Genomic DNA, 46,429 nt, shown 5'->3' on the forward strand with positions numbered 1-46,429 from the left:
TTAACCTCGGCGCCTTTAATCACTACATAAATGTTCCGCTCCTGCAGCAATGGGCAGGGAAATCCATGGATATCAGGGGCATCATCGACCGTGCAGTTAGGCGGTTGGTCGTACCTTTTTTCGGCAATCAGCCTGGGTACAGTATTGCGGTTCGGTTCAGGCGGATGGTGAGGGTCGAGGCGTTCCTTATCGTAGTCGTCCTGCTTTGTGCAGCGGCGCTCCGCCACGAGGTACCCGCCCGCCACTATCTTCACCTCCAGCACACAAAAATGGAGCATGCACAGCAGGCGCCTGAGCCGGTCGTGAGCCTTCAGACGAAACCTGAAAGAATTGCTGTGGGAATCCCTGTGGCGATGACCGTCCTGATCGAAGATCGTGACGGAAAACCTCTTGAAGGACTCGAAGTCTCACATGAGAGGATACTCCACGCCATCGTCATCGGCAAGGATCTTAACGTCTTTGCCCATATCCACCCCGAGGACATTGGCCGCATCACTCGTGAGATGAGGAAGAAGGCGACCTTCCCCCTGAGCTTTACCTTTCCGAAGGCCGGGGAATATCTCATTGGCATAGACTTCGCCGTCGCTGGTCAGACACATAGCAAGAGCTTTTCTCTCAATGTCGCGGGTGAGCCGGCAATGGGAGGGCCTAAGGTCGATTTCTCGAAAACTAAGGATTTTGGAGAGTATCGCGTCACCCTGACGACCCCTGAGAAGGTAAAGGCGGGCGAAGAAACAAGACTTGCATACTTCATTGAAAGGAACGGGGAGGCAGTGAAAGATCTCAATCCTTACCTCGGAGCTGCAATGCACCTTGCTGTTGTACCCACTGACCTCAAGCTCTTTATCCATGCCCACGGGATCACGCCGGGGGAACCTCACCATCACATGGACCATATGGATATGCATGCCCATCCCCCCAAGAGGTTTGGCCCTGAGATCGATGCAGACGTCATCTTTCCCGTCAAGGGTATCTATAAGATATTCAGCCAGGTTGAACACAAGGGAAAGGTCCTCCTCTTCGACTTCATGGTGAACGTGGAGTAGCCGGTTCACGGCTTTGGCCATCAATCCTTGTAGTAGCCCGGTTTATCTGGTAAAATGCTCTGAAAAGACAGGGTAGAGGAGGTCCTATGGATATGAAGAGGAGTGCCTTGCTTGCTGCTGTATTGTGTCTATTTACGGTCTCTGTCGCCAGTGCAACGCATACCGGCGACGGCGGTTCTGATGGGAAGAAGGCGAGATTTACAAAACACTTCAACGAAACGCTTTTCCAGATTTCCGAGAAGGGTGAGTTTAGTGTCGAGGTCCTGCTGGACGACAAGGAATACCCTAAACTCGGCAAGAATGTAATCGGTATTGTGATCCATAACAAGCACGATCAGGATGTAGAAGGCGCCGATATTACGCTTTCCCTTCTCAGCGATGGCCAGGATGTCACAGGGTCACCGTTTGTCAAGGAAAAGGGAGACGGGTTGTACACCGTCGCAGACCTTGATCTCTCCAAGGAGAGGAAAGGGGAACTGAGGGTCAAGATCAGGCAGAAGGAGGTCCAGGATACTGCCGTCTTTGTTCTTCCCTCGGCATTGAAGGAACGTTTTCCTGCAGGCAGATATACTGAATGAAGCGATGGCCGACAAGGGGAGAAAAGAGTCCTGATATTGACAAGAGAGTAATTTTGTACTAAACTTCAGGCAACACATCCGGGAAATGCCTTGTAGTTATTCGCCTTTAAGATAGCCCGGTGAGGCTAAAAAGGCAAAGGAGTCAGCGTGAGCTGCAAACAATACAGCCGTTCACCACACCTTCTCCATGACCTCTGGGGAAGGTTTTTTTATGTCTGATGCCATGGCAAAAGAACTTCTGAACAAGAAAGAGATCGACCGGGCCATAATGAGGATGGCCCATGAGATCATCGAGAAGAATAAAGGTACGGAAAACATTTGCCTCGTGGGGATTCAGCGCGGAGGGGTACACCTTGCTCGGAGGCTTTCCGAGAACATAGGGGAGATTGAGCATGTGAGCATCCCTGTCGGGTCCCTTGATATCTCCTTTTACCGCGATGATCTGAGCATCCGGAAGGAGCACCCCTTTGTCCGGAAGACCGATGTCCCCTGCGACATTACGGGCAAGAAGGTCATCCTCGTTGACGATGTTCTTTTCACCGGGCGGTCGATCAGGGCCGCAATGGATGCGCTCATGGACATTGGGAGGCCCTCCGCCATCCAGCTTGCTGTCCTGATAGACAGGGGCCATCGGGAACTTCCGATAAAGGCTGACTATGTCGGGAAGAATATCCCGACTGCCCTCGATGAAACGGTCAGATTGCACCTGGAAGAGGAAGGCGCGGAGGAACGGGTGATCATCGTCCATTCTTCGGGAACTGAAGGGGAGGCCCATGATAAGTAATCTGAGGTCCAAGGACCTCCTCGGCATAAAGGACCTGAATGCCGAGGAGATACATCTCATCCTCGACACGGCCTCGGGTTTCAGGGATGTTCTTGGAAGGGACATCAAAAAGGTCCCTGCCCTGCGCGGCAAGACCGTGGTGAATCTCTTTTTTGAGCCGTCGACAAGGACAAAGACCTCCTTCGAACTGGCAGAAAAAAGATTGAGCACCGATGTCCTGAACTTCTCCGTGCCGACGAGCAGTGTTGTGAAGGGGGAAACGCTCTATGACACGATAAAAACGATTGAAGCCTATGGAGTGGATTTTGTGGTGATACGTCATTCCTGCAGCGGGACCCCTCACTTCATCGCGAGGAACGTAGACGCGTCGGTTATCAATGCAGGTGATGGCGTGCACGAACATCCTACGCAGGCCCTCCTTGATGCCTTTACGATCAAAGAAAAGAAGGGAGCTTTCCCTGGTCTCGAGGTTGCGATCGTCGGCGATATACTCCATAGCAGGGTGGCGAAGTCGAATATTTCCGCCCTTGCTAAACTCGGAGCAAAGGTGAGACTCATAGCCCCTCCGACGCTCCTGCCGTCCTGCATCCCGGAAGGTGCAGCGGTGTATCACGCTATGGATGAAGGGTTGAAGGGCGTTGATGTTGTGATGATGCTGAGGATCCAGATGGAACGGCAGGGGAAGGGCTTCTTTCCCTCTACCGGTGAATTTTTCAAGCTCTGGGGGTTGACGAGGGAGAGAGTGGCACTTGCCAAGGCTGATGCCATTGTCATGCACCCCGGTCCCATGAACAGGGGTGTTGAGATAGCATCTGATGTTGCCGACTCTCCCCAGTCCGTAATACGCGAGCAGGTTACGAACGGCATTGCCGTGAGAATGGCTGTGATGTATCTCCTCGGTGGGGCGCGGGGGTAGGACCATGAGAGACGACCAAGGCATAACAATCATCATCAGGAATGGTCACATAATCGATCCTTCTCAGGGGATCGACGGTATAGGAGATATCTCTATCGAGAATGGGAAGGTTACAGAAATCAGAATGGGAGCGAATCCTCTGCACTCCCCTCAGCCTCTTCAGAAGGGCGGTAAGGGGGAACCTCATGCGGGTGGCTCGGGAATCCATACGATCGATGCAACGGGTCTCTATGTCTTGCCAGGTCTCGTCGATATGCACACTCATTTGAGGGAGCCGGGCTTTGAACACAAAGAGACGATAAGGACAGGGACGCTGGCTGCGTTGAGAGGCGGATTTACCTCGGTCTGCTGTATGCCCAACACAAAACCGGTGAACGACAATGAGACCGTTACCGAATTTATCCTGCGGAAGACTTACGCCGAGGGGGCATGTTATGTCTATCCCATCGGAGCGATCACGAAAGGTCAGAAAGGCGAGGAGCTTGCGGAGATGGGAATGATGCGGGAGGCAGGATGCGTCGCCTTTTCTGATGATGGCTTTCCGGTCATGAACAGCCTGATCATGAGGAGGGCCCTCGAATACTCAAGGGTCTTTCATGTGCCGATCATCGCCCATAGTGAGGATCTCACCCTTTCCGACGGCGGTGTCATGAACGAGGGAGTGGTCTCTGCGGCCATGGGGTTGAAAGGGATCCCGTCGGCAGCTGAGGAAGTGATGATCTCGCGGGACATCGCTCTGGCTGAATTGACGGGCGGCAGGCTCCATATCGCCCATGTCTCGACAAGGGGCTCTGTGAGGCTCATACGACAGGCAAAGGAGAGAGGCATCCCTGTTACTGCCGAGACATGCCCACACTATTTCAGCCTAACTGAAGAGGCCGTCAGCGGATATGAGACAAAGGCAAAGGTGAACCCCCCTTTAAGGACGAGGCAGGACCTAGATGCTATGAAAGAAGGGCTGAAGGACGGTACCATCGATGTTATCGCAACAGACCACGCACCCCATCACAGGGACGAGAAACTTCTGGAATTCGACAAGGCAACCTCAGGCATATCGGGCCTTGAGACGGCCCTTTCCCTGAGCCTGAGGCTCGTGGAAGAAGGCGTCTTCACCCTTTCTCAGCTTGTCGAGAAAATGGCCTGGAACCCTTCAAAGATCCTGAATATCAGAAAGGGGTCGCTGGCAGCCGGTTCCGATGCGGATATCGTCATCGTCGACAGAAACAAGGGGTTCATTGTCGAGCCTGAGTGGTTCGTCTCAAAGGGCAAGAACTCGCCCTTCGGGGGATGGGTGCTGAAGGGTCTGCCGGTCAAGGTTATCGTCAAAGGAAAGATTTCGGAGGTTTCATGACGAGGGCATTGCTTGTCTTATCGGACGGAACAATTTTTGAGGGACTGAGTTTCGGGGCCGAGGGTGAGGCTATCGGCGAGGTCGTCTTCAACACCTCCATGACGGGATACCAGGAGATCCTTACCGACCCTTCGTACAAAGGCCAGATGGTCGCGATGACCTATTCCCAGATCGGTAATTATGGGATCAATACAGAAGATGTCGAATCTGCCGGCGGCCCCAAAGTGGAAGGGTTCATCGTCAGGGAATGTCCTGATTTCCCGAGCAGCTGGAGGGCGACGCTGTCGCTGAGTCAGTATCTCAGGGACAACGGGGTTGTCGGGATAGAGGGAATCGATACGAGGGCGTTGACGAGGCATCTGAGGAACCATGGTGCGCAGATGGGAATCCTTTCGACTACAGACCCCGATCCTGCGCATCTTTTGTCAAGGGTCAGAAGACATCCGGGGATCTCCGCCCTCGATCTCGTAAAGGAGGTGACGACAAAAGAACAGTATTCATGGACTGAAGGGTGCTGGAGATGGTGCAGCAAAGAGGTGAGGGATTTGGCGTCGGAGATCGGCAACAAGGAAAAAACCGATCATCGGTCCCTGCCCCCTAGACCCTATCGTGTCGTCGTTTATGATTTCGGCATCAAGTTCAACATCCTGAGGAACCTCGTTGAGGCAGGTTTTGACGTGACCGTCGTCCCTGCGGAGACGCCTGCAGAAGAGGTCCTCGAGATGAATCCCGACGGCATAATCCTGAGCAACGGGCCCGGCGACCCTGAAACAGTGACCTATGCGATCGAGAATGCGAGGAGACTCATCGGCAAGAAGCCTATATTCGGCATCTGCCTCGGCCATCAGATACTCGGGCTTGCCATGGGAGGAAGGACGTACAAACTCAAGTTCGGCCATCACGGCGGCAACCATCCTGTTAAGGATTTGTCAACGGCAAGGATCGAGATAACCTCGCAGAACCACAACTATTGCGTGGACATTGCGAGCCTCAGGGGAAAGGCGAAGCTCACTCATAAGAACCTCTATGACGGCACCGAAGAAGGAATGGTGCATGTGGAGTTTCCGCTCTTCTCGGTGCAGCACCATCCCGAGGCAGGGCCGGGGCCGAACGACTCAGCCCATCTCTTCAGAAGGTTCCGGGAGATGATCGGAGGGAAGACATGATGAAAGAGGTCACGTCGGACATCTACCATCTTCTCCATCCGAAGATGGCCTTCTACTTCGGCGGCAGGTCGTAGGATCCGGAATGTCATCGTGACAAACTCCATGACGGGAACAAAAGCATGAGTTACGACCTCATGATAAAGGACGATACTCTCATACTGAGAACGTCTTCCTTCAGGGCAGAGAAGGGGAGCGTCCTTCACAGCGGCATTTATAACCGCGAGCTTGCGTCGAGTCTGGCAGCAGGCGGCGTTCTGATGCTCCTTGGATTTTTTTTTGCCGCGAGCGGTAAAATAACGGTTGTCCATCTTGTGTCAGGGGCCGCGGTATTTGCCGTTCTCTTCCTTGTTTCCAGGAGGTTCCTATTCCGCGAGGTAATTCTTGAGGCCCTTTTTGACAGAGTGAACGACAGGATAGATACCTCGGTGCGGAAGATCGTCGGCAGTGTCAGACAGGTCCATAAGATGTCAGAGCTCTCGGGTATCTGTCTGGACCATGTGACGGTTCAGCCTGAAAATCCCGACGGGATCCGTGTTGTTGAGAAGATCGCCCTGCAGCACGGCACGGTGATCCCGGGGTTTGGAAAGATCAAGGAATTCCATGTGGTGCAGCTCGATTTTTCCGGCGAGCGGGTCAGTATTTTCAGTTCGGGAAAGAAAGAGGAGGCAGAGGCACTCATCGCCAGGTTAAAGGGGTTTGTCAGTGATTCACCGAACAGGGGAGCATGAATGAGTCTCGTCTATGATGAGCTTATTATCGCGACAAAACGGGAGATAGCGGTCTGTGAAGATGCGATAAAGAACGTGAGGAAGACCCTTGCCCACATGGAAGGCAGATATGCGATGGGCACTCCTGCATTTATCGAAAAGATGAAGAACAGTGACATGGGCGGCAATGCCGATTATGAACTCTGGTATTCGAGTTTTCTTGGGTTAGGGCGCTGGGAAGAGAGGTTGGAAGGCCTAAGGGAGATCCTCCGGATGCATTTCGGATCGATGAGGTGAACGTGCCGAAGAGGGATGACATAAAAAAGATACTGTTGATCGGCTCCGGTCCGATTGTCATCGGACAGGCATGCGAGTTTGACTATTCCGGTACCCAGGCGTGCAAGGCGTTGAGGGAAGAGGGCTACAAGGTGGTGCTCGTCAATTCAAACCCGGCGACGATCATGACCGACCCTGAGACGGCAGACGCAGTCTATATCGAGCCTCTCACAGCAGAGATTATGGAACTCATCATAAAGAAGGAGAGGCCTGACGCCCTTCTTCCGACGATGGGAGGACAGACCGCCCTCAATCTCGCCGTCGAACTCGCAGAGACGGGCATTCTCGAGAAATACGACGTGGAACTGATCGGCGCGAAGCTCCATGCCATCAAGAAGGCCGAAGACAGGGAACTCTTCAAGGAGGCGATGGAGAAGATCGGCTTTGAAGTCCCTCGAAGCGCATATATCGCGAGTATGAAGGAAGGGCTAGAGGCCATAGAATCAATCGGTTTCCCCGCTATCCTGAGACCGTCCTTCACCCTTGGAGGCACGGGCGGAGGCATCGCATACAACAGGGAGGAGTACACGGACCTTCTCGAAAAGGGTCTGAAACTCAGCCCTGTCCACCAGATCTTGGTGGAAGAATCGGTACTCGGCTGGAAGGAGTTCGAACTCGAGGTGATGCGCGATACGAGAGACAATGTCGTCATCATCTGTTCCATAGAGAATTTTGATCCCATGGGAGTGCATACGGGAGATTCGATAACCGTCGCTCCTGCACAGACGCTCACCGACAGGGAATATCAGCGGATGCGTGACGCCTCTATCGCCATCATCCGTGAGATCGGCGTTGACACCGGGGGTTCGAACATCCAGTTTGCCCTTAACCCCCGGAATGGGAGGATGATGGTCATCGAGATGAACCCGAGGGTTTCGAGGAGCTCTGCCCTTGCGAGCAAGGCAACGGGCTTCCCCATCGCGAAGATCGCGGCAAAGCTTGCGGTAGGTCTCACGCTTGATGAGATTCCGAATGACATCACGAAGGAGACGCCTGCCTCCTTTGAACCGGCGATCGATTACGTCGTGACGAAGATCCCAAGGTTCACCTTCGAAAAATTCCCTGAGGCAGACCCGACGCTCACAACGCAGATGAAATCGGTGGGAGAGGCCATGTCCATCGGCAGGACCTTCAAGGAGTCCCTCCAGAAGGCGTTGAGAAGCCTTGAGACCGGCAACTACGGGTTGGAGGAAGTGAAGGTCGGCACCGGTGAACTGAAATCAAAGCTCAAGATACCCCATTCCGAAAGGATATGGTATGCTGCACAGGCGCTCAGAAAAGGCATGTCTGTGGATGATGTCCACGGGCTCACGTGGATCGATCCCTGGTTCCTCACGATGATGGAACAGATCATCGGGATGGAAGAAGAGATGAAGAAGGCTGCGTTGTGCAGTCAGGATTCACATCCTTCCCCGTCGTCCCCGGAGGCTGTCAATCCTCAAGTCTTGCGCGGAGCCAAGGAGTATGGCTTCTCCGACCGGCGTATCGCTCAGCTCATGGGACTGACGGAGAAGGATATCAGAAGCCTGAGGAATCAATGGGGGATACGGCCGGTTTATAAAATGGTCGACACCTGTGCCGCAGAGTTCGAGGCATACACGCCCTATCTCTATTCAACGTATGAGAAGGCCTTCTCTCCGGCTGCAGAGCGCAGCATGCAGCGTGCAGGAGCGGATCAGAAATCCGAAATCATGCCTCGTGCGTCTGTCGAGTCCGAGGCAAATCCGACGGACAGGAAAAAGGTCGTCATCCTCGGATCCGGGCCGAACAGGATCGGCCAGGGCATCGAATTTGATTATTGCTGCGTCCATGCTGTCTTCGCCCTGAAATCGTTGAAATACGAGACGATCATGATCAATTGTAACCCCGAGACCGTGAGCACCGATTACGATACGGCTGACAGGCTCTATTTTGAACCCCTCACCATCGAGGACGTGCTGAGCATCGTTGAAACCGAAAAGCCTGAGGGTGTGATCGTCCAGTTCGGAGGACAGACGCCCCTCAAGCTTGCGGTGCCTCTTGAGAGGGAAGGGGTCAGGATCCTCGGCACTTCTCCCGATTCGATTGACAGGGCTGAGGACAGGAAGAGGTTTAAGGAGCTCCTCCACAAGCTCAGACTGAGGCAGCCCGAAAGCGACACCGTGGCATCGCCTGAAGAGGCGGTTGCAGTCGCCCAAAGGATAGGCTATCCTGTCATGGTAAGGCCGTCCTATGTCCTCGGAGGAAGGGCGATGGAGATCGTTTATGATGAACGGTCGCTCAATGACTACATGATGAGGGCGGTGAAGGCCTCGCCTGAGCATCCTGTGCTCGTCGATAAATACCTCGAAGACGCCATCGAGGTTGACGTGGATGCGATATCCGACGGCAGTGACGTTGTGATCGGCGGGGTTATGGAACATATCGAGGAGGCCGGCATCCATTCAGGAGACTCTGCATGCTCGCTGCCTCCTTACTCGCTCGGGACCGATATCGTGGAGGAGATCAAGGCCCAGACAAGGGCCCTTGCGCGGGAATTGAATGTCATTGGACTCATGAACGTACAGTTTGCGGTGAAGGACGGCGACATCTATATCCTCGAAGTGAACCCTCGGGGTTCGAGAACCGTCCCCTTTGTCTCCAAGGCCACGGGAGTTCCCCTGGCAAAGCTCGCTGCAAAGATCATGGGCGGAAAAACGCTGAAGGAACTCGGTTTCACATCGGAAAGAGAGATGAATTATATCGCTGTCAAGGAGGCTGTCTTTCCCTTCGACAGGTTCCATGGTGTCGATACGATCCTCGGACCGGAGATGAAATCGACGGGTGAGGTGATGGGGATAGACGAGAATTTCGGTCTTGCCTATGCAAAGGCCCAGGAGTCCTCGGATAATAAACTTCCGCTCTCCGGCAAGATATTCGTCAGCGTAAAGGACAAGGATAAACCGGGCATATGCCACATCGTCCGGAGGTTCCAGGAGATGGGGTTCGATGTCATTGCGACAAGAGGAACGGCCGAGCATCTCCTGAAGAAAGGTATCGAGGTCGGTATTATCAATAAGGTGACGGAAGGAAGGCCCCACATTGTGGACCTCATAAAGAACAAAGAGATAAGCTTCGTGATCAACACGGTGACCGGCGCACAGGCGCAGAGGGATTCTTTTTCCATACGGCAGAGCTCTCTTCAGCACCACGTCCCTTTTACAACGACCCTGTCCGGCGCCAACGCCGTTGTGAATGCCATCGAAAGGCTGCTCAGGGGAAAGATCACGATAAAATCCCTGAAGGAATACCATACCATGACCGTACCATGCAATCCTCAATGAGTTACAGATTGTCTCTCGTTATCCCTGTATCCTAAGGCATAACCAATAAGAAGAAGGAGGTCCTATGGCATCGATCAAGAGAATCGGAGTTATCACAAGCGGCGGTGATTGCGGCGGACTGAATGCCGTCATCAAGGGCGTGGCCCGCGGCGCGTACGACCTGGGGATCGAGTCGGTCGTCATTCCGAACGGCTACGCAGGATTATACAACCTCGTGGAATTCGAAAATGTCGTTCTCCTCAATGCGGACCGGGTAAGCCGCATCGAGGCGTCCCTCGCCGGCTCGGAGGCTGGACATTCGAGGGTAAAGATCAGCAAGATCGAAGACCCGAACAAGTATGAAAGGATAAAGGAGGGTCTAAAAAAGTTCGGGATCGACGCGCTCATCATCAGCGGCGGCGATGATACCGGAAGCGTTGTCGTCGACCTTGCTTCCCAGGGGATCCCCTGTATCCATGTCCCGAAGACCATGGACCTCGACCTTCAGCCTTACAGCGTTGGAGGCGATTCGGCAATTAACCGGATAGCGGTATTTACGCGGGACCTGAAGACCACTGGTCTGAGCCATAACCGCATCCTCGTGATCGAGGTCTTCGGAAGGTATGTCGGACATACCGCCCTGCGCGGTGGAATAGGCGCTGAGGCAGACTGCATCCTTATCCCTGAGGTGCCCGTGGACTTCGATATTGTCTATGAACACATGAAGGCCACGTACTTTGCCAGGGTGGTGAGGAGCGATGTGAAGGCAGGCACGTACATTATTGTGGTTGCCGAGGGTCTCAAGAATGCAAGCGGTGAGATGCTCTTTGACGAGTCGGCGGGAGTCGATGCCTTTGGCCACAAAAAGCTCGCGGGCGCGGGGAGGTACGTCAGACAGCAGCTCGAAAAGAGGCTGAAGAACGACCCCGAGGTGGTCGAATTCATGAGAAAGACAGGAATGCATGTGCCCGGCATTTATGTAATCCCCGAGGTAAGGGAGGTGACGCCGGGACATCTCGTTCGCTCCGGGGGATCTTCTGCCTACGATGTAAATTTCGGCTATAGGGTAGGGGCTGGAGCAGTCTTCCTCTTGCTCGAGGGGAAAAGCGGCAATACCGTTGTCGATGTTGACGGCCGGAGAATCTACTATATGGCGACAGCAGAGGCGATACGGCGCAGGGAAGTGGATATCGAGGAACTCGCCCTCTTTGAGAGCCTCGGTACCTGCTTCGGAAGAAAACCGGTGAAGTATGATCATGAGATGATCGAGGTGAAGGGGCAGGTGCAGAGGCATCTGTAGTGTCGAGAGAACGGGAGGCTCTTGGGAGGGGAATCTCGGCTTTCCGGTCATTCTCAGGATCCTCGCGAGAGAAAGATGGACCTTGGAAGTGTGACGAAGATTCAAAGATCATATGAATACGTGAATGACTTTCTCTATTTTGTGGTGCGTCCCGTCACCGAGGGAGAAAAGCAGGCATGGGTCTATTGTTCGGGTGTGAACATTTCCCGTTTTTCTCCCATCACGAAAGGGAGGCATGGAATAGGAAATCCTTCCGTGCGGGCGCTTCAGAACGTCAATCACGGTGTCAGGTCTCTGGCACTATCGAAAGGGGCAAGGCCAAGGGCTCTTCGGGGCAATGACTGCGCAGGCATTACCCCTCCGAAGGATACCTGGTATACAGAGCTCCTGCTGATAGAAAATGCGTCAGAGTCATTCCCTCATGAAATGATCGACTACTGCGTCAGAGACCTGCTCACAAGAATTTTCAGGGCCTGCCTCCTCGAACTTAAGCTGCCTGATAAGTTGCTGAAGCCTGATGAACTGCAGGTCTTTCTCGAAGACCTCTGTGTGAAATACGGTTAGGCAAAAAAACACTTCATTCAAAAAGAGGCGAAGATTCTTTGACGACGTCCCTCAATAAGCCAAAACTCGACAACCTCGCCGATGAAATCTGGAAATCTGCCGAGCGCCTGCGCGGCAAATTCAAAGCCTACGAATACCAAAACGTCGTCCTGCCTATAATCGTGATCCGCCGTCTTGAGTGCGTTCTGATTAAATGGCGGGAGGACAAAGCAACCGAAGTCCTCGCCAAGCGGCCAAAGCTAACCGCGAAGGAGCTTGCGAAGCTGGTGAAAGGTCTGGAGACGAGCACGGCGCCGTTTTCAAACAAGACCGATTGGACACTGCGCCGGGTCTACGAGGAAGATCATACGCTGCTTGAAGAGAACTTCCGTGCTTATATCAACGGTTTCTCAAAGAATGTTGACGATATAATCGAGCACTTCAATTATCGGGCCACCATCGGTCAGATGGTGAAGAACAACCGCCTCGCTCCGATCCTCAACCAGTACAAGGAACTGGAACTCGGCCCCGACAAGCTCTCGCCGCTTGAGATGGGCTACATATATGAGGAACTGCTTCGGCGCTTCTCGGAACAGAGTGGCGAGGAGGCCGGAGAGCACTTCACGCCGCGCGAGGTGATCCGTCTTATGGTGGAGCTGCTCGACATCCCGATCCCCGACAGGCACCTCTCCATCTATGATCCAGCCTGCGGGACCGGCGGCATGCTGTCTGTAGCGAAGGAACATCTGCTCGACCGCGCTGCCACTCCAGAAGAAAAGGCGAACATTGAGAAGTTTGTCACAGTTCACGGTCAGGAGATGTCACCGACCAACTACGCTATCTGTCAGGCAGACCCTCTGATCAAGGACGACAAACAGGCTAAGGTGTATCTCGGCAACTCACTTATCCCACACGATCCGCACAGCAAGGAGCCGGGGGACCAGTTGCCCGAATCCAAGTTCCGGTTTGACTTCATGCTATCCAATCCACCCTTCGGCGTGACCTGGGGCGGCAAGGATGGTTACGAAGCCGAAGCGCGCAAGCTGGAGAAGACACGTTACCGGGCCGGGATGCCTCGCGTGAACGACGGTGCGCTGCTTTTTCTGCAGACTATGCTTGCCAAGATGAAGGAGCCGGAAAAGGGCGCAAGCCGCATTGCTATCATCTTTAGCGGCTCGCCGCTTTCAAACGGCGATTGCGGTTCCGGCGAGAGCGAGATCCGCCGCTGGATTCTGGAGAACGACTGGCTCGACGCGATTGTCATGCTCCCCGACCAGCTCTTTTACAACACCGGTATTTTCACTTATGTTTGGCTCCTGCGAAACGACAAGCCAGCCGAACACAAGGGCCGCGTGATGCTGATCGATGCGCGCCAACAGTTTGAGAAGGAGCCGAAGTCATTTGGCAACAAGAGAAACCGTAGCACCGACGCGCACCGCGCCTGGATCGAAGAACGCTACCGCGACGGATGGAAGAATGGATATTCGGATGAAAACGTGAAGCTTTTCCAGCGGGAGGATTTTGCCTATCACAAAGTGAGCGTCGTCTTCTGGCAGTTCGACGAAAACGATCAACCGGCGACAATAACCGAGCCTTATGAAAAGGCCTTCACCGCCGCGAACCTGAAGAAGGAGCAGGAGTTTTACGAAAGCGAATTGACGTTCAGAGTTGCCTTGTCATTTCCGCAAGCAAAGCGCGTCGGGAATCCTTCTGAAAAAGCTAGAGGCATGAAGAAAGATTCCGGACAAGCCGGAATGACAGAATCAAAGACTGAAACAGAAACGAGGACAATCACATTTACTCTCTCGCCTAAGGATAACGCCGCAAAGAAGTTCAAAGAGCTGATGAAAGATTCTCCAGAAATCCTCTCAGTGGAATGGACGCGCCGTCATTACGTGAAGGACGACGAGTACATCCAACACGGCGAAGATATCGAAGCTTTCCTGAAACGTGAGATCGCAAAACCTATCATCCGCTGGCAGGACAGTCCGCAGCTCGGGTATGAAATTCTTCCGAACAAATATTTTTACCGATATCAGCCGCCCACACCAGCGAAGGAATTACTCGAAGAGTTCTGGAGGCTGGAAAAAGAAGCGGAGAAGATGCTGGAGGGATTGGCAGAATGAAAAAAGCCGGGGACAGCACCATATTGACCGCGTCGGAATACCGGCGGTTTATTTCGGATTTAAAGACACGGATCACGGCAGCCCGTATTTCGGCAGCCCGATCCGTGAACCGTGATTTGATCCTGCTCTATTGGGACATTGGACGGGCGATTGTAGAAAAGCAGGAACTGCTTGGATGGGGGGAGTCTGTGATTGAATTGCTTGCCAGGGATTTGCAAGCGGCTTTCCCCGGCGCCAAAGGTTTTTCTTCGCAGAACCTTTGGCGCATGAAACAGTTTTATGTGACACATACATCTGAAGAATTTCTCGCACAAGTTGTGAGAGAGTTGGGGAAGAAGCAATCTGGTGTATTGAAAGGTGAAAAACTCGCACAGGTTGTGCGAGAATTAGCCGCAGCTGTTCCGTGGGGCCATCATGTCTTCCTTTTGGGGCGTATCAAGTCAGCGTCTGAGCTATTCTACTATCTCCGTGCAACCGCGCAATTCGGCTGGTCGCGCAATGTCCTGCTGAACCAGATCAAGGCTGGAGCTTATGAACGCGCGAAGATAGAGAAAAAGACGCACAATTTTCCTGCCGTGCTGCCGGAATATCTGACTGAACAGGCTGACGAGATGCTCAAAAGCTCTTACAATCTCGAATTCCTCGGCATCCGGCGTGAGATAAGAGAGCGGGAACTCGAAGACCGTCTCATAGAACGTCTGAGGGACTTCATCCTTGAACTCGGCTACGGGTTCTGCTTTGTCGGACGACAGCATCGTCTTGCCCTCGGCAACAAGGAGTATTTCATCGACCTGTTGTTCTATCACCGATTTCTCAAGGCGCTGGTGGCCTTTGAGCTGAAAGTCGGCCCCTTCGAGCCTGAGTTTGCCGGAAAGATGGACTTCTACCTGAACCTTCTCAACGACAAGGAGCGCGGCCCTGGTGATAAGCCCTCTATCGGCATTATCCTCTGCGCTGAGAAGGACGACGTGGAGGTGGAATATGCCCTGAAGAGCAAGACAAATCCGATTGGAGTGGCTGCGTATCATTTGCAGTCGAAGCTGCCCGGTGAGCTGAAAGGCAAATTACCGACGGCCAAACAGCTTGCCGGAGTCGTGCGGGCGGAGATGGAGGTACGGAAATGAACGATACCCTCGACTCCTTATTCAAGACGCTTCCACAGAATTGGAGGCAATGTCGTCTGAAATCTGTTGCGAACATTCGTTACGGTCTAGGTCAGTCACCATCTCAGCTCGCATCGGGCGTGGCGATGGTTCGGGCGACAGATGTTGATGCCAGGACGATTCGGACAGAGAATCTTCTCCGCGTTGATCCTGATGAATTGCCGCTGGACAGAAACCCCTACCTCAAGGCAGGCGAAATCATTGTCGTACGCAGCGGTGCATATACGGGAGATTCGGCAATTGTACCTCCAGCCTTGGAAGGTGCGGTAGCTGGATACGATATGGTGGCAACTGTGACACGCGCTCTGCCACAGTTCGTGGCCTATGGACTATTGAGCAAATACGTCTTAGAGGATCAGCTCCGGCTGTTGACCCTTCGTGCAGCTCAGCCACACCTGAACGCTGAGGAACTTGGGAGTATCGTCTTGGCAATCCCTGCAAGTCGCCAAGAGCAAAAGCGCATCGCGGCGTATCTGGACGCGAGTTGCGCGGCGATTGACGCGGCGGTGGCTGCCAAGCAGCGGCAGATCGAGACGCTGGAAGTGTTGCTAAAAACAACGATCGCCTCTGCAGTTACTCAGGGGCTGAGTCGCACTGTCACCCGAAGAGATTCTGGAGTGAATTGGTTTGGCCAAGTTCCTAAACACTGGGGCCGCGAGCATCTTAAACGATTCGCAGCACGCATTCAGACGGGTGCACATCATCTTCAATCGTACGAGCTACTATAGCTTTCTCGAAAATAGTGCATTGTAGTGTGATTGAAATAGGGTTATGAAGATTGATCAAGTTCCAGACCGGCTTATTCTGGAAGCGAATGTGACTATGGAGCGATAAAATTATTGGAACAGATAAGCAGGGAGTCAAGCGCCGCAGAAACATTCAAGATGGAAAAAGGAAAAAAACATGGAGAATGAGACTATACAAGATCAGATTCATGAGATAATGAGTGCCTTGGACTTTTACGACGGGGTCTACGAGCGTGAGGCGGTTGAGAAGGCTGTCGCGCTTAAAGAAGAGCTTACCCCGGGTCTGATAGACCACCTGAAGATGCTGCTGACAGATTATGAAAAGTACGAGGCGGATGATCACTATGCCCATGTTTACGCCATGATATTGCTTGGACATTTCCGGCAGCAGGCGGCTCATGATGTAATCATGGACATCATATCTCTGCCGGAGCATGTTGTAGACAACTTCTTCGGCGATATGATTACCGAGGATTTCCACTGGATAATGTATGCAACCTGCGGAGGCAATCTTGAACGCATTAAGCAACTGGTGCTCGACAGGAACGCCTATGAATATTGCAGGGGCGCTGCAATGCAGGCTCTTGTGCATGCGGTTGTGGACGGCGTGTTTGAACGGGCCGCCGCCCTGGAATTCTTCAGTACTCTTTTTGACGGCGACGAAGCGGAGCCCGGCTCCTATTTCTGGAATGAAGCCGCATCGACAGTCCGCGATCTCTTTCCTTCAGAGCTGATGCCTGTTATCGAAAAAGCTTATGAAAACGGCCTGATCTGGCCCGGATATATATCGCATGATAATTTTCTGAGAACCCTTACCGTCGGCAAAGAAAGAACTCTTAAGGAAGCAAAGACCAAGTTAGATGAGAAACTTTCACAAGAGATTCACTCACGCCTTTCCTGGTGGGCATGTTTCAGCGAAAACGAATCTCCGGCGATTACACGGATGACGAAAGCCGATGCTAAGAGGGCCGAGAAAAAGAAGAAGAACAAGCGGAAGTTGGTCAAGAAGTCCAGGAAGAAGAACAGGCGCTAACTCGTCGAGAAAGTGCTATAATTAAAAAGTGCTATAATTAAATAGATGCTCATCGAACAATAGGGAAAAACTCCTCAACGCAATCATCTATTTTCTCAGCAATACGAAGTATTGCGGCAAGACTAAGCTTTTTAAGCTCCTTTACTACCTCGATTTCATGCACTTCAGGGAAACCGGTAGGTCGGTCACCGGCCTTGATTACTATGCCTGGCAGTTTGGTCCGTTTCCCAAGGCTCTGTCAGATGATATAAGCACTCCTCCGGCTGACCTGAAGGAGAAGATTTCCATTCAGTGCGCACAGGCCGACAATAATAGCTTTACTTGCATGAAGCCGCGCAAGAAATTTGATGATACTTTTTTTACGAAAAGAGAACTAAAAATGCTTGAAAATGTGGCTTTTATGTTTAAGGAAGCCAAGGCCGAAGATATGGTTGAAGCATCGCATCTACCCAGCCATCCGTGGGATAAGACAATACATAGCAAGGGAGAAAAGGCGAAGATAGACTATACTCTCGCACTCGATGACTCGGATGCATCACTGTCTCTCGAAGAAGTGCTCGAAAGGCTGAAAGATAAAGAGGAACTGAAAAAAGCCTTTAATGGATAGAGGCACGATTCTTTATCACAGGGCTTTCGAGTTCAAGGATGGAGAAATCGGCCAAAAGTTATTGATTGTTCTGAATACCCCCCAAAATGATGCGCCCTACCTTTGCTGCAAGACGACCTCGAAAATGAAATATGGCATTGAGAAAGAAGGCTGCCATAGCAGCAAGAATATCTATGTCTTGAATCCGAGTCCGCAGGGTTTCAAGGAAAAGACATGGATCCAGTTTCATGAGATCTACGAGTTCGACAGCCGCCTATTCGGCAAGCTCATTCCGAGGTGAGCTTGATGTAAAGGGAAAACTTCCGGTCAAATTGTTAAGGCCATTGTAAATTGCGTGAAGAAGTCGGAAGATATTTCAAAATTTCATCTGTCGCTATTAAAATGAAAGGGCGGCAGCCTTGAATCCCCCGGATGACGCCGACTTACTGACACCAGCACTTACAGGAGCTTCAGCTCTTCCGCGTATTGTCTGAATAATGCCAGCCCCTTCCTGTGCTCTTCACCGAAATCATACGATAGCCCCTGCCAGTAAGAGACAAGCTCGTCCTCTGAGAGGATGTCCTTTGACGGGAATTCCCTTGCGATTGCCTTCAGGCTCTTCAGTCCTCTCTTCTTCGCAGCATCGAGGTCTTTCCTGAACTGCTCAAAAAGGAGCCGCTTCTTATCGCAGCAATCCTTTCGTGCCATCCAGAGGGCAAAGACCGAAGGAAGCCCCGTCGCTTTATACCAGATGTCCCCGAGATCATTGATATAGAGCCGGGGCCATCTGAGGGCTTCCCGCAATGCATCGTCCCCGATGAGGAGATAAGCGGGATAAGATTCAATTCCCTTTGCGAGGGGCTCATTCGTGGACTTCAGATGGCAGGTGAGGTCATAAAATTTCCTCAGGATGATATCGAGCAGGGCGACAGAAGTCGCTGACTGTGAAGAGGTGAGGATCGTGAAACCATCGAGTGTTTCGATCGGTCTCCTGCTGAAGAGGAGGATGCTGCCGACGGGGCCGAAGGAACTGACCGAATGTCCGTCTATGAGGGTGTAGATCTCCTCGTGCCTCAGATACTCGATGGATGAGGAGGGGCTGATGTCTATCGAGCCCTCTCGTAGGAGCGTGTTGAGATGTGAGGGAACGCCTTCGATGAACTCATAGGCTGAAGCACTGTCAGTCTTTTCGAGTACGGAGAAGAGGGGAAAGAGATTCGCAAAGTCGATTCTTCCTATCCTTAAGTGCTGCTTTGTCAAAGGGGTATCTCCCGATGAAGCTCATTCGGCAATCATTCATTAAGATGCTTCGTCATGAGGACGAGATCGGTCTCATTCCCGTCAAGATCAATGATGAATCCCTTGAGAACAGCCTCACGCTTAAATCCTAGTTTCTCAAAGAGGCTGAAGGCCTCGTGCAACTCTGGCGCCATCTCGATGCTGAGCAGCTCGATCCCCAGCTCTTTTGCGATATCGACGATATCCTGGGCGAGTCTTGTTCCGAGGCCTTTTCCGCGGTAATTGAGATCAGTCGTCAGTCGAATCTCTCCCTGGTGCCTTGTCCAACCAACGGGGCTGAAGTGAAGCGTGGCGTCGCCGACGATCTTCCCATTGTCCGTGGCGATGATCGGAAGGACGTTGTCATAGTCCAGAAGGTATATCCAGTTCTCTATCACCTTAGGGTCTGCAACATCCTCCTTGAGGCACGCCCGTTCTTTGAGGGGCAGATCCTTGAAAAAATCCGCAAGGGCCATCTCATCAGCTTTGCGAAGAGGCCGAAAAGTCACCTCGCTGTTGTCATCGAGAAGGACCTTCTTTGGGTAGGTATTGATCAGTATTTCGACGAGTCTGTCCATGTTCGTCTCCTTAAGGCCGAATGTATTCAGAGAGGGCTCGTCACCGGCGCCTGGCCTCAGTAATACCACCCTCGTTCTACGATCATCGCAAACCCCATGCCGCCGCCGACGCAGAGGGCGGCCAGCCCGACCTTAACATCACGTTTCTCCATCTCATAGAGAAGGGTCGTGAGAATTCGTGATCCGCTGCATCCGATGGGATGTCCCAGGGCTATGGCGCCGCCGTTGACGTTCACCTTGTCGGGATCGATCTGGAGACTATTGACACATGCCAGAGCCTGAGCTGCGAAGGCCTCGTTGAGTTCAGCGAGATCAACCTCTTTTCCCAGTTCTCCCTTTACTTTAGCAACGGCGCCCTGGACGGCAAAAATAGGACCGATACCCATGAGTTCTGGTTCACAGCCCCTGGCATCATAAGAGACGATCTTCGCCAGCGGCTTTATTCCCAGCTTATACGCCTTGTCGGCAGACATGATGACGAGCGCTGCAGCACCGTCATTCACTCCCGAAGAGTTTCCCGCCGTCACCGTCCCCTTCTTGTCAAAAGCCGGTTTCAGCTTGGCGAGTTTTTCGGCTGTTGTCCCAAATTTGGGGTACTCGTCCGTATCAAAGGGTATGGGATCTCCCTTCTTCTGTGGTACCATCACCGGAACGATCTCATCTTTGAACCGGCCTGATGTGATCGCCTTCTCAGCCTTTGCCTGGCTTATTGCTGCGTACTCGTCCTGTGCCTCACGGCTGATGTTGAACTTCTTCGCCACGTTTTCTGCGGTAATGCCCATGTGAGTATCACTGAAAGAGCACCAGAGACCGTCGCGAATCATGATGTCGAGGACCTGGCTATGTCCCATCCTGAGTCCCCACCGGGATTGTGTCAGGACATAGGGGGCCTGGCTCATATTCTCCATGCCGCCTGCCACGACGATATCTGCATCACCGGCCTTGATCTTTTGCGTCGCTGTTATGACAGCCTCCATGCCCGAACCGCAAACGACGTTCACCGTCAAAGCCGGAGTATACTGGGCAACTCCTCCATTGATGGCAGCCTGACGCGCAGGATTCTGGCCTAATCCTGCCTGCAAGACATTCCCCATGACCACAAGATCGACTTTGTCGGTACTGACCCGCGCTCGCCTGAGGGCTTCCCTTATGACGATGCCTCCCAACTCAACAGCAGGCACGTCCTTTAACGTCCCCCCGAAGCTCCCGATAGCTGTCCGAACAGCGCTGGCGATCACCACATTGCGCATAGAGCCTCCTTCACCCTCCGGTCGATGTCTTCGATGCCAATTCTTTGACCATGATCGCAATATCTGCATAGTTCTGATGAATATCCTTGACATAGTTCCTAAGAGTCGCAATACGGTCAAATCCTGATCTTTCGAAAGCCTTGATCACGCCGGCCCTTGCGGTGACGATCCTTGCGACCAGCTTCTTCAGACCGGACTCTGAAGCAATCTGAGAGATCTCATCAAAGAGCAGTCCTCCGAGACCGCGATTCTGAAAGGCCGGATCGATCACGACCCTCACCTCACCGACGTGGCGGCCCCACCCAAAGGTCTGCCGGTGGAGTGTTGAGCCTGCCACGAGTTTCCCGTCATGTTCAGCAATGATCGGCACGGTCTTTTCATAGTTGAGGTCACGCATCCATCCCGCGATGATTTTCCTGTTCGTCACGTCGTTTCTCAGATATCGCCTGGCCTCTTCAGGCAGAGAACTGAAGAACATGTAGACATCATTCTCATCATCCCTCGTCATGGGCCTCAACGTGATGACCGCGCCGTCCTTCAATGTGACTTTCTTGGGGAATCCTTCCAGCATTTCATATCTCCTTCAAAAGAGAATCTCTGCCTCAAAGTCCGTAAGAGAAAAGAGTACCGTCCTTCGGCAGTGCTGCCGTCTTCGGATCATTCATGAGATCGACCGCCTCACGTCCTCTTTTCAGAGAATGTTGGCTCTATGAGGGCGTCTTTGTTTGATTCAAAAATATCAGGAAAAGACCTGTTTGTCAAGGTGACACTTTCATGAATTCTGGTTATTCAGGGTTATCCATGGAAATTCCTGTGACGTGATGCGAGTCAAAGGAGCCCTCCATTTGATTATCTTATAGATTCGATGAAAATTATTAAGTGGCAAAAAAGAAGGGATTGGTGATATGTTGAAATCAAGGAGTGAAGCATTAAGGAGAAGAGATGTTTAGAGTGAAACCAAGAAAGAGGAGGACATCATGAAGACGTTACTATGTAAGGATGTCGGCGTAAATTGCGACTTCGTGGCGCGCGGCAGGACGGATGCCGAGGTCCTGAATAAAGCATCAGAGCATGCGAGAAAGGATCACGGTATCAAGAAGGTCACTAAGGATTACCTTGATTCTTGGCGCAAGAAGATTCACGAAGCGTAGCGCTGATCGCACCAAAGGGAAAAGGCTGAGGAACGGTGTGAAGCGATACACTCCGCTTCATATCAGTTCCTTATCCTTGTTGTCCTCCCCATTCTTCCGACTGCCCTGAAAGTCATCCTCAGGGCGGGAACGCTGCTAACGCAGTTTATCTGAATTCCGCCCTCCCTTCGGTCTTGGTTACTCAATACATGATGTGGTACCCACAAAGTGGGTTACAACAATATTTAGTGCAGTTTTTTCCCTTGACAAGAGCGTTCCTTTCTTATATAGTTTAGTGGTAAATTGTGGTAATAAGTGGAAGGGGAATGATGCCTGCTTTTTCCGGTAAATATTATTACTCGGTGGATGAAAAGGGAAGACTCATGATCCCCGCTCCTTTCAGAGAAATCCTCACTACCCATTACAGCTCAAGATTATACATCATAACGAACGCGGCCTTTGACCGTTGCCTTCATCTCTACCCCTATGAAGAGTGGACAAAACTTGAGGACAAGGTGAGGGCGCTCCCGAAGATGCTTGAAGAAGTCCGTTTCTTCATGCGTCGCGTCGTAGCCTCTGCACAGGAGTGTTCCTTTGACAAGCAGGGGAGACTCCTCATTCCCGCGACCCACAGGGAGGACGCGGGCATAAAGACTGATGTTGCTCTCATCGGCCAGATCGAGAAGATCGAGATATGGGACAGGAGAGAATGGAATGACGCTGTTGACCTGAGCAGGTTCGACCGAAAGACCGTTGAAGAACGCCTGGCGGCTTACGGCATTTAAATGATCGTCCACCTTCCCGTCATGGTGAAGGAAGTCATGGAAGTTCTCAACGTAAATCCTGGGGGGATATATGTTGACGCGACAGTCGGTTTGGGAGGACACGCAGAGAAGATACTCGGTCTCCTGCATGCCGGGGGAAGGATCGTCGGCATTGACAGGGATGAAAGGGCATTGAAGATGGCCCATGAAACACTCCGTGACGAAAGAGTTTTCCTCATGAAGGGGAAGTTCTCAGAGATGGGAAGCCTGGTTAAGGAGACTGGCATCGAAAAGGTTGACGGCGTTCTTTTCGACTTCGGAGTCTCGATGATGCAGTTGAGAGACCCTGACAGGGGTTTCAGTTTCCACTCTGAAGAACGCCTCGATATGAGGATGGACAGAAGCCAAAGGCTGACAGCCGAGGAGATCGTGAATACCTATCCTGAAAAGACCATGGAAAGGATCCTTGAGGTTTACGGTGAGGAGCGGTTTGCAAGAAAGATCGCAAAGGCGATCGTAACCTACAGAATGAAGAAAAGAATCGTCACCTGCGCTGAGCTCGCAGGGATCGTGAGCACGGTTTACCGGAAGAGGGGAAAGATCCATCCCGCAACAAAGGCCTTCCAAGCCCTGCGGATCGCCGTGAACAACGAGATAACCGAGATTATCCACGGACTCGAAGAGTCACTTGACCTGCTGAAACCGGGGGCAAGGCTCTGCACCATTTCCTACCATTCCCTTGAGGACGGGACCGTAAAGAATTTCCTTCGTGATTCCCAGAGGAACGGACTCGTGAGGGTCCTGACAAAAAAACCCTTGAGCCCTTCCTATGACGAGGTGCGTCTCAACCCGTCATCGAGAAGCGCAAAACTGAGAGGAGCCGAGAGACTATGATGTATGTGAGTCGGAAAAGCATGGCATCCTATTTCATCGCCCCGTTGTGCATAGCCCTTCTCTTGTGCGGAGTCTTCGGCATCGTCTGGCTCAGGTCCAGTTTCATATCGATGGAGTACGGAATCAGCGAACTCGAAAAGGTGAGACTAGAAAAACTCAGGGAGACAAAGATGCTCATGGCTGAAAAGGCGGCCCTCCTCTCGATGCAGAAAGTTGAAAAGACGGCTGTGGCGACTCTCGGTCTTGTCTTTCCGAACAGGACGAAGGTCGTCGCTGTGAAGGAGAAGAGTTCAGGCCCTTTAAAGGCCTCTTATGAAGTAACACAATACGGAGCAAACAGTATCAGGAGCACTGAAACAGAGGGTACGAGCGGGGGGGCGCTCTGAGAAAAAGGTCCGTTATCCTCAACACGGCGATATCGTTCTGCTTTTGCATCGTAATCCTGCGTCTCGCTGACATCATGTTGTTCAATCATGACCGGTTCGATCAAAAGGCCAAAGAGCAGCAACTGAAGAAAGAGGATATCCTGGTAAGGCGTGGGATTATCTATGACAGGCGGGGCAGGGAAATAGCCGTCAATCTGGAACTGGAATCCCTGTACTGCGACCCCCTCGAGATCGATTCGCCCGAAGAGAGTGCCCGGAAAGTATCGGCGATTACTGGTAAACCACGGAATGTCATCCTCGACAAGCTCTCCTCGGACAAGCGCTTTGTCCTGGTCGAACGGAAGCTCGACCCCGGCATAGCGAGGAAGATCAAGGATTCGAAGATCAAGGGGATCGATTTTGTCTCTGACGCCAAGAGGTTCTATCCGAAGGGTTCCCTTGCCTCCCATATCCTTGGATTTGTGGATATCGACAACAACGGGATTGAGGGGGTTGAGCTCAAGTACAACGCGTACCTCAGAGGCAACGGGGGGAAGGTCGTTCTCGAGAGAGATGCGAGCGGCAGGACATTGTCTCAGGGTGTTGACATGGAGTCTAAAGGGAACAATCTGGTGCTGACGATCGATGAGGGCCTTCAATATATGGTCGAGACGGAACTCGACAGCGCGCTGAAACAATGGAGGGCCGCTGCTGCAACTGCCATCATGATGGACCCCTTTTCTGGGGAGATTCTCGCCCTCGCAAACAACCCTTCCTATAACCCCAACCTGACTTCCGAAAGCAGGAGCTCAGAGAGGAGAAACAGGGCGATAACGGACTGCTACGAGCCCGGTTCCACATTCAAGATCATCGTCGGTACTGCCGCCATTGAAGAGAAGCTTGTTGCCCTTGATTCTCCCTTTGACTGCAGCAGGGGGTCCGTCGAGATCGGCGGAAGGACGATCCATGACGCCCACAGACACGGTCTCCTCACCTTTAAGGAGGTGATACAGAAGTCTTCCAACGTAGGATCGGTAATGATCGGCATGAGGCTTGGCAAAGAGAGGGTGTATAAGTATGCAAAGGCCTACGGATTTGGTGACAAGACCGGTATTGACCTTCCGGGAGAGGTCTCAGGCTGGATCCGTGTTCCTGAAAGATGGTCAGGAGTCTCTCTCGGATCCATATCAATCGGTCAGGAGGTCGCTGTGACCCCCCTCCAGGTCCTCAGGGCTTATGCTGCCATAGGAAACGGAGGTTTACTGGTCAAGCCCCACGTCGTATCACGGGTCTTTTCTCCCTCTGGCAGGGAGATCTGGTCCTTCCAGCCTGAGTCGAAGAGGGCCATTTCACGGGAGACTGCAGAGACCTTCAGGGATATCCTGAAGACCGTTACGGAAGACGGCGGCACAGCCAAGAGCGCATCGGTGGACGGCAATTATGTCGCCGGTAAAACAGGCACCGCCCAGATCATCGATCCGCGGACCAAGAGATACTCTCGGGAGAAATACGTAAGCTCCTTTGTGGGCTTCGTGCCTGCAGACAATCCCAGGATCGCGATGATCATCGTCATCTACGAACCGAAGGGCCAGATATACGGCGGAGTCGTAGCCGCTCCCGTTTTCAGGAAGATCGCTGAGAATGCCCTCTCCTATCTGAACGTGCCGAGGGAAAATGTTCAGAAGACCGCACAGGTGATCACAAAATGAGATTAGGAGAGATCCTTGACGGATGCGAATACAGCCTCGTGACGGACTCTGCGCCCGGAGTCGGGAGCTGCCAGTCTGCCGGCAACAAAAGCGATAAGGAATGCCTTGTCCTTGATACGGAGATATCGGGCATAGCCTATGACTCAAGAAGGGTAGAAGAGGGCTCCCTTTTTGCCGCTGTCAGGGGTGAGAACCTTGACGGCCACCGCTTTATCAGCCATGCCCTTGCCAGGGGTGCAGCAGCGGTGGTGGCCGAAAGGGACCCCAGAGAAGGGCATCATCTGCCCTTTTACATACGGGTGCCTGACAGCAGGAAGTTGCTTGCCTGTATCTCAAATAATTTTTATAGAAGACCGTCTGAGGAGGTCCCGGTCATCGGTGTGACAGGAACAAACGGGAAGACGACAACAACATACCTCATGAAATCCATCCTCGAGGCATGGGGAAAGGACGTCGGCCTCATCGGTACGATCCGCTACCTTATCGGGGAAACCTCATACCCGGCATCCCATACAACTCCAGAGGCTCCCGAGTTCCAGGAACTCCTCCGCAGGATGATCTCGGCTGGATGCAGGTATGTGGTCGCCGAGATCTCGTCCCATTCCCTTTCTCTCAAGAGGGTCGACTATACGAGGTTCAAGGCCGCGGTCTTTACGAATCTCACGAGAGACCATCTCGATTTTCACGGGACCATGGACGACTATTTCGAGGCAAAGAAGAGGCTCTTTTCGGAACTGTTGCCAGAAGAGGGGATCGCCGTCATTAATGCCGATGATCTCTGGGGCGCAAGGCTTTTGCGGGAGATGGAGAAGAGGAATGTCGTCACCTACGGCATCATCTCGGAAGCCGACGTGACTGCGACGGGCATCGATCACACCTTCTCCGGGACCTCCCTCACCATAATGGGGAAGGATGGAAAGAGATCAAGGATTGAATCACCGCTCCTCGGCACCGCCAATACGTACAACATTCTTGCTGCTGCAGCGGCTGCCTTGGCAATGGATGTCCCGATCGACGCGATTCAAAAGGGCGTCAGGTCCGTATCATCCATTGATGGGAGGCTCGAGAAGATTGACGAAGGCCAGGGTTTCCTCTGCATAGTCGATTACGCCCATACCCCGGATGCTCTGGAACGGCTTATCACTACTGCAAGGGAACTGATACTGCATGCAAGGGAACGGGGCCGGCTGCACGAAGTCTCAGAAGAAGAGACCGAACCTCGGGCCCAGGATGCGAAGCCCAGGATCATCACGGTCTTCGGCTGCGGCGGAAACAGAGACCGGGGGAAGCGACCCTTAATGGGAGGGATCGCCAGCAGACTCAGCGATGAGGTATTCATCACCTCTGACAATCCGAGAAAAGAAGACCCCCAGGAGATCATAAAAGAGATAGAATCGGGTATCATAGAGGACAACGTTTTTTCCGTTCCTGACAGAAGAGAGGCGATAACGATGGCTGTCGAAAGAGCCGGGCGAGGGGATATCGTTATTATCGCAGGAAAGGGACACGAGGAGTATCAGGAGATTGGAGAGAAGAGACATCGTTTCAGCGACCGCGAGGTTGTGAGTGAGGCGATCAGAAACAGGCTCAAGAGGATGCAGGATGGGTGAGGCAGAAGCAATTACCGTGAGTGACATTCTTCAGGCGACGGCCGGAAGGCTGGTGAGCGGAGATCCCTGTTCGGTCTTCACGGGGATCTCGACTGACTCGAGGACCGTCAGAAGGGGAGAACTCTTTGTGCCCCTGAAGGGCGAGAGATTTGACGGACACGATTTTCTGCCCGATGCCCTGAGGCAAGGAAACGGGGCCGTGGTCAGCGTCCCTATCGGACCTATGGAGGGGAAGGTCATCATTCTTGTGGAGGACACCCTCAAGGCACTTCAGGACATGGCTCATGAGAAGAGAGTAAGAAACCCCGTGACCGTTATCGGCGTGACCGGTACGAACGGAAAGACAACGACAAAGGAGCTCATAGCATCGATCATCGGGGTCAGTCACAGGGTTCTGAAGAACGAAGGAAACCTCAATAACCAGATTGGCCTCCCCTTAAGCCTCCTGAAACTGAGGGGCGATGAAGAGTTTGTCGTCCTCGAAATGGGCGCGAGCAGGAGGGGTGATATAACAGAGCTCTGCGATATAGCGCTTCCTGATGCAGGCGTCATAACAAATATCGGGTTTGGACACCTTGAGGGTTTCGGGGATATCGGGGGCGTGAGAAACACAAAACTCGAGCTCTTTGACGCGGTAAAAACAATTGCCGTGAATGCCGATGATGTTTTTCTCATGGAAGGAATCAACGTGAAGCTGGAGGGGCGTCATAAACCAGCCGTCATCACCTACGGTGTTTCAGGGAGGGCAGATGTCCTGGCAGAGGATATCACCTACGAAGAGAGCAGCTCCCTCTTTGCAATTCGTATGGCTCACGGGAGACGTATTGAGGTCAGCCTTCTCCTGCCGGGAAGGTTTAACATCTGGAACGCCTTGGCTGCTGCGTCAATTTGTGAGGGCCTCGGGATCGGTCCCGAAGAGATCAAGGAAGGGATCGAATCCTTCTCAGGAGTCCCGATGCGTCTCGAAGTGAAAGAGCTCTCGGGAATGAGGATCATCAGCGACACCTATAATGCGAACCCCGTGTCCATGGAAGAGGCCATGAAAGAACTCGTCAGGTTAAGAAGGAGAAGGGCCATAGCCATCCTCGGTGATATGCTCGAACTCGGCCCGTACGCTGAAGAGGCACACAGGAGACTTGGTAGATGGATGGCCTCGCTTCCTGTCGACCTTTTCGTAGCTGTGGGACCGCTCATGTCGAAGGCAGCTGAGGAATTTCTTTCATCCCGCGGGCAGTTGTTGATCGTGCAGGATTCTTCCGAGGCAGCGGTAATCTTCCGTAACATCCGCAGAGAGGGGGATACGGTTCTCCTGAAGGGTTCGAGGGGGATGCGCATGGAAAAGGTTCTTGAGGAATTTCCTGAAACAGAGCTCGTAAGGACGGGAAGTGAGGCAAGGGATGCTCTATAGTCTCCTCTACGGCCTCCATACCTGGTTTTCACCTCTTAACGTATTCCGCTATATAACCTTCAGGACTGCCATATCGATCATAACCGCGATGCTCATCACCTTTGTCATCGGCCCCCGGGTGATCGAACGGCTGAGGGGGTTGAGCGTCACCCAGCAGATCAGAGATGATGGACCGCAGACCCATCTCGGCAAATCAGGGACGCCGACCATGGGGGGGATCCTCATCGTCCTCTCGATTGTGCTCACGGCTCTTCTGTGGGGGGATCTGAGAAACAGTTACATATGGGTCATGCTTGTGTCCACGGTGGGGTTTGGAGGGATCGGCCTTCTGGACGATTATCTCAAGGTCGTGAAGAGAAACCCGAAGGGACTCCGTGCGTGGTACAAGTTCGGATCTCAGCTGCTCATTGCTCTGCTCATAGGCCTGTTCCTTTACATGAACCCGAAAGACCCCTTTTCCGACGTCCTGAGCATCCCCTTTTTCAAGAAGTGGCTCTTTGATCTCGGCTGGTTCTACATCCCCTTCTCTGTTGTCGTGATCGTAGGCTCTTCGAATGCCGTAAACCTGACGGATGGTATCGACGGCCTTGCAATCGGTCTTGTTGCCATCGCCGTCCTCGCAAACGGCATCCTTGTCTATATCTCAGGGAACAAGAATCTTGCAGGCTATCTTCAGGTCCTCTTCCTGCCGGGGACAGGAGAGTTGACGGTCTTCTGCGGCGCCATGCTCGGCGCAGCCCTGGGGTTCCTCTGGTACAACGCCTATCCCGCAGAGGTCTTCATGGGCGATGTCGGCTCCCTCGGTCTTGGCGGATCCCTCGGCACCCTGGCGGTGATAACGAAGCACGAGATCGTCCTTGCCGTCGTGGGGGGGATCTTTGTCATAGAGACGCTGTCGGTTATCCTTCAAGTTGCTTCATTCAAGCTCCGGGGGAAACGGATTTTCAGGATGGCGCCGATCCACCACCATTTTGAACTCAAAGGATGGCCTGAGCCGAAGGTCATTGTGAGGTTCTGGATCGTAGGGATCATGCTGGCGCTCTTAAGTCTAACTACGCTCAAGGTGAGGTGAACATGAAACAGCTGTCGGTCATGAGTCGTCAACCGCTATCAATCGGGAGGAGATTGTCATTTATCCTGGTCCTTTTTCTCCTTGCCATCCATTGTCCGCTCACTTCTTCCTTTGGCGATGAAATTCGTTCGCGGGCCGCAATTGTTATGGAGGCATCAACAGGAAGGGTCCTCTACGGAAAGAACCCGAACCTGAAGCTGCCTCCGGCAAGTACGACGAAGCTCATGACAGCGATGGTGACCCTTGACAGGCTCGATCTCAATGACGTCGTCACCATCAGTGAAAAGGCGGCGGGTGTCTCTCCCATCAAGGCCAACTTCAGGCCGGGCGAAAGAGTCACGGTAAAGACCCTGCTCTATGCGGCCTTGCTCAGGTCTGCGAACGATGCGGCCTATGCACTTTCCGAGGCTGTCGCAGGCTCTGAGGAGAAGTTCGCCGAACTCATGAACGAGAAGGTCCTTGCCCTCGGAATGTCCGACACGGTCTTTGCGAATGCCACCGGCCTGCCGGGAGGCAGGCAATACACGACGGTCCACGATCTCTCCCGTCTCATGAGGCACGCCCTGCGATACCCGACCGTGAGGGAAATCATCAATACTAAGGCAAGTCATATTGAGACGGAGGAAGGCAGGACTATATTCCTCAAGAACATCAACAAGCTTCTGTGGGAAGATGATGCGATGGTCGGCGGCAAGACAGGATACACAAGGGCGGCGAAACATTGCTTTGTATGCGCAGGGTCCCAGGAGAATGAGACGATCATCGCCGCTATCCTGGGGGCTCCTTCCAGGGAGACGCTCTGGAAGGAATCAGAGGCGCTCCTGGCAAAGGGCTTTGCAGTCAGCAAGAGCCAGGAAGAGCCTGTCATCTATTTCACGCAATCCGACTACAGGGCGGGTATCGAGAAGGCCTCTTACAGCGCCGGTTCTTCTGAGATCAAGAAAGTGTCATACAAGAAGACCGGCAGGAAGGGCACAAAGAAGGCAAAAAGAGGCAGGTCAAAGGGTCACGCCAAGAAACAGAAGAGATCGAAGAACAACGATATCGTGATGAAAGGTCCTGATGGAAGTAAAGGGTAAGAAGATACTTGTCTTCGGTCTCGCGAGGAGCGGCGTCGGCGCCGCCAATCTCCTTGCGAGCCTTGGCGCCGATGTAACAGTAACCGACAAGAAGGGAAGAGAGGAGCTTCGGGAATATACCTCGCTTCTGGCTCCTTGCGTTCGTCTCTCCCTTGGGGGGTGCCCTTCGAGTCTGAACGGAACCGACATGATCGTCGTGAGCCCCGGTGTTCCCCTCTCTATTGATCCCCTTGTCAGGGCAAAAGACAGAGGGGTGAGGGTGATCGGCGAACTCGAGGTTGCCTACGAGATATCGAAGGAGTATTCGCCCTTCGGGATTCAACGTGCTGAATTTCTTGCGGTAACGGGAACGAACGGGAAGTCAACGACGACGGCCCTCCTAGACTGGATGCTGAGGAAGTCGGGATTTAAGACCCTCCTCGGAGGGAATATCGGAAATGCCTTGAGCGAGGAAATCCTCGGAATCGTCAGGAACCGGCAGGAGTCAGCGCTTGATTTCATCGTTGCCGAGGTCTCGAGCTTTCAACTCGAGTCAATAGAGGAGTTCAGGCCAAAGGGCGCAACAATCCTCAATATCTCTCCCGATCATCTCGACAGGTATCACTCTCTTACAGAGTACGCAGGGGCGAAGGCGAGGGTTTCCCTGAACCAGAGAGAAGGAGACTTTCTTCTTCTCAACGCCGATGACCCTTTGACAGGGGAGATTGTAAGGACGATGGAGACTCAGGGGGCCGGAGGCAAGGGAGGGCCAGAGGTCTTTTCTTTTAGCAGGAAAGAGAAGGTGAAGGGTGCATATCTTCAAGGCGGCCTTATCTCTTTTGACTTGCCTGAGGTGTCTCCGTCCTTCGCCCTTGATCCTTCATCCTTCGTGATTAAAGGTGTCCATAACCTGGAGAATGCCATGGCCGCTTCGGCCATGGCTCTCCTTGCAGGGTGCGACCCTGCGGCCGTGGCTGAAGCATTGCGGGAGTTTCCTGGTCTTGAACACAGGATGGAGTTTGTAAGGGAGCTGGACGGCGTGAAGTATATCAACGATTCGAAGGGTACCAATGTCGGGGCTGTGATGAAATCGATCGAAGGGTTTCAGGAGCCCTTAATCCTCATAGGTGGAGGAAGGGACAAGGCAGGTGATTTTTCTTTATTGAGACCTCTCGTGCGGGAGAGGGTCAGGACGCTCATCCTGATCGGCGAGGCGTCTGAAAAGATGAAGGTAGCCCTTGGAGATGAGACAAGGACCATTCTCGCCTCAGACCTGAGGGAGGCTGTAGGCATCGCGCGGGACAATGCGCGGAGAGGCGATGTCGTCCTCCTTTCGCCTGCCTGTGCAAGTTTCGATATGTTCAGGGATTTTGAGGACAGGGGAAGACAGTTCAAAAAGATCGTGATGGAGCTGTCATAAGATGCGGACGAAGAACACCTACGATAAGCTTCTCCTCCTGACAACCCTTCTGCTCATCGGTTTCGGGGCCCTCATGGTCTATAGCTCCACATCCGTTGTGACTCCGGTCTTTGCGAGACGGAATATATCGCAGTTCTTCTATTTCAAGAGACATCTCTTTACGCTTCTCATTGGCATTGTTGTCCTCTATCTTGGTTCCCGGGCGAGTGTCCAGACCTTCAGGAAGATAGCGGTGCCGCTCCTGATCTTCTCCCTTATCCTTCTGATCCTCGTCTTTGTCCCGAAGATCGGTATCACTGCCGGCGGGGCGAGGAGGTGGATACGCCTCTGGCCTTCAACCTTTCAGCCCTCAGAGCTGGTGAAACTCGCGATGGTCCTCTTCCTCGCCAAGTACATGTCCGGCCCTACGTACCGGACCGACAACATCTATTCCTTTGTCGTGCCCATAGGAATCATGGTCGGTTTTCAGGGAGTCTTCTTGAAGCAACCTGATTTTGGCGCGACCATGAGTCTCGGACTCATCACCTTTGCCATGCTGACCGTATCAGGCATGAGGCTGCGGTATCTGATGATGCCTTCGGTCCTCGTCATACCGGTCCTGATCTATCTCCTCAAGGAGCCTTACAGGCTCAAGAGGATCGTCTCTTTTCTCGATCCCTGGAAAGATCCCCAGGGATCAGGCTTCCAGCTCGTTCAGTCCTTCATAGCCCTCGGGAGCGGAGGACTGTCAGGTGTCGGGCTGGGCGAGTCGAAACAGAAGTTGTCTTTCCTCCCGGAGTCCCATACCGATTTTATCTTTTCCCTCGTAGGTGAGGAACTGGGGTTCATCGGCGCTTCCATCCTTGTGGCGCTCTTTTGCTTTCTCTTTATCAGAGGAATCCAGATCGCAAACAGGGCCAAGGATCCCTTTGTCCATTACCTGGCATCGGGCCTTTCGATGATGATAGCCCTCCAGGCCCTCATAAATTTCTTCGTGGCTACCGGCCTTGCCCCTACAAAGGGCCTTCCCCTTCCCTTCGTGAGCTACGGGGGATCGGCTCTCCTGGTCAATATGGCGGCCATAGGAATCCTCCTTAACCTGTCAAGGGGAGAAGAGGAACGGGAGATCGTGGACAAGAATAAGATATTAATAGAGAAGAAGAAGGCTTTGATGGCTGTTTATGGAAGGTCACGACCCTTCAGGGACGGAAGGGCTTTCTCAGGCGTCGGGAGGTCTCCCCGATGAAGATTATTATAGCAGGAGGCGGGACGGGAGGTCATCTTTTCCCGGGAATCGCTATCGCAGAGGAACTGAAGAAGAGAGACGGGACAACGGAAGTGACTTTTGTGGGTACGGAGCGCGGCATTGAATCGTCGATCATCCCGAGAGAAGGGTATCCCATACGTTATCTCAGGGCAGAGGGTCTCGTGGGAAAGTCTCTGTTGAAAAAAGTCACAGGTGCGCTGAGGACGGTCTTTTCCCTGCATGAATCCTATTCTTTGTTAAAGAGGCTGAGACCGGACGCAGTCATCGGTGTAGGCGGTTATGCATCATTCGGCCCTGTCCTTGCAGCCCGGTTCTTGTCCGTACCAACGCTCATAGCAGAACAGAATACGATCCCGGGACTTGCGAACAGGATTTTAGGAAAGATCGCCGACGCCGTCTGTGTCACCTATCATGAGAGCCTCTCCTTTTTCCCGAGGAACAAGACCTTTATAACCGGGAACCCTATCAGGAACAGGATCCTCTCGGGCGACAGAGAGGGAGCCTATGATCTCTTCAGTCTCGACCGGGGGAGATTCACGATCTTCGTCTTCGGCGGAAGCGCAGGCGCACGGACCATAAATAATGCGGTATGCGGTGCTTTTCCCTTTGTCAATGACATAAAAGACGGTATCCAGTTTCTCCATCAGACAGGCAAGGGAGATTACGAGACGGTCCGTGAGACATACCGGAAATGGGGATTCAGAGGGACCGTGACGCCTTTCATACACCAGATGCCCGAGGCCTACGCCGTTGCAGACCTCGTTCTCTCAAGGGCCGGTGCAACGACCCTTGCAGAATTGACGGCCTTAGGCAGGCCCGCAATCCTCATACCCTATCCCTTTGCCGCAGCCCATCATCAGGAGATGAATGCCGAGAGGCTTTCTGAAATGGGTGCGGTAAGGGTGATCCTCGACCACGAATTGGACGGTGAGACCCTGGCAAGGAACATCAGGGATCTTTACAGCGACGCAGGCATGAGGTTCGAGATGCAGAGATCGAGCAGGTCCCTCGGAAGGCCTGATGCAGCACAGAAGGTCGTGGATATTTTGACAAGTCTCGTGAAGATGTTGGCGGCCGGAAGCGGGCGGCCAAGGCAGAAGGCATTTCAGCGGCATATGAGTAACCACGGAGACACTGAGGCCCTGAGGTAGGCCGGGGACAAGGGTTCGTGGCAGCGGTGAAGAACAGAGGGAGAAGAGATGTTTGAGCGTTACAGGACCATTCACTTCGTCGGTATCGGCGGAATAGGCATGAGCGGCATCGCCGAGGTCCTGCACAATCTCGGATACGAAGTGACGGGCTCTGACCTGAAAGAGTCCGAGACGGTTGCAAGGCTCAGGGAACTCGGCATCAGGGTTTCTTTAGGACACAGGGCTGAAAATATCGATGATGCCCATGTCGTTGTCATCTCATCTGCGGTCTCTGATGAAAATCCTGAGGTCCTCGCAGCGCAGGCAAGGTCTGTCCCGGTAATCCCGAGGGCCGAGATGCTTGCCGAATTGGGCAGGTTGAAATACAGCGTGCTCATAGCCGGCGCGCATGGGAAGACGACAACGACTTCCCTGATCGCCACAATACTCTCGCGCGGCGGCATTGATCCCACGATCATCATAGGGGGCAAGCTCAAATCAACGGGGAGCAATGCAAGGCTCGGACAGGGAGACTTCATGGTAGCCGAGGCTGATGAGAGTGACGGCTCTTTCCTCAAGCTCTCACCGACGATCGCGGTAGTGACAAACATCGACCGGGAACATATGGATTTCTTCAAGAATATGGATGCCCTGAAGGACGCCTTTGTCTCTTTTGTCAACAAAGTGCCTTTCTACGGATTGTCGATCCTCTGCATCGAGAACCGTTTTGTCAGGGAGATCCTGCCGAGAATTCACCGGAGGTACATCACCTACGGACTCTCTGAAGATGCCGACGTCATTGCCACCGGTATTCAACCGGGATTCATGTCAATATCCTTTCAAGTCCGGTATAAAGGGAAGGACCTCGGCACCTTTTCTGTGCCGACGCCGGGGATCCACAATGTTCTGAACGCCCTCGCCAGCATCGCCGTTGGCATCGAACTCAAGATGGAGACCGAAAAGATCAGGGGAGGGTTAAAAAGCTTCAGCGGGATCCAGAGAAGATTCGAATTAAAAGGCGAGGTCAGGGGTGTGAGGGTCTTTGATGATTATGGTCACCACCCTGCCGAGATAAAGGCTGCCTTGAAGGCTGCAAGGGAATCTCTGCTCAACGCTGAAGGCGGAATGGGGCATGGTACATCGAGATCGGGAGAGAGAGGAAGGTTGGTCGTGCTCTTCCAGCCGCACCGGTACACACGGACGAGGGACCTCATGGACGAGTTCTCCGCTTCCTTTGGCGATGCCGATCTTCTCTATCTCATGGATATTTATGCTGCAGGTGAGAAGCCGATAGCAGGTGTCAGTTCTGTCCGGATGGCTCAGACAATTGAGGCAGCGGGACAGGATGTGAGATATGTGGCTGACAGAGCGGCTCTTCTCAAAACCCTTTCAGAGAACCTCAGGCCAGAGGATGTCCTCTTCACGCTCGGCGCCGGGGATGTCTGGAAGGTTGGAGAAGAGTTGTTGAGAAGGATGCGGGAAGAAGGGAAATGATCTTTTCGAGTCTTGCACCATCCTCGTGATTTGAACGAGATGATTATGACGGAAGAGAGGAACAGTCTGAGAGAGATGCTGAGGCAGGAGAGGTTCAGAGGGGACGTGCTCTTTGATGAACCGATGAAGAACCACACAACCCTGAGGATAGGTGGTAATGCCCAGGCTATGGTGACACCTCAGGATGTTATCTCTCTCAGAAATCTGCTCATGGAGGGGAGAGAGCGGAATATCCCTGTGGTCGTTGTGGGAGGCTGCAGCAACCTGCTCGTAACCGATGGAGGGATTGAAGGCATTGTTGTCTCGGCGGCATCTCTTTGCCGCATCCTTGTCATTGAGGAGAAGGATGATGAGGTGAGGCTCTTTGTCGAGTCAGGTACACCGCTCCAGAAAATGGTCAATCTTTCGAAGGAGAAAGGATACGAAGGGTTGGAAGGGCTTGCAGGTATCCCCGGATCTGTGGGAGGTGCCGTCAGGGGAAACAGCGGTTCCTTCGGATATGAGATCGGAAACGTTATCGATGCGGTCAGTGTCATGAACCAGTACGGCAAGCTGTCGCTCCTCGATGCACGGAATCTGACTTTCAGATACCGGTCGATCGATATCCCTGACGAATGCATGATCCTCAGTGTAAACATGAGACTGAAAAAGGGCGATGCTCATGGTGTGGCAAAGAGTATTAACGATTTCCTCCTCGAAAAGAGAACGAAACAGCCCATAGGGGCATGGTCTGCGGGCTGCGTCTTTAAGAACCCCGAAGGGGCATACGCAGGAAAGCTCATCGATGAAGCCGGATGCAAGGGGATGAGACGGGGAGACGTAGAGGTGAGCGGTCTGCACGCAAACTTTTTCATCAACAGGGGCGAGGGGAGGGCCTCGGATTTCCTTGCCCTTATGGACGAGGTCAGGGAGAGGGTGATGAAGGCCTTTGGCATCGAGCTGGAGCGGGAGATCAAGATCGTAGGGAGAGATAGAGACCATGCAGACTGAGACGTGCAAGAGTGGGAGTCTGAAATCAGCTGTCACGGAAGAATCATGGCGGTGACGGACAAGCGGATCGGTGTATTGATGGGCGGTACCTCAACCGAAAGGGAGGTCTCGCTGAAGAGCGGAACGGCTGTCTTGAATGCATTGAAGGGCCTCGGCTACGATGTCCATCCGATCGATGTCGGCCGTGACGTCTGCGAGGTCCTGAAGAGGGAGAGGATTGAGATTGCCTTTCTTGTCCTTCACGGCGGCCACGGAGAGAACGGAGACCTACAGGGTCTCCTTGAGGTTATGGGGATCCCTTACACCGGCTCAGGGGTTCTTGCCTCTGCCCTCGCTATGGACAAGGAGGCGGCAAAGAAGATCTTCCTTTACCACGGCATCCCTGTGCCGCCCTTCACAATGATGAGCAAGGGGGCTTTTGTCAAGGGGAAATCTGATATGGAGGAGAAGAAAATCCCGGCTTTAGCCTTTGGATTGCCATGGGTTGTCAAGCCCGCTTCTGAGGGCTCGAGCATAGGCGTAAGCATCATAAAGGATGAAGATGCATTTCCTTCGGCGCTAGAGAATGCCTTCGTATTCGGTCACAGGGCGATCATCGAAAAATATGTCGAAGGCAGAGAGGTCCAGATAGGCATACTCGGCGAGAGAGTCCTTGGGGCGGTAGAGGTGAGACCGAAGGCGGGGTTTTACAATTACGAGGCGAAATATACCGCCGGTCTCACCGAGTATATCCTCCCGTCCGATATACCGGCAGACACCCTTAAGAGGACCGAGGAGGTCGCGCTCGCAGCGCATCTGGCATTGGGATGCAGAGGCGTCACACGGGTTGATACGATCATTGACGGAGCCGGCAACCCCAACGTCCTTGAGGTGAATACTATCCCGGGCATGACGGAGACGAGCCTTCTGCCGAAGATTGCGCAGCAGTCTGGTCTCTCTTTCCCGGCGCTCATGGAAGCCATTCTCGGAGAGACGATCATTGAGGGCAAGGGTGGGAGATGAAAAGGATTTCGGGAAAGAAACAGGTGAAGCCCGTCCGTAAGCTCAGGCTTAAAGAACGATATCTTGTTCTGGGCGTCCTCATCCTCCTCGTGTGTGCAGGCATTGTCCTGAGCATCGCGATCTCCAGGGCAAGCTCTCGGGTCTTCCGGGTGAAGGAGATCCTCGTCACCGGCAACAGACATCTTTCGGATTCAGAGATCAGAACCATGGCCGGTGTGAAGATGGGTGACGGTCTCCTGACGGTCTCGAAGAAGAAGGTATCAGAACGGATGCTCCGGTCCCCCTGGGTCAAGGCAGCAAGTGTGAGAAAGGATTTTCCCGACAGACTCATGATAAGGATTTATGAAGCGACGCCCTTTGCGATCCTTGATAAGAAAGGACAATCCTTCCTCATCGATGAAAAGGGCGGTATCCTTGAGAAGATGAATGAAGACCCTGTCCCCTTCCTTCCGGTCATCACTGCCGATCCTGAAAAGATGCGCGAGAACTTCGTCGAGGCGATCAGGCTCGCAGGCGTCATAAAGGATAAAAAGATTGCCACAGAGCGCGGACGCGTCGAGATTGTTGCGAACGGGAAGGGCCCCGAGGATCTGGCAGTCATCGTGGACAGCGTGGTCATCAAGATTGGGTTCGGGGACTATGAGCAGAAACTCGAAAGACTCTTCGCCCTCGATGGTGAGATAAAGAAGCGCGCCGTCTCTGTTGATTACGTGGATCTCAGGTTCGCAAACAGGGTCGTCGTGAAGCCGATGAACGAGGTGATCAGGTGATGCCGGCAAGGGGAGGGACGGGCAAGACCGTTGTCGGCCTCGATGTCGGCACGACAAAAATATGCGCCATTGTCGGGAAAGAGGAGATGGGTAAGGTCGAGATCGTGGCTGTTGGACTGTCGCCTTCAGCAGGGTTGAGAAAGGGTGTTGTCGTTGATATGGATCTCACCACCGGTTCCATTGTAAAGGCGATCAGGGATGCATCGGACAAGGCGGGATTTCCCATCCGTTCTGTTTATGTCGGAATAGCAGGGGGACACATCAAGGGATTCACCGGGAGCGGGGCGATTGCACTGAAGGACGGGATCGTGAAGGAAGAGGATGTCGAAAGGCTCATGGACTCTGCAGGCGCCGTGTATGTTCCTGTAGAAAGGGACGTACTCCACGTGATCTCGGCCGGTTACCGGCTCGATGGCCGCAACGGGATCATAGATCCTGTCGGCCTGGCCGGAACGAGGCTCGAGGCAAATGTCCATATCGTTACCGGATCGGTGACATCAGTCCAGAACCTCGTCACCTGCTGCACGAAGGCAGGCGTCAGTATCCTGGATATCGTCCTTGAACCCCTGGCATCGGCAGAGGCCGTGCTCAGCAAAACAGAGAAGAAAAGAGGAGTTGTGCTCGTAGACATCGGGGGCGGCACAACGGACGTCGCCTTTTATCGGGACGGAGTGTTGCGCCACACGGCAGTCCTCTCAATCGGTGGAAACCATCTCACAAATGATATCGCCGTCGGCCTCAACGTCCCTGTTGAGGAGGCCGAGAAGATCAAGAAGGCTTACGGATATGCCACGGTCGGCATAACTGACAGGATGGAAGACCTGCCCGAGACGATCGAAATCAGCGATGGCGACGGAAAAGCTACGAAGGTTCCATTGCAGTATCTTGCCGGAATTATCCAGGCGCGATGCGAGGAATTTATCGGCCTGGTCAAGAAGGAGATGGAGCAAGTCTCGTACGGTATTGAGAGATCGACAATTGTCCTGACCGGCGGCACATCTCTCCTGAGAGGGATCAAAGACCTGACAGAGGAGATATTCGGTCTTCCCGTAAAGATCGGCATGCCGGAAGGTGTTATGGACAGAGGCCTCGTTCACAGCCCCATCTATGCAACAGGGGTCGGCTTAGTCAGGTATGGCCTCGCCAATTATGCTCAGCCTGCGCTCGAATCTTCGGCGATCATGGAGCGAATGAAAAAGTGGGTCAGCGGTTTTTTGAATAAATAAGAGAGGAAGAGGAGGTATGCATGTTCGAAATCGATGATGTAAAAGGGCAGACAGCAAGGATCAAGGTCGTAGGAGTGGGCGGGGCAGGAGGCAATGCTATCAACAACATGATCTCCTCAAATCTTCAGGGGGTAGACTTTGTCGCCGTAAACACAGACACCCAGGTCCTCGAGTCGTCCCTGGCGCCGATAAAGGTTCAGATCGGGGCATCCATAACAAGGGGGCTCGGCGCCGGTGCGGACCCGCAGATAGGGAGGCAGTCGGCCCTTGAGGACAGGAATGCCCTCGCCGAAGTGCTCGGAGGCTCCGATCTTGTCTTTATAACGGCAGGTATGGGCGGGGGCACCGGCACCGGCGCTTCGCCCATCATTGCGGGCATCGCAAAGGAATTGGGCGCGCTGACCGTGGCGATCGTGACAAAGCCGTTCTTCTTTGAAGGTAAACCGAGGGCTGCGAAGGCAGAAGAGGGGATAAAGGAACTCAAGGCTCATGTCGACACCCTCATCGTGATTCCTAATGACAGGATAGCCCTTGTTGTCGAGAAGAAGGTCTCTTTCCACAAAGGATTCGCCGCAACCGATGAGGTCCTTAAACAGGCTATTCAGGGCATATCCGATATCATCCTCACGCCGGGATTGATCAACGTCGATTTTGCCGACGTGCGGGCAACGATGGAGGGGGCAGGCAGGGCTGTTATGGGCGTCGGCACCGGAAAGGGTGAAGGCGCTGCAGTGGAGGCTGCAAAAAAGGCGATTACAAATCCGTTGCTTGAGGATTCCTCCATAGAAGGGGCGAGGGGAATTCTCATCAATATTACCGGAGGCCCTGAACTCTCCATAGGTGATGTCATGGAGGCAGCCTCGATCATTAACGATATGGCCCATGAAGGGGCAAAGATAACCTTCGGTACTGTCGTAAACCCCGACGCCGAAGATGAAGTAAAGATTACGGTCATAGCAACGGGTTTTGACGAGAAAAAGGAGAAGGTCGAACTTCCACAGGTCAAGAAGTGGGCTCCGGTAAGGGAACCATTATCTTACCGGGGTTCTGAAAGGGTCCTCGCCAAGAACCTTGTTCCGAAGAACATCAGTTTTGACAGTCTGGGTGAGGGCTCTCACCTCATTCCTTATGAAGATCCCCTCGATGTCCCCACCTTCCTGAGGAACGCACCTCAAAGGACGATGTAGCTTTTCCCTTTCCTTTCCCCCATCACATGGGGCCTCCATCCCCCCGGAGGCCCCTCCCTCCTCTGTGATTATCCCGACCACATAATCCTAAGAACGGTCTGTCCTGGAGAGGCGCTTACGGTCCGCATAAGCTGACCAGCCAATAACCCCGAATCTTGCCTTCGAATCGGACGTCGACCGCGGCCGTGTGCAAGATGGGGGAAGTCACTTTCGGTAAAGTCCTTCTTGGAGTACCTCGTTGCGGAAATCTCATCGCGGGTACAGGGCTTCGATACATGCCTGCCTTACCACCGTTTGCAATGGTAGGGTTATGTTTAACGTGTCCAGAGATCCGTTGAGGCTATGTCTGTCCCCTGCCTTTCCCTTTCAGATAATCTCCAAGCAATCCCCTGCTGTGCTCGTCGTCGTGGCAGTAGATGCAAAGGTTCTCCCAGTTCGAACCGTCGGGGGGATTATTCCTGGGGTTTCCATCTTTATGGTGGACGGTCAAGAGATGACGGTCCTTGTGGTAGAACTCTCTTCCGCATTTTGCGCAGATCAGGCCGTGGACCTTCAGTGAGCGCTCCCGGTAATCGGTGGGAGTAAGGGTGCTCTCCTTCAATTCCCTGACGATTTCGGCAGCCGTCTTATCTCCTGCGGGTTTTTGCGACCGGGGTCTTCTGAATGGTATTCTTCTTCTGACCATGGTATCTGTTCCTTAAGTGCAGCATCCTCTCGGTTCGGCTGATCAATAGGCGCTCTCTTTGTCCAGGAGTTCTATCGAAGAGCGGTCCAATGCAAGTTCAGGAGCCCCGGTGATATCCTTTAGTTGTTCGAGGCTTGTGGCACTTGCAATGGCGGCGGTAATGCCCGGACGTGCAATGAGCCAGGCAAGAGCGACACGTGCCGGAGTTGCATTACGGCTCTTTGCCACAAACTCCAGGGCCTGGAGGATCCGGAATCCCCTATCGTTCAGATATCTTCTGACGAATTCGCTTCGGACGCTCTTTGATAGATCATCTTCTGATCGATACTTGGCTGACAGAAACCCGCTGGCCAGCGAGAAGTAGGTGATCACGCCCAATCCCTTTTCACGGCAGAAGGGCTCAAGCTTCGTCTCATAGTCGGCACGGTCATAGAGATTATAGAGGGGCTGGAGACTTTGGTAGCTCGGATACCCCAGTCTTTCGCTCACCTGCAAAGCCTGAGAGAGCCGCTCTGCGCTGTAGTTCGAGGCGCCGATCGCCCTCACTTTCCCCTCCTTGGTCAATCGAGCATATGCCTCGAGGGTCTCTTCCAAGGGCGTTTCCGGATCATCGGTATGTGACTGATAGAGATCAATATAGTCTGTCTGGAGGCGTCGCAGCGAATCCTCTGCTGCACGGAGAATGTAGGACTTTGAGAGTCCCCTCTTCTTCGGCCCCATTTCCATGCCGACCTTCGTGGCGATGACGACCTTCTTCCGGTTCCCCCTTCGCTTCAGCCATTTCCCGATTATGGTCTCCGATTCCCCTCCCTTGTTGCCCGGAACCCACCTGGAGTAAGTATCTGCGGTATCGATAGCATTGAACCCTGACTCCACAAAGGCATCGAGCAACGTGAATGACGACGGCTCATCAACAGTCCATCCAAAGACGTTGCCCCCAAAAAAGAGCGGAGACACCTCCAATCCCGAATTTCCAAGCTTCCGCTTCTTCATCGTGTCCTTCCCCGCACCCTTTTGTCTCCATTGTATCACTCCCGAAAAACCCGGGCAAGTCAAAGAAATGTGGCCCACAAATTCTTAACCTTAATGGTTACAAAGAACAGTCAGGCAGGCATGGATGGGAGCCCTGTACATGCGATGAGATTCCAATGAGGTTTACGGACTGGCTCTTTCTTCATAATCCCTTCACAATAATCTTTTAGAAAATAGATACGGAAATCTTGAGGCTGTCGAAAATAAAGGAGGAGAGAGATGATGGAGAAGAAACGCACATTCGTTTATGGAGCCACACTGGTACTGATCGGGCTGATCATAGGACTCGGGATATCTTCAACCCTCAAGGTGCACTCGGTGGCCTTCACCGAGGAACCGACGATATCAAAGGAGGCCGTTGATATCCTTTCAAAGACGGGACAGGCAATGGCAGAAGTCGCCGCAGCAGTGAAACCGGCGGTCGTCAATATCTCGTCCACAAAAACCGTGCGAGTGCCGGGGTCTCAGTCTCCTTTCTTTGATGATCCTTTCTTCAGGAGATTCTTCGGCGATGAATTCGGCCACTTCGGGAGGCCGAGGGATTATAAACAGTCCGGTATCGGATCAGGGGTCATCGTGGATAAAGACGGCTATATCCTTACCAATAATCATGTGATTAAGGACGCCGATGAGATCAAGGTGAAATTATCGGACAAGAGAGAGTTCAAGGGAAAGGTGATTGGCACTGACCCGAAAACAGACCTCGCCGTGATCAAGATAGATTCGAACCATCTTCCGGTGATCAAACTGGGTGACTCAGAAAAATTGAAGGTCGGCGAAACGGTCATCGCGATCGGGAACCCCTTTGGGTTGAACCAGACTGTCACATCCGGTATCGTGAGCGCAACGGGCAGGGCGAATGTCGGCATTGCAGACTATGAAGATTTTATTCAGACCGACGCGGCGATCAACCCCGGCAACTCGGGTGGGGCGTTGGTGAATGTGAAAGGCGAACTCGTGGGGATCAACACCGCCATCTTCAGCATGTCCGGAGGATATCAGGGAATCGGGTTTGCGGTCCCGAGCAGCATGGCGAAGGTTGTCATGGACAACCTCATTAAGAAAGGAAAGGTTGTGAGGGGCTGGCTTGGAGTTTCGATACAACCTGTCACTCCGGACCTTGCGAAGCAGTTTGGGATCAAAGACGACAAGGGCGTCCTCGTGGGAGACGTTGTTGAAAATAGCCCGGCTGAAAAGGCAGGTATCAAGAGGGGGGATGTCATCATAGAGTATGAGGGGAAGGATGTCAGCGATCCTTCAGGCTTGAGAAATAGTGTGGCAGGAACACCTCCGGGCAAACAGATCGCAATGAAGATCATCCGAGAAGGGAAGATGCAGAAGGTCAACGTCACGATTACGGAACTTCCCGCTGAAATGCAGCAACTTCAGGGGGAGGTCGAGAACCTTCTCAAGGGAGTCACCGTCCAAGGACTCACTCCTGAGTTGAGAAAGAGCCTTAATGTTCCCAAGAGAATAAACGGCGTTGTCGTAACCGACATTGAAGAGGGCAGCCGTGCCACGGGCTTTCTGATGCCGAAGGATGTTATCATGGAGGTCAACAGGAAGAAGACAGCGAGTACAAAGGAATACGAGTCTGTTGTGTCAAAGATTCCATCTGGCCATGATATCCTGCTCCTTGTCTTCAGAAACGGATCGACAACCTATATACCTCTCTCGGCGCAGTAGCGGAAGAGACCTATAAAGTATCGGGGCGGGAAGACATCCTCAATACCGGCTGGGACGGTCTCGTAGAGATTCTCGATAGAGGCGGCTATGTGAGATATGACTTTAAAACAGCCACAAAGTTCCTCGATCTGAGCGCTGCACTCCTAGACGACTATGACGGGGATCTGAACGTCGTGCATTCGGCTGCATCAGACTCCAGAGACCTTGAGGAGAGACTCAAGGCCCTCGCAAAGGGCATCGGAGACGTAACGGTCAACATATTCCTGAGAGAGATGAGAAGCATATGGGAGAAGGCCGAACCCTTTCCCTCTGAACTTGTGGTCACGGCGGCAAGATGTATGGGTATTCTTGCTTCGCATGGCAAGGACAGAGGGAAAATCCTGACATCTTTGAAGAAGGCATGGACTGACGAAGGAAGGACGATAAAGGTTTTTCCGGATTTCGAGGCGGCCCTTGTTAGGCTCGGCAAGGATTACTGCAGAAAGAGTCTTTGCGGCAGATGCCCGATGAAATGTGAATGCAAAGGAATAAAAGAATGACGTACATGTCTATATCTGCTCCGGCGGAATGTTATCCGGTCTATGGGCGACAAAATATGTGATATTCAATTTCCTGAGCCTTTCCTCGACGTGGGGATAGAGGATAATTTCCTCCACCTCAAAGTCCTCAAAGCCGGTGTGAATATTCTTAAGCTTTCGTCTCAATGCCTTAATGTTCTCAGGAGGACTGAAACTTACCATACATGCGGGATGGCAGTTCACTCCATGCCGGATGAGATTTTCGAGGGCATTTATCTGCAGATCGAATCCTTCGGGCAGAGAGCCGGTGAGTCGAGAGAACTCTTCCCTGCATGTCCCCTTCAGGCTCACGCGAACATGGAGATTCCGGTATTTCGAAAGATCCCTCGCGCGGTCCTCGTTTTCACCTATGAGAACGCCGTTTGTTTCAAGAATAAAGAGAAACCTATTATCAATGAGAGCGAGGACGTTTACAAGATGCTCCCAGCCGATAGTCGGCTCATTCCCGCCGATACGCAAATGACTGAGACGCTTCTTCTCTGCAATCCCCATCAGTCTTTTTGCAACATCTTCCGGACGGTAAAACTCTCCGTGATCGAAGGGGTGCGACACCACCTTCCAGGCCCAGCAAAATACGCATCGCAGGCAGCAACCCACGCAATCCGCGGTGGATATTCCGCCGTAGAAGCGCGAAGGTCTGAAACGGTAGTATTTTCTTAGACCATCCTTGCAGACTTCTTTCCTGGTCAATTCTGCAAGTTTGACCGGATCAAACATCGGGAAATCTTCCAGGTATCACGGAGTCACATCCGGGACATTTGCCGCCTTTGATCTTATGAGCGACAACGTCGAAAACATGTCTTTCAATGAGGAGTTCTCCACACGTATGACAATAGGTATTTTCACTCTTGTGACCAGGAACGTTTCCGATATAGACATACCAGAGCCCTTCTCCTTTTCCGATCATCCACGCCTTTTCGAGGCGGGGGATAGGGAGTCAAGCGTGTATTCAAACCAGAGGGTGGGTTCATTGAATGTCCATGAGATGCCGATGCATTTTGAAGCCATAGCCCGCTCTACTGATTCATCTGGAAGAAGATATTCTGAATACATGGACCCTTCTTTCCAGTGGGCTATTTCCCAGTTCTGGCAGCCGGGGCATCTGAAGTTGCACCCCAGACTACCGAGAGAGAGCCATCTCGATCCCGGATAGAAATGGAAGACGGGTTTCTTCTCTATTGGATTTACTGAAAGCGATGATACCT

45 protein-coding genes are annotated in these 46,429 nt (G+C 52.9%); 38 read left to right on the top strand and 7 right to left on the bottom strand.

Annotated features, from left to right (window positions below; translation table 11 throughout):
* From VFG09_05835 to VFG09_05915, 17 genes are all read left to right on the top strand, one after another.
* Positions 1 to 1,046 (top strand): CopD family protein (locus VFG09_05835; protein ID HET6514663.1); only part of this gene is annotated, 1,046 nt, incomplete at its 5' end.
* Positions 1,047 to 1,132: 86 nt separating this feature from the next.
* Entirely contained in the window at positions 1,133 to 1,624 is a 492-nt protein-coding gene (locus tag VFG09_05840) for a hypothetical protein (protein HET6514664.1), read from the top strand.
* Positions 1,625 to 1,847: 223 nt separating this feature from the next.
* Positions 1,848 to 2,408, top strand: coding sequence for a bifunctional pyr operon transcriptional regulator/uracil phosphoribosyltransferase PyrR (gene pyrR / locus VFG09_05845; GenBank protein ID HET6514665.1), 561 nt, complete (start codon positions 1,848 to 1,850; stop codon positions 2,406 to 2,408).
* Positions 2,398 to 3,324 carry an aspartate carbamoyltransferase catalytic subunit gene (locus VFG09_05850; protein HET6514666.1) on the top strand — a complete coding sequence of 309 codons (927 nt, stop codon included), beginning with the start codon at positions 2,398 to 2,400 and terminating at the stop codon, positions 3,322 to 3,324. Before pyrR ends, VFG09_05850 begins: the two co-directional genes overlap by 11 nt.
* A 4-nt stretch (positions 3,325 to 3,328) precedes the next feature.
* Positions 3,329 to 4,675, top strand: a complete 1,347-nt coding sequence (locus VFG09_05855; protein HET6514667.1) for a dihydroorotase — start codon at positions 3,329 to 3,331, stop codon at positions 4,673 to 4,675.
* Positions 4,672 to 5,841 carry a glutamine-hydrolyzing carbamoyl-phosphate synthase small subunit gene (carA, locus tag VFG09_05860; GenBank protein HET6514668.1) on the top strand — a complete coding sequence of 390 codons (1,170 nt, stop codon included), beginning with the start codon at positions 4,672 to 4,674 and terminating at the stop codon, positions 5,839 to 5,841. The genes VFG09_05855 and carA overlap by 4 nt, the downstream gene beginning before the upstream one ends.
* A gap of 119 nt (positions 5,842 to 5,960) precedes the next feature.
* Positions 5,961 to 6,569 carry a hypothetical protein gene (locus VFG09_05865; protein ID HET6514669.1) on the top strand — a complete coding sequence of 203 codons (609 nt, stop codon included), beginning with the start codon at positions 5,961 to 5,963 and terminating at the stop codon, positions 6,567 to 6,569.
* Entirely contained in the window at positions 6,570 to 6,845 is a 276-nt protein-coding gene (locus tag VFG09_05870) for a hypothetical protein (protein ID HET6514670.1), read from the top strand. It begins immediately after the preceding gene.
* A gap of 2 nt (positions 6,846 to 6,847) precedes the next feature.
* On the top strand, positions 6,848 to 10,186 hold the full coding sequence (carB, locus tag VFG09_05875; protein ID HET6514671.1) for a carbamoyl-phosphate synthase large subunit: 3,339 nt from the start codon (positions 6,848 to 6,850) through the stop codon (positions 10,184 to 10,186).
* Between the two features lie 64 nt (positions 10,187 to 10,250).
* On the top strand, positions 10,251 to 11,465 hold the full coding sequence (locus VFG09_05880) for a 6-phosphofructokinase (protein HET6514672.1): 1,215 nt from the start codon (positions 10,251 to 10,253) through the stop codon (positions 11,463 to 11,465).
* A gap of 90 nt (positions 11,466 to 11,555) precedes the next feature.
* A complete protein-coding gene (locus tag VFG09_05885; protein HET6514673.1) occupies positions 11,556 to 12,029 on the top strand; it encodes a hypothetical protein in 474 nt (157 codons plus the stop codon).
* 38 nt (positions 12,030 to 12,067) lie between these two features.
* Positions 12,068 to 14,134, top strand: coding sequence for a class I SAM-dependent DNA methyltransferase (locus VFG09_05890; protein ID HET6514674.1), 2,067 nt, complete (start codon positions 12,068 to 12,070; stop codon positions 14,132 to 14,134).
* Positions 14,131 to 15,258 carry a PDDEXK nuclease domain-containing protein gene (locus VFG09_05895; GenBank protein HET6514675.1) on the top strand — a complete coding sequence of 376 codons (1,128 nt, stop codon included), beginning with the start codon at positions 14,131 to 14,133 and terminating at the stop codon, positions 15,256 to 15,258. The genes VFG09_05890 and VFG09_05895 overlap by 4 nt, the downstream gene beginning before the upstream one ends.
* Positions 15,255 to 16,025: a restriction endonuclease subunit S gene (locus VFG09_05900; GenBank protein ID HET6514676.1), complete on the top strand. Its 771-nt coding sequence runs from the start codon at positions 15,255 to 15,257 to the stop codon at positions 16,023 to 16,025. Before VFG09_05895 ends, VFG09_05900 begins: the two co-directional genes overlap by 4 nt.
* A gap of 175 nt (positions 16,026 to 16,200) precedes the next feature.
* Positions 16,201 to 17,076, top strand: coding sequence for a DUF1186 domain-containing protein (locus VFG09_05905; protein HET6514677.1), 876 nt, complete (start codon positions 16,201 to 16,203; stop codon positions 17,074 to 17,076).
* An 85-nt stretch (positions 17,077 to 17,161) separates the two neighbouring features.
* The gene (locus VFG09_05910) at positions 17,162 to 17,683 is read left to right on the top strand and encodes a Panacea domain-containing protein (protein ID HET6514678.1); all 522 of its coding nucleotides are present in this window, start codon (positions 17,162 to 17,164) and stop codon (positions 17,681 to 17,683) included.
* A complete protein-coding gene (locus tag VFG09_05915) occupies positions 17,676 to 17,963 on the top strand; it encodes a hypothetical protein (GenBank protein HET6514679.1) in 288 nt (95 codons plus the stop codon). The genes VFG09_05910 and VFG09_05915 overlap by 8 nt, the downstream gene beginning before the upstream one ends.
* Positions 17,964 to 18,121: 158 nt before the next feature.
* Here VFG09_05915 and VFG09_05920 read toward each other — a convergent pair whose 3' ends face one another.
* From VFG09_05920 to VFG09_05935, 4 genes are read right to left on the bottom strand one after another with little or no spacing between them, the layout of a single operon-like run.
* Positions 18,122 to 18,922: a menaquinone biosynthesis protein gene (locus VFG09_05920; GenBank protein HET6514680.1), complete on the bottom strand. Its 801-nt coding sequence runs from the start codon at positions 18,920 to 18,922 to the stop codon at positions 18,122 to 18,124.
* 32 nt (positions 18,923 to 18,954) lie between these two features.
* Entirely contained in the window at positions 18,955 to 19,518 is a 564-nt protein-coding gene (locus tag VFG09_05925; GenBank protein HET6514681.1) for a GNAT family N-acetyltransferase, read from the bottom strand.
* Positions 19,519 to 19,574: 56 nt separating this feature from the next.
* Positions 19,575 to 20,768: an acetyl-CoA C-acetyltransferase gene (locus tag VFG09_05930; protein HET6514682.1), complete on the bottom strand. Its 1,194-nt coding sequence runs from the start codon at positions 20,766 to 20,768 to the stop codon at positions 19,575 to 19,577.
* A 10-nt stretch (positions 20,769 to 20,778) separates the two neighbouring features.
* Entirely contained in the window at positions 20,779 to 21,339 is a 561-nt protein-coding gene (locus VFG09_05935; GenBank protein ID HET6514683.1) for a GNAT family N-acetyltransferase, read from the bottom strand.
* A 406-nt stretch (positions 21,340 to 21,745) separates the two neighbouring features.
* Here VFG09_05935 and VFG09_05940 point away from each other — a divergent pair, with 406 nt between their 5' ends.
* From VFG09_05940 to ftsZ, 18 genes are all read left to right on the top strand, one after another.
* Positions 21,746 to 21,919, top strand: coding sequence for a DUF1059 domain-containing protein (locus VFG09_05940; protein HET6514684.1), 174 nt, complete (start codon positions 21,746 to 21,748; stop codon positions 21,917 to 21,919).
* Positions 21,920 to 22,224: 305 nt separating this feature from the next.
* Positions 22,225 to 22,683 carry a division/cell wall cluster transcriptional repressor MraZ gene (mraZ, locus tag VFG09_05945; protein HET6514685.1) on the top strand — a complete coding sequence of 153 codons (459 nt, stop codon included), beginning with the start codon at positions 22,225 to 22,227 and terminating at the stop codon, positions 22,681 to 22,683.
* Positions 22,684 to 23,556, top strand: coding sequence for a 16S rRNA (cytosine(1402)-N(4))-methyltransferase RsmH (gene rsmH, locus VFG09_05950; GenBank protein HET6514686.1), 873 nt, complete (start codon positions 22,684 to 22,686; stop codon positions 23,554 to 23,556).
* Positions 23,553 to 23,942: a hypothetical protein gene (locus tag VFG09_05955; GenBank protein ID HET6514687.1), complete on the top strand. Its 390-nt coding sequence runs from the start codon at positions 23,553 to 23,555 to the stop codon at positions 23,940 to 23,942. The genes rsmH and VFG09_05955 overlap by 4 nt, the downstream gene beginning before the upstream one ends.
* Before the next feature lie 74 nt (positions 23,943 to 24,016).
* Positions 24,017 to 25,630: a penicillin-binding protein 2 gene (locus VFG09_05960; protein ID HET6514688.1), complete on the top strand. Its 1,614-nt coding sequence runs from the start codon at positions 24,017 to 24,019 to the stop codon at positions 25,628 to 25,630.
* Complete coding sequence (locus tag VFG09_05965; protein ID HET6514689.1) at positions 25,627 to 27,240, top strand: UDP-N-acetylmuramoyl-L-alanyl-D-glutamate--2,6-diaminopimelate ligase; 1,614 nt, start codon at positions 25,627 to 25,629, stop codon at positions 27,238 to 27,240. Before VFG09_05960 ends, VFG09_05965 begins: the two co-directional genes overlap by 4 nt.
* Positions 27,233 to 28,648 (top strand): UDP-N-acetylmuramoyl-tripeptide--D-alanyl-D-alanine ligase, encoded by a 1,416-nt coding sequence (murF, locus tag VFG09_05970; GenBank protein ID HET6514690.1) that lies wholly within the window; start codon positions 27,233 to 27,235, stop codon positions 28,646 to 28,648. The genes VFG09_05965 and murF overlap by 8 nt, the downstream gene beginning before the upstream one ends.
* Complete coding sequence (gene mraY, locus VFG09_05975) at positions 28,638 to 29,720, top strand: phospho-N-acetylmuramoyl-pentapeptide-transferase (GenBank protein HET6514691.1); 1,083 nt, start codon at positions 28,638 to 28,640, stop codon at positions 29,718 to 29,720. Before murF ends, mraY begins: the two co-directional genes overlap by 11 nt.
* A gap of 2 nt (positions 29,721 to 29,722) precedes the next feature.
* Positions 29,723 to 30,799 carry a D-alanyl-D-alanine carboxypeptidase family protein gene (locus tag VFG09_05980; protein ID HET6514692.1) on the top strand — a complete coding sequence of 359 codons (1,077 nt, stop codon included), beginning with the start codon at positions 29,723 to 29,725 and terminating at the stop codon, positions 30,797 to 30,799.
* Positions 30,783 to 32,198: a UDP-N-acetylmuramoyl-L-alanine--D-glutamate ligase gene (gene murD / locus VFG09_05985; protein ID HET6514693.1), complete on the top strand. Its 1,416-nt coding sequence runs from the start codon at positions 30,783 to 30,785 to the stop codon at positions 32,196 to 32,198. Before VFG09_05980 ends, murD begins: the two co-directional genes overlap by 17 nt.
* Position 32,199: 1 nt before the next feature.
* Positions 32,200 to 33,423 (top strand): putative lipid II flippase FtsW, encoded by a 1,224-nt coding sequence (gene ftsW / locus VFG09_05990; protein ID HET6514694.1) that lies wholly within the window; start codon positions 32,200 to 32,202, stop codon positions 33,421 to 33,423.
* A complete protein-coding gene (gene murG, locus VFG09_05995) occupies positions 33,420 to 34,595 on the top strand; it encodes an undecaprenyldiphospho-muramoylpentapeptide beta-N-acetylglucosaminyltransferase (protein ID HET6514695.1) in 1,176 nt (391 codons plus the stop codon). The genes ftsW and murG overlap by 4 nt, the downstream gene beginning before the upstream one ends.
* A gap of 48 nt (positions 34,596 to 34,643) precedes the next feature.
* Positions 34,644 to 36,068 (top strand): UDP-N-acetylmuramate--L-alanine ligase, encoded by a 1,425-nt coding sequence (murC, locus tag VFG09_06000; protein HET6514696.1) that lies wholly within the window; start codon positions 34,644 to 34,646, stop codon positions 36,066 to 36,068.
* A gap of 45 nt (positions 36,069 to 36,113) precedes the next feature.
* Positions 36,114 to 37,058 carry a UDP-N-acetylmuramate dehydrogenase gene (murB, locus tag VFG09_06005; protein HET6514697.1) on the top strand — a complete coding sequence of 315 codons (945 nt, stop codon included), beginning with the start codon at positions 36,114 to 36,116 and terminating at the stop codon, positions 37,056 to 37,058.
* A 45-nt stretch (positions 37,059 to 37,103) separates the two neighbouring features.
* Positions 37,104 to 38,060 (top strand): D-alanine--D-alanine ligase, encoded by a 957-nt coding sequence (locus VFG09_06010; GenBank protein ID HET6514698.1) that lies wholly within the window; start codon positions 37,104 to 37,106, stop codon positions 38,058 to 38,060.
* Entirely contained in the window at positions 38,057 to 38,830 is a 774-nt protein-coding gene (locus VFG09_06015; GenBank protein ID HET6514699.1) for an FtsQ-type POTRA domain-containing protein, read from the top strand. Before VFG09_06010 ends, VFG09_06015 begins: the two co-directional genes overlap by 4 nt.
* Positions 38,830 to 40,056, top strand: a complete 1,227-nt coding sequence (gene ftsA / locus VFG09_06020; GenBank protein HET6514700.1) for a cell division protein FtsA — start codon at positions 38,830 to 38,832, stop codon at positions 40,054 to 40,056. The genes VFG09_06015 and ftsA overlap by 1 nt, the downstream gene beginning before the upstream one ends.
* Positions 40,057 to 40,076: 20 nt before the next feature.
* The gene (gene ftsZ, locus VFG09_06025) at positions 40,077 to 41,243 is read left to right on the top strand and encodes a cell division protein FtsZ (GenBank protein ID HET6514701.1); all 1,167 of its coding nucleotides are present in this window, start codon (positions 40,077 to 40,079) and stop codon (positions 41,241 to 41,243) included.
* A gap of 340 nt (positions 41,244 to 41,583) precedes the next feature.
* Here ftsZ and VFG09_06030 read toward each other — a convergent pair whose 3' ends face one another.
* Both VFG09_06030 and VFG09_06035 read right to left on the bottom strand, forming a co-directional pair.
* The gene (locus tag VFG09_06030) at positions 41,584 to 41,928 is read right to left on the bottom strand and encodes a YajD family HNH nuclease (GenBank protein HET6514702.1); all 345 of its coding nucleotides are present in this window, start codon (positions 41,926 to 41,928) and stop codon (positions 41,584 to 41,586) included.
* A gap of 42 nt (positions 41,929 to 41,970) precedes the next feature.
* Positions 41,971 to 42,921, bottom strand: a complete 951-nt coding sequence (locus tag VFG09_06035) for an aldo/keto reductase (protein ID HET6514703.1) — start codon at positions 42,919 to 42,921, stop codon at positions 41,971 to 41,973.
* Positions 42,922 to 43,179: 258 nt separating this feature from the next.
* Between VFG09_06035 and VFG09_06040 the strand changes: the two genes are divergently transcribed.
* The gene (locus tag VFG09_06040) at positions 43,180 to 44,646 is read left to right on the top strand and encodes a DegQ family serine endoprotease (protein HET6514704.1); all 1,467 of its coding nucleotides are present in this window, start codon (positions 43,180 to 43,182) and stop codon (positions 44,644 to 44,646) included.
* Between the two features lie 89 nt (positions 44,647 to 44,735).
* Positions 44,736 to 45,185: a hypothetical protein gene (locus VFG09_06045; protein ID HET6514705.1), complete on the top strand. Its 450-nt coding sequence runs from the start codon at positions 44,736 to 44,738 to the stop codon at positions 45,183 to 45,185.
* Positions 45,186 to 45,194: 9 nt separating this feature from the next.
* Here VFG09_06045 and VFG09_06050 read toward each other — a convergent pair whose 3' ends face one another.
* Positions 45,195 to 45,941: a radical SAM protein gene (locus VFG09_06050; GenBank protein HET6514706.1), complete on the bottom strand. Its 747-nt coding sequence runs from the start codon at positions 45,939 to 45,941 to the stop codon at positions 45,195 to 45,197.
* A 58-nt stretch (positions 45,942 to 45,999) separates the two neighbouring features.
* Between VFG09_06050 and VFG09_06055 the strand changes: the two genes are divergently transcribed.
* Positions 46,000 to 46,377, top strand: a complete 378-nt coding sequence (locus VFG09_06055) for a hypothetical protein (GenBank protein HET6514707.1) — start codon at positions 46,000 to 46,002, stop codon at positions 46,375 to 46,377.
* Positions 46,378 to 46,429: the final 52 nt, after the last annotated feature.

It is taken from the genome of Thermodesulfovibrionales bacterium, assembly GCA_035686305.1.
Lineage (GTDB): Bacteria > Nitrospirota > Thermodesulfovibrionia > Thermodesulfovibrionales > UBA9159 > DASRZP01.

Bases quoted from the DNA above. Each gene is read 5' to 3' on its own strand.
- rsmH (HET6514686.1), top strand. From the start codon at position 22,684: ATGATCGTCCACCTTCCCGTCATGGTGAAGGAAGTCATGGAAGTTCTC.
- murC (HET6514696.1), top strand. From the start codon at position 34,644: ATGTTTGAGCGTTACAGGACCATTCACTTCGTCGGTATCGGCGGAATA.
- VFG09_06040 (HET6514704.1), top strand. From the start codon at position 43,180: ATGATGGAGAAGAAACGCACATTCGTTTATGGAGCCACACTGGTACTG.
- murB (HET6514697.1), top strand. From the start codon at position 36,114: ATGACGGAAGAGAGGAACAGTCTGAGAGAGATGCTGAGGCAGGAGAGG.
- VFG09_05865 (HET6514669.1), top strand. From the start codon at position 5,961: ATGAGTTACGACCTCATGATAAAGGACGATACTCTCATACTGAGAACG.
- VFG09_05850 (HET6514666.1), top strand. From the start codon at position 2,398: ATGATAAGTAATCTGAGGTCCAAGGACCTCCTCGGCATAAAGGACCTG.
- VFG09_05855 (HET6514667.1), top strand. From the start codon at position 3,329: ATGAGAGACGACCAAGGCATAACAATCATCATCAGGAATGGTCACATA.
- VFG09_05840 (HET6514664.1), top strand. From the start codon at position 1,133: ATGGATATGAAGAGGAGTGCCTTGCTTGCTGCTGTATTGTGTCTATTT.
- murF (HET6514690.1), top strand. From the start codon at position 27,233: ATGGGTGAGGCAGAAGCAATTACCGTGAGTGACATTCTTCAGGCGACG.
- VFG09_05980 (HET6514692.1), top strand. From the start codon at position 29,723: ATGAAACAGCTGTCGGTCATGAGTCGTCAACCGCTATCAATCGGGAGG.
- VFG09_06030 (HET6514702.1), bottom strand. From the start codon at position 41,928: ATGGTCAGAAGAAGAATACCATTCAGAAGACCCCGGTCGCAAAAACCC.
- carA (HET6514668.1), top strand. From the start codon at position 4,672: ATGACGAGGGCATTGCTTGTCTTATCGGACGGAACAATTTTTGAGGGA.
- ftsA (HET6514700.1), top strand. From the start codon at position 38,830: ATGCCGGCAAGGGGAGGGACGGGCAAGACCGTTGTCGGCCTCGATGTC.
- VFG09_05915 (HET6514679.1), top strand. From the start codon at position 17,676: ATGGATAGAGGCACGATTCTTTATCACAGGGCTTTCGAGTTCAAGGAT.
- VFG09_06015 (HET6514699.1), top strand. From the start codon at position 38,057: ATGAAAAGGATTTCGGGAAAGAAACAGGTGAAGCCCGTCCGTAAGCTC.
- VFG09_05870 (HET6514670.1), top strand. From the start codon at position 6,570: ATGAGTCTCGTCTATGATGAGCTTATTATCGCGACAAAACGGGAGATA.
- pyrR (HET6514665.1), top strand. From the start codon at position 1,848: ATGGCAAAAGAACTTCTGAACAAGAAAGAGATCGACCGGGCCATAATG.
- ftsZ (HET6514701.1), top strand. From the start codon at position 40,077: ATGTTCGAAATCGATGATGTAAAAGGGCAGACAGCAAGGATCAAGGTC.
- VFG09_05965 (HET6514689.1), top strand. From the start codon at position 25,627: ATGAGATTAGGAGAGATCCTTGACGGATGCGAATACAGCCTCGTGACG.
- VFG09_06055 (HET6514707.1), top strand. From the start codon at position 46,000: ATGAGCGACAACGTCGAAAACATGTCTTTCAATGAGGAGTTCTCCACA.
- VFG09_05935 (HET6514683.1), bottom strand. From the start codon at position 21,339: ATGCTGGAAGGATTCCCCAAGAAAGTCACATTGAAGGACGGCGCGGTC.
- murG (HET6514695.1), top strand. From the start codon at position 33,420: ATGAAGATTATTATAGCAGGAGGCGGGACGGGAGGTCATCTTTTCCCG.
- VFG09_06010 (HET6514698.1), top strand. From the start codon at position 37,104: ATGGCGGTGACGGACAAGCGGATCGGTGTATTGATGGGCGGTACCTCA.
- VFG09_05940 (HET6514684.1), top strand. From the start codon at position 21,746: ATGAAGACGTTACTATGTAAGGATGTCGGCGTAAATTGCGACTTCGTG.
- VFG09_05900 (HET6514676.1), top strand. From the start codon at position 15,255: ATGAACGATACCCTCGACTCCTTATTCAAGACGCTTCCACAGAATTGG.
- mraY (HET6514691.1), top strand. From the start codon at position 28,638: ATGCTCTATAGTCTCCTCTACGGCCTCCATACCTGGTTTTCACCTCTT.
- VFG09_05930 (HET6514682.1), bottom strand. From the start codon at position 20,768: ATGCGCAATGTGGTGATCGCCAGCGCTGTTCGGACAGCTATCGGGAGC.
- VFG09_05880 (HET6514672.1), top strand. From the start codon at position 10,251: ATGGCATCGATCAAGAGAATCGGAGTTATCACAAGCGGCGGTGATTGC.
- VFG09_05925 (HET6514681.1), bottom strand. From the start codon at position 19,518: ATGGACAGACTCGTCGAAATACTGATCAATACCTACCCAAAGAAGGTC.
- VFG09_05895 (HET6514675.1), top strand. From the start codon at position 14,131: ATGAAAAAAGCCGGGGACAGCACCATATTGACCGCGTCGGAATACCGG.
- mraZ (HET6514685.1), top strand. From the start codon at position 22,225: ATGATGCCTGCTTTTTCCGGTAAATATTATTACTCGGTGGATGAAAAG.
- ftsW (HET6514694.1), top strand. From the start codon at position 32,200: ATGCGGACGAAGAACACCTACGATAAGCTTCTCCTCCTGACAACCCTT.
- murD (HET6514693.1), top strand. From the start codon at position 30,783: ATGGAAGTAAAGGGTAAGAAGATACTTGTCTTCGGTCTCGCGAGGAGC.
- VFG09_06050 (HET6514706.1), bottom strand. From the start codon at position 45,941: ATGTTTGATCCGGTCAAACTTGCAGAATTGACCAGGAAAGAAGTCTGC.
- VFG09_05905 (HET6514677.1), top strand. From the start codon at position 16,201: ATGGAGAATGAGACTATACAAGATCAGATTCATGAGATAATGAGTGCC.
- VFG09_05960 (HET6514688.1), top strand. From the start codon at position 24,017: ATGTTGTTCAATCATGACCGGTTCGATCAAAAGGCCAAAGAGCAGCAA.
- VFG09_06035 (HET6514703.1), bottom strand. From the start codon at position 42,921: ATGAAGAAGCGGAAGCTTGGAAATTCGGGATTGGAGGTGTCTCCGCTC.
- VFG09_05955 (HET6514687.1), top strand. From the start codon at position 23,553: ATGATGTATGTGAGTCGGAAAAGCATGGCATCCTATTTCATCGCCCCG.